The 55892-nt window shown below is 74.0% G+C and carries 53 protein-coding genes (1 of these 53 only partly in view); 19 read left to right on the top strand and 34 right to left on the bottom strand.

The features are described from left to right. A protein-coding gene (locus ACWDAS_RS12250) for a VOC family protein (RefSeq protein ID WP_450388948.1) crosses the window boundary here: on the top strand, positions 1-110 show its 3' end. It extends 673 nt beyond the left edge of the window; 110 of the gene's 783 nt are visible here — the last part of the coding sequence; its start codon lies off the left edge, out of view; it ends in the stop codon at positions 108-110. 91 nt (positions 111-201) lie between these two features. After that, positions 202-1632, top strand: a complete 1431-nt coding sequence (locus ACWDAS_RS12245) for a lipase maturation factor family protein (RefSeq protein ID WP_450388946.1) — start codon at positions 202-204, stop codon at positions 1630-1632. A 105-nt stretch (positions 1633-1737) separates the two neighbouring features. Here ACWDAS_RS12245 and ACWDAS_RS12240 read toward each other — a convergent pair whose 3' ends face one another. Beyond that, a complete protein-coding gene (locus tag ACWDAS_RS12240) occupies positions 1738-2022 on the bottom strand; it encodes an acylphosphatase (protein ID WP_450389232.1) in 285 nt (94 codons plus the stop codon). Further along, on the bottom strand, positions 2019-2756 hold the full coding sequence (locus ACWDAS_RS12235; protein ID WP_450388944.1) for a DUF72 domain-containing protein: 738 nt from the start codon (positions 2754-2756) through the stop codon (positions 2019-2021). Before ACWDAS_RS12235 ends, ACWDAS_RS12240 begins: the two co-directional genes overlap by 4 nt. Before the next feature lie 86 nt (positions 2757-2842). Here ACWDAS_RS12235 and ACWDAS_RS12230 point away from each other — a divergent pair, with 86 nt between their 5' ends. Continuing rightward, complete coding sequence (locus ACWDAS_RS12230) at positions 2843-4132, top strand: alpha/beta family hydrolase (RefSeq protein ID WP_450388942.1); 1290 nt, start codon at positions 2843-2845, stop codon at positions 4130-4132. Between the two features lie 48 nt (positions 4133-4180). Further along, positions 4181-4636, top strand: a complete 456-nt coding sequence (locus tag ACWDAS_RS12225) for a Crp/Fnr family transcriptional regulator (RefSeq protein ID WP_450388940.1) — start codon at positions 4181-4183, stop codon at positions 4634-4636. Between the two features lie 15 nt (positions 4637-4651). Here ACWDAS_RS12225 and ACWDAS_RS12220 read toward each other — a convergent pair whose 3' ends face one another. Further along, entirely contained in the window at positions 4652-5548 is an 897-nt protein-coding gene (locus ACWDAS_RS12220; RefSeq protein WP_450388938.1) for a MerR family transcriptional regulator, read from the bottom strand. Between the two features lie 112 nt (positions 5549-5660). Then, positions 5661-6608, bottom strand: coding sequence for a DUF6777 domain-containing protein (locus tag ACWDAS_RS12215; protein ID WP_450388937.1), 948 nt, complete (start codon positions 6606-6608; stop codon positions 5661-5663). Between the two features lie 89 nt (positions 6609-6697). Here ACWDAS_RS12215 and ACWDAS_RS12210 point away from each other — a divergent pair, with 89 nt between their 5' ends. Beyond that, a complete protein-coding gene (locus ACWDAS_RS12210) occupies positions 6698-7996 on the top strand; it encodes a streptophobe family protein (RefSeq protein ID WP_450388935.1) in 1299 nt (432 codons plus the stop codon). 33 nt (positions 7997-8029) lie between these two features. On the opposite strand, the gene ACWDAS_RS12205 is transcribed toward ACWDAS_RS12210, so the two are convergent. The 4 genes from ACWDAS_RS12205 to ACWDAS_RS12190 form a co-directional block, all read right to left on the bottom strand. Next, complete coding sequence (locus tag ACWDAS_RS12205) at positions 8030-8632, bottom strand: hypothetical protein (RefSeq protein WP_450388933.1); 603 nt, start codon at positions 8630-8632, stop codon at positions 8030-8032. 5 nt (positions 8633-8637) lie between these two features. Continuing rightward, entirely contained in the window at positions 8638-10980 is a 2343-nt protein-coding gene (locus tag ACWDAS_RS12200; RefSeq protein ID WP_450388932.1) for an FHA domain-containing protein, read from the bottom strand. 91 nt (positions 10981-11071) lie between these two features. Then, positions 11072-12547 carry an SDR family NAD(P)-dependent oxidoreductase gene (locus ACWDAS_RS12195; protein ID WP_450388930.1) on the bottom strand — a complete coding sequence of 492 codons (1476 nt, stop codon included), beginning with the start codon at positions 12545-12547 and terminating at the stop codon, positions 11072-11074. Positions 12548-12699: 152 nt separating this feature from the next. Next, positions 12700-12942, bottom strand: coding sequence for a hypothetical protein (locus tag ACWDAS_RS12190; protein WP_018560355.1), 243 nt, complete (start codon positions 12940-12942; stop codon positions 12700-12702). A 144-nt stretch (positions 12943-13086) separates the two neighbouring features. Between ACWDAS_RS12190 and ACWDAS_RS12185 the strand changes: the two genes are divergently transcribed. Next, positions 13087-14910, top strand: a complete 1824-nt coding sequence (locus ACWDAS_RS12185; protein WP_450388928.1) for an AMP-dependent synthetase/ligase — start codon at positions 13087-13089, stop codon at positions 14908-14910. A 7-nt stretch (positions 14911-14917) separates the two neighbouring features. On the opposite strand, the gene ACWDAS_RS12180 is transcribed toward ACWDAS_RS12185, so the two are convergent. From ACWDAS_RS12180 to trxA, 14 genes are all read right to left on the bottom strand, one after another. Further along, positions 14918-15787, bottom strand: a complete 870-nt coding sequence (locus ACWDAS_RS12180) for a S1 family peptidase (protein ID WP_450388926.1) — start codon at positions 15785-15787, stop codon at positions 14918-14920. 167 nt (positions 15788-15954) lie between these two features. After that, a complete protein-coding gene (locus ACWDAS_RS12175; protein WP_450388924.1) occupies positions 15955-16458 on the bottom strand; it encodes an AMIN-like domain-containing (lipo)protein in 504 nt (167 codons plus the stop codon). A 41-nt stretch (positions 16459-16499) separates the two neighbouring features. Further along, positions 16500-17363: a lysophospholipid acyltransferase family protein gene (locus tag ACWDAS_RS12170; protein WP_450388922.1), complete on the bottom strand. Its 864-nt coding sequence runs from the start codon at positions 17361-17363 to the stop codon at positions 16500-16502. Positions 17364-17415: 52 nt separating this feature from the next. Beyond that, on the bottom strand, positions 17416-18198 hold the full coding sequence (locus ACWDAS_RS12165) for a GNAT family N-acetyltransferase (RefSeq protein WP_450388920.1): 783 nt from the start codon (positions 18196-18198) through the stop codon (positions 17416-17418). A gap of 136 nt (positions 18199-18334) precedes the next feature. Continuing rightward, positions 18335-18886: a MarR family winged helix-turn-helix transcriptional regulator gene (locus ACWDAS_RS12160; protein WP_450389230.1), complete on the bottom strand. Its 552-nt coding sequence runs from the start codon at positions 18884-18886 to the stop codon at positions 18335-18337. A 14-nt stretch (positions 18887-18900) separates the two neighbouring features. Then, positions 18901-20433, bottom strand: a complete 1533-nt coding sequence (locus tag ACWDAS_RS12155; protein ID WP_450388919.1) for an FUSC family protein — start codon at positions 20431-20433, stop codon at positions 18901-18903. Between the two features lie 165 nt (positions 20434-20598). Then, the gene (gene egtD / locus ACWDAS_RS12150) at positions 20599-21561 is read right to left on the bottom strand and encodes an L-histidine N(alpha)-methyltransferase (RefSeq protein ID WP_450388917.1); all 963 of its coding nucleotides are present in this window, start codon (positions 21559-21561) and stop codon (positions 20599-20601) included. Further along, on the bottom strand, positions 21558-22313 hold the full coding sequence (egtC, locus tag ACWDAS_RS12145; RefSeq protein WP_450388915.1) for an ergothioneine biosynthesis protein EgtC: 756 nt from the start codon (positions 22311-22313) through the stop codon (positions 21558-21560). Before egtC ends, egtD begins: the two co-directional genes overlap by 4 nt. Before the next feature lie 28 nt (positions 22314-22341). Next, positions 22342-23673, bottom strand: coding sequence for an ergothioneine biosynthesis protein EgtB (egtB, locus tag ACWDAS_RS12140; protein ID WP_450388913.1), 1332 nt, complete (start codon positions 23671-23673; stop codon positions 22342-22344). Further along, complete coding sequence (gene egtA, locus ACWDAS_RS12135; protein ID WP_450388912.1) at positions 23670-24947, bottom strand: ergothioneine biosynthesis glutamate--cysteine ligase EgtA; 1278 nt, start codon at positions 24945-24947, stop codon at positions 23670-23672. Before egtA ends, egtB begins: the two co-directional genes overlap by 4 nt. 225 nt (positions 24948-25172) lie before the next feature. Beyond that, entirely contained in the window at positions 25173-25760 is a 588-nt protein-coding gene (locus tag ACWDAS_RS12130) for an endonuclease (RefSeq protein ID WP_450389228.1), read from the bottom strand. A 121-nt stretch (positions 25761-25881) separates the two neighbouring features. Then, positions 25882-27723, bottom strand: a complete 1842-nt coding sequence (locus ACWDAS_RS12125; protein ID WP_450388910.1) for a transketolase — start codon at positions 27721-27723, stop codon at positions 25882-25884. Between the two features lie 118 nt (positions 27724-27841). Further along, positions 27842-29515, bottom strand: coding sequence for an AMP-binding protein (locus tag ACWDAS_RS12120; RefSeq protein WP_450388908.1), 1674 nt, complete (start codon positions 29513-29515; stop codon positions 27842-27844). Positions 29516-29548: 33 nt separating this feature from the next. After that, on the bottom strand, positions 29549-29923 hold the full coding sequence (gene trxA / locus ACWDAS_RS12115; protein ID WP_450388906.1) for a thioredoxin: 375 nt from the start codon (positions 29921-29923) through the stop codon (positions 29549-29551). Between the two features lie 220 nt (positions 29924-30143). Between trxA and ACWDAS_RS12110 the strand changes: the two genes are divergently transcribed. Continuing rightward, on the top strand, positions 30144-31100 hold the full coding sequence (locus tag ACWDAS_RS12110; RefSeq protein ID WP_450388904.1) for an NADP-dependent oxidoreductase: 957 nt from the start codon (positions 30144-30146) through the stop codon (positions 31098-31100). Between the two features lie 31 nt (positions 31101-31131). Here the strand turns inward: ACWDAS_RS12110 and ACWDAS_RS12105 are convergent, their stop codons facing one another. Together ACWDAS_RS12105 and ACWDAS_RS12100 are read right to left on the bottom strand one after the other, a co-directional pair. Beyond that, positions 31132-31587 (bottom strand): universal stress protein, encoded by a 456-nt coding sequence (locus ACWDAS_RS12105; protein WP_450388902.1) that lies wholly within the window; start codon positions 31585-31587, stop codon positions 31132-31134. A gap of 9 nt (positions 31588-31596) precedes the next feature. Continuing rightward, positions 31597-32085, bottom strand: coding sequence for a MarR family winged helix-turn-helix transcriptional regulator (locus ACWDAS_RS12100; protein WP_450388900.1), 489 nt, complete (start codon positions 32083-32085; stop codon positions 31597-31599). A 106-nt stretch (positions 32086-32191) separates the two neighbouring features. Here ACWDAS_RS12100 and valS point away from each other — a divergent pair, with 106 nt between their 5' ends. Further along, positions 32192-34768 carry a valine--tRNA ligase gene (valS, locus tag ACWDAS_RS12095; RefSeq protein ID WP_450388898.1) on the top strand — a complete coding sequence of 859 codons (2577 nt, stop codon included), beginning with the start codon at positions 32192-32194 and terminating at the stop codon, positions 34766-34768. Between the two features lie 44 nt (positions 34769-34812). On the opposite strand, the gene ACWDAS_RS12090 is transcribed toward valS, so the two are convergent. Then, entirely contained in the window at positions 34813-36042 is a 1230-nt protein-coding gene (locus tag ACWDAS_RS12090) for a citrate synthase (protein WP_450388896.1), read from the bottom strand. Between the two features lie 117 nt (positions 36043-36159). Here ACWDAS_RS12090 and ACWDAS_RS12085 point away from each other — a divergent pair, with 117 nt between their 5' ends. Continuing rightward, positions 36160-37305 carry a citrate synthase/methylcitrate synthase gene (locus ACWDAS_RS12085; RefSeq protein WP_450389227.1) on the top strand — a complete coding sequence of 382 codons (1146 nt, stop codon included), beginning with the start codon at positions 36160-36162 and terminating at the stop codon, positions 37303-37305. A 23-nt stretch (positions 37306-37328) separates the two neighbouring features. On the opposite strand, the gene ACWDAS_RS12080 is transcribed toward ACWDAS_RS12085, so the two are convergent. The 3 genes from ACWDAS_RS12080 to ACWDAS_RS12070 all read right to left on the bottom strand — a co-directional run bounded on the left by ACWDAS_RS12080 (position 37329) and on the right by ACWDAS_RS12070 (position 39825). Continuing rightward, positions 37329-38420, bottom strand: coding sequence for a hypothetical protein (locus ACWDAS_RS12080; protein WP_450388895.1), 1092 nt, complete (start codon positions 38418-38420; stop codon positions 37329-37331). Positions 38421-38442: 22 nt separating this feature from the next. Continuing rightward, positions 38443-39360 carry a lysylphosphatidylglycerol synthase transmembrane domain-containing protein gene (locus ACWDAS_RS12075; protein WP_450388893.1) on the bottom strand — a complete coding sequence of 306 codons (918 nt, stop codon included), beginning with the start codon at positions 39358-39360 and terminating at the stop codon, positions 38443-38445. Between the two features lie 189 nt (positions 39361-39549). After that, positions 39550-39825, bottom strand: a complete 276-nt coding sequence (locus ACWDAS_RS12070) for an isoamylase early set domain-containing protein (RefSeq protein ID WP_450388891.1) — start codon at positions 39823-39825, stop codon at positions 39550-39552. A gap of 162 nt (positions 39826-39987) precedes the next feature. Between ACWDAS_RS12070 and ACWDAS_RS12065 the strand changes: the two genes are divergently transcribed. The 3 genes from ACWDAS_RS12065 (at position 39988) to pspAB (ending at position 42550) form a co-directional block, all read left to right on the top strand. Then, on the top strand, positions 39988-40950 hold the full coding sequence (locus tag ACWDAS_RS12065) for a quinone oxidoreductase family protein (RefSeq protein WP_450388889.1): 963 nt from the start codon (positions 39988-39990) through the stop codon (positions 40948-40950). Between the two features lie 113 nt (positions 40951-41063). Then, the gene (gene htpX, locus ACWDAS_RS12060) at positions 41064-41966 is read left to right on the top strand and encodes a zinc metalloprotease HtpX (protein WP_450388887.1); all 903 of its coding nucleotides are present in this window, start codon (positions 41064-41066) and stop codon (positions 41964-41966) included. Continuing rightward, entirely contained in the window at positions 41966-42550 is a 585-nt protein-coding gene (gene pspAB / locus ACWDAS_RS12055; protein WP_450388885.1) for a PspA-associated protein PspAB, read from the top strand. Before htpX ends, pspAB begins: the two co-directional genes overlap by 1 nt. 160 nt (positions 42551-42710) lie before the next feature. Here the strand turns inward: pspAB and ACWDAS_RS12050 are convergent, their stop codons facing one another. Together ACWDAS_RS12050 and ACWDAS_RS12045 are read right to left on the bottom strand one after the other, a co-directional pair. Continuing rightward, complete coding sequence (locus ACWDAS_RS12050; RefSeq protein WP_450388883.1) at positions 42711-43955, bottom strand: phosphodiester glycosidase family protein; 1245 nt, start codon at positions 43953-43955, stop codon at positions 42711-42713. A gap of 163 nt (positions 43956-44118) precedes the next feature. Beyond that, positions 44119-44532 carry a PaaI family thioesterase gene (locus ACWDAS_RS12045; RefSeq protein WP_450388882.1) on the bottom strand — a complete coding sequence of 138 codons (414 nt, stop codon included), beginning with the start codon at positions 44530-44532 and terminating at the stop codon, positions 44119-44121. A 139-nt stretch (positions 44533-44671) separates the two neighbouring features. On the opposite strand from ACWDAS_RS12045, the gene ACWDAS_RS12040 reads away from it, so the two are divergent. Continuing rightward, positions 44672-44995 (top strand): ArsR/SmtB family transcription factor, encoded by a 324-nt coding sequence (locus ACWDAS_RS12040; protein WP_450389225.1) that lies wholly within the window; start codon positions 44672-44674, stop codon positions 44993-44995. Continuing rightward, positions 44992-45864: an SRPBCC family protein gene (locus tag ACWDAS_RS12035; protein ID WP_450388880.1), complete on the top strand. Its 873-nt coding sequence runs from the start codon at positions 44992-44994 to the stop codon at positions 45862-45864. Before ACWDAS_RS12040 ends, ACWDAS_RS12035 begins: the two co-directional genes overlap by 4 nt. Positions 45865-46062: 198 nt before the next feature. Here the strand turns inward: ACWDAS_RS12035 and ACWDAS_RS12030 are convergent, their stop codons facing one another. Continuing rightward, complete coding sequence (locus tag ACWDAS_RS12030) at positions 46063-46974, bottom strand: helix-turn-helix domain-containing protein (RefSeq protein ID WP_450388878.1); 912 nt, start codon at positions 46972-46974, stop codon at positions 46063-46065. Between the two features lie 92 nt (positions 46975-47066). Here ACWDAS_RS12030 and ACWDAS_RS12025 point away from each other — a divergent pair, with 92 nt between their 5' ends. Genes ACWDAS_RS12025 through ACWDAS_RS12015 form a run of 3 tightly spaced genes read left to right on the top strand, consistent with a single transcriptional unit; the run spans position 47067 to position 49660 of the window. After that, positions 47067-47474, top strand: a complete 408-nt coding sequence (locus ACWDAS_RS12025; RefSeq protein ID WP_450388877.1) for an ATP-binding protein — start codon at positions 47067-47069, stop codon at positions 47472-47474. Between the two features lie 9 nt (positions 47475-47483). Next, positions 47484-48764, top strand: a complete 1281-nt coding sequence (locus ACWDAS_RS12020) for a VWA domain-containing protein (protein ID WP_450388875.1) — start codon at positions 47484-47486, stop codon at positions 48762-48764. Beyond that, a complete protein-coding gene (locus ACWDAS_RS12015) occupies positions 48764-49660 on the top strand; it encodes a hypothetical protein (protein ID WP_450388873.1) in 897 nt (298 codons plus the stop codon). Before ACWDAS_RS12020 ends, ACWDAS_RS12015 begins: the two co-directional genes overlap by 1 nt. 61 nt (positions 49661-49721) lie before the next feature. Here ACWDAS_RS12015 and ACWDAS_RS12010 read toward each other — a convergent pair whose 3' ends face one another. The 3 genes from ACWDAS_RS12010 to ACWDAS_RS12000 all read right to left on the bottom strand — a co-directional run bounded on the left by ACWDAS_RS12010 (position 49722) and on the right by ACWDAS_RS12000 (position 52924). Next, the gene (locus ACWDAS_RS12010; protein ID WP_450388871.1) at positions 49722-50153 is read right to left on the bottom strand and encodes an ankyrin repeat domain-containing protein; all 432 of its coding nucleotides are present in this window, start codon (positions 50151-50153) and stop codon (positions 49722-49724) included. A gap of 10 nt (positions 50154-50163) precedes the next feature. Next, a complete protein-coding gene (locus tag ACWDAS_RS12005; protein WP_450388869.1) occupies positions 50164-51267 on the bottom strand; it encodes a WD40/YVTN/BNR-like repeat-containing protein in 1104 nt (367 codons plus the stop codon). 331 nt (positions 51268-51598) lie between these two features. Continuing rightward, entirely contained in the window at positions 51599-52924 is a 1326-nt protein-coding gene (locus ACWDAS_RS12000; RefSeq protein WP_450388867.1) for a hypothetical protein, read from the bottom strand. 285 nt (positions 52925-53209) lie between these two features. On the opposite strand from ACWDAS_RS12000, the gene ACWDAS_RS11995 reads away from it, so the two are divergent. Continuing rightward, positions 53210-54166: a hypothetical protein gene (locus ACWDAS_RS11995; protein WP_450388865.1), complete on the top strand. Its 957-nt coding sequence runs from the start codon at positions 53210-53212 to the stop codon at positions 54164-54166. A gap of 57 nt (positions 54167-54223) precedes the next feature. After that, on the top strand, positions 54224-55771 hold the full coding sequence (locus ACWDAS_RS11990; RefSeq protein WP_450389223.1) for an APC family permease: 1548 nt from the start codon (positions 54224-54226) through the stop codon (positions 55769-55771). The last annotated feature ends 121 nt before the right edge of the window (positions 55772-55892 follow it).

Genomic DNA, 55892 nt, shown 5'->3' with positions numbered 1-55892 from the left:
ACCTCGGCGGCGAGGTCACCGGAGAACCCCTCGACAGCGCCTACGGCCGGGTCGCGGGCATCCGCGACCCGGAGGGCGGCCTGCTCTCCCTCGTCAGCGACCACCAGTAGCGCGCGCCGAGCGCGTCCCATCGGATGAACCCCGCTCCGCCACCGCCCCGCCGGGTCGCGGACACCCCGGCGGGGCACTGGAGAAGCCGCCATGGAGTGGTTCACCGCACCGGACTACTGGCTGAGCCGTGTGGCCATCCAGCGCGGGCTGGGCGTGCTCTACCTGGTCGCCTTCCTCACCGCCGCCAACCAGTTCCGCGCCCTCATCGGCGAGCACGGACTGCTGCCGGTCCCGCACTTCCTGCGGCGCGTGCCCTTCCGCCACGCGCCGAGCCTGTTCCAGTTCCGCTACTCCGACCGTCTCTTCGCGGTCGTCGCGTGGGGCGGGGCGGCGCTGTCAGCCGCGGTCGTGGCGGGTGCGGCCGATCTCGTGCCGCTGGGGGCCTCGATGTCGCTGTGGGCGGTGCTGTGGCTGCTGTACCTGTCGATCGTCAACGTCGGGCAGACCTGGTACGCGTTCGGCTGGGAGTCCCTGCTGCTGGAGGCCGGCTTCCTGGCGGTCTTCCTCGGCAACGACGAGACCGGGCCGCCGGTGCTGGTCCTGTGGCTCATGCGCTGGCTGCTCTTCCGCGTCGAGTTCGGCGCCGGCCTGATCAAGATGCGGGGTGACGCCTGCTGGCGTGATCTGACCTGCCTGTACTACCACCACGAGACACAGCCCATGCCCGGCCCGCTCAGCTGGTTCTTCCACCACCTGCCGCGCGGCGTGCACCGCGTCGAGACCGCCGCCAACCACTTCGCGCAGCTGGTCGTACCCGTCGCCCTGTTCACCCCGCAGCCGGTGGCGAGCATCGCCGCCTGCGTCGTCATCGTCACCCAGCTGTGGCTCGTGCTCTCCGGCAACTTCGCTTGGCTGAACTGGCTGACGGTCGTCCTCGCCGTCGCCGCGCTCGACGGCTCCCGCGTCGCCGCGCCGCCGCCCGCCGCGTCCGTCGCCCCGCCCGCCTGGTACGCGGCCCTGGTGATCGCCGCCACCGCCCTCGTCGCCGCCCTCAGCTACTGGCCCGCCCGCAACCTGCTCTCCCGCGGCCAGATGATGAACGTCTCCTTCAACCGCCTGCACCTGGTCAACTCCTACGGCGCCTTCGGCAGCATCAACCGGATCCGCCTCGAGGTCGTCGTGGAGGGCACCGACGCCGCCGCGATCGGCCCCGACACGGTCTGGAAGGAGTACGGCTTCAAGGGCAAGCCCACCGACCGCCGCCGTCTGCCCCGCCAGTTCGCCCCGTACCACCTGCGCCTGGACTGGCTGATGTGGTTCGCCGGGATCTCCTCCGCCTACGCGTGGGCCTGGTTCATCCCGTTCGTCGGCAAGCTCTTGGAGAACGACCCCCGCACGCTCCGGCTGCTGCGCACCAACCCCTTCCCGCACGCCCCGCCCACCTACGTCCGCGCCCGTCTCTACCACTACCGCTTCACCGACTGGCGCACCCTGCGCGCCACCGGCGCCTGGTGGGACCGCAGCCTGGTGCGGGAGTACCTTCCCCCGGTCGACCGCGAGAGTCTGCGACGTCATGGCTGAGCGCCCCGCCCGGGGAAGCGGTGGGGATGCCTGCCCGGGCTGGCAGCCGGTGGACACGGCCGACCGGTTCGCGCCGCCCGTGGACGCCGCCGTGGCGGGGGGCCGTCAGTCGCGCCAGGGAGTGGGACGGATCTCGAAGCCGGTGAGGCCCTCCGGCCTCTCCTCGACGACCTCCACGCGGTCGACGATGGACAGCGGGGAGCCCTCGTGGGCCCAGGCCACCATCCGCTCCACCGCCTCCTCCGCGCCCTCGAAGACCGCCTCGACCCTGCCGTCCGGCCGGTTGCGGACCCAGCCCGCCGCACCGAGCTCGTTCGCCGTCATGCGGCAGGTGTCCCGGAAGTACACGCCCTGTACGTCGCCGGTGACGACCACCCGCCGCCGGATCACGACGGCCACGCCCGGTGGACCGCCTCGCCGAAGGCGTCGGCGTCCAGGACCGCCGCCCCGCCGGGGTCGTTGTTGAAGTACACAAACACGTCGGAGTCCTCCGGCCAGGTGTCCGCGATGCGGTGTGCCCAGGTGGTCAGCGCCCGGGGACCGTAGCGGGGCCACGGCCGGGCGATGCCCTCATGGAAGCGCACGTAGCCCCAGTCCGCGGTGCGCCACAGCGGCGTTGCCGGGCGCGCCCGCCAGTCGGCCCAGCACAGCGCGGCGCCGCGGCGCTTGAGCAGGGCGCGGATCTCGGGGGTCCACCACGAGGCGTGCCGGGGCTCGACGGCGACCCGCACGCTCTCCGGGAAGCAGCGCAGGCAGGTCTCCAGGACGCGGGCGTCTGCCCGCAGATTCGGCGGCAACTGCAGCAGCACCGGCCCCAGCCGGTCGCCGAGGCCCTCGGCGTGCGCCAGCAGCCGCCGCACCGGCTCCTCCGGATCGCGCAGCCGCTTCATGTGGGTCAGGTAGCGGCTCGCCTTGACCGCCATCACGAAGCCCTCGGGCGTCTGCCCGCGCCAGGCCGCGAAGAGCTCCCGGGACGGCAGGCGGTAGAAGGCGTTGTTGCTCTCGACGGTGCGGAAGTGCCGCGCGTACTCCTCCAGCCACAGCCGTTGCGGCACCTCCGGCGGATACAGGACGCCACGCCAGTCCCTGTACTGCCACCCCGAGGTTCCGACGAGCACGGGCATCGCGTGGTCCCTGCCGATTGCTTGCTGGACACTATTCAGGGTAGGTCGTAAGAAGTCCCGCATCTCCCGCTCGCGGGGGTGGAACCATGCACTTCACAGACCGCGCGGATGCCGGACGGCAGCTCGCCGAGCGGCTGCGGCATCTGGACTTCGACAATCCCATCGTGCTCGGCCTGCCGCGCGGCGGCGTGGTCGTCGCCTACGAGGTGGCGCAGGCCCTGCACGCTCCCCTGGACGTGATCGTCGTCCGCAAACTCGGTGTGCCCTACCACCGGGAACTGGGCTTCGGCGCCATCGGCGAGGGCGGCGCCAAGGTGCTCAGTGACGACATCGTCCAGATGAGCCATGTCTCCCACGCCGACATCGACGCCGTCGAGCACCGCGAGGAGGCCGAGCTGGCAAGGCAGGCGCACCGCTTCCGCGAGGGGCGTCCGCGCACCGCCCTGGCCGGCCGTACGGTCGTCGTCGTCGACGACGGGGTCGCCACCGGCGCCACCGCCCTGGCCGCCTGCGAGGTGGCCCGGGCCCAGGGCGCGGCCCGGGTCGTGCTCGCCGTCCCGGTGGCCTCGCCGCAGGCGATGCCCGCCCTGCGGCACGCCGCCGACGACGTGGTGTGCCTGTCGGCGCCGAGCGCCTTCTTCGCGGTGGGGGAGTGGTACCACGACTTCTCCCAGACCGGCGACGACGAGGTCTCCGGGCTGCTGAAACAGGCCGCCGCCCGGGGACCGCGGAGCACCGAGGTGGAGCTCGCGGGGGGCGGTGCGACCGCCGCCCGGCTCGCCGGGACGCTCACCATGCCCGCCGACGCGCGAGCCCTGGTGATCTTCGCCCACGGCACCGGCAGCAGCCGGCACAGCCCCCGCAACCGGGCCGTGGCGGCCGCCCTCAACCAGGCCGGGCTCGGCACTCTCCTGTTCGACCTGCTCACCCCCGCCGAGGAGGCGGACCGGGCCAATGTCTTCGACATCGAGCTGCTGGCCGCCCGCCTGGTCGACGTGTCGGAGTGGGCCCGCCGGGAGAACCTGCCGCTCGCCTACTTCGGGGCCAGCACCGGCGCGGCCGCCGCGCTGTGGGCCGCCGCCGATCCCCGGGCCGCCCCGTACGTCTCCTCGGTGGTGTCCCGGGGCGGCCGCCCCGACCTGGCACTGCCCCGGCTCGGCGACGTCCGGGCGCCCACCCTGCTGATCGTCGGCGGGCGGGACACCACCGTCCTGGAGCTGAACCAGCGCGCCCAGGAAGCCCTCACGTGCCCCAGCCTGCTGCACGTGGTGCCCGGGGCGACCCATCTGTTCGAGGAGCCCGGAGCGCTCGACGAAGTGGCGCACCTGGCGCGTGACTGGTTGGCCGGTCACCTCCCTGCGACGGCCGGTCCGTGACCGTACCCTGAGGTCAGGGGGCGTGGAAGGGAGCAGGAGGATGCGCCGATGAGCAGTACGGTGACCATGCTGGACTCACTCCCGCCGGCCCATCGCAGGGCCTTCCTGGAGCACGCCAAGAAGGTGAGCTTCCCCCAGAGCTGGCGCATCTGCGACGAGGGAAGATTCGCCGACCGGTTCTGGGTGGTCGAGTCGGGCGCGGTCTCCATCGACATGGACGTGCCCGGCCGCGGCGCCGTCTCGGTGGAGACCCTCGGCCCGGGCGAACTCATCGGCTGGTCCTGGCTGTTCCCTCCCTACCGCTGGCAGGTCGGCGCCCACGCGCTGGGTTCGGTGGGCGCCTACGAGTTCGGCGCCGCCGAGATCCGCGACCTGTGCCGCGACAACCCGGTGCTCGGGCAGGCGATCGTGCTGGCCGCCGCCCAGACCATCGCGCAGCGGCTGGGCTCGGCCCGGGCCCGGATGCTCGACATGTACGGTCCGCGCCTGCAGGAGCACTCCTGAGCGGGCGGGCGTCGTTCAGACGCGCGCCCTGAGGGCCTCGGCCAGCCATCCGAATTCGGCCACGTGGGTGGGGCGGGGCCCCTCGCCGCTCAGCACGCCCAGCAGTTGCCGGTAGCGCTCCGCGCGGTCGTCCAGCCCCGCCTCAAGCCTGGCCAGCACGGCGGCGCGGTCGGCGTCCGGGCCCAGCAGCTCGGTGAGCACCCCCTCCGCCTCCGGCGCGTCCGGGGCGATGCCGCGTTCACGGGCCGGCCCCACCAGGCCGACGACCTTGCGGGCGAACCACACCGACGTCCCCGGTGCCGGGCGCTGCGCCGCGTTCCCCTCCACGACGGTGCGCATATGGCGGCGGAAGTCCGGGTCGCGGACCAGCTCGGCGAGTTCGACCCAGGCGTCCACCTGCTCGGGCGTCGGGTCGTCGGGCAGATCGGCGGGGGTGCTCCGCATCCGCTCCTTGATGTCGGGGTCGGCGTCGAGCCCTTCGAAGACCTCCTCGACGAAGTCCTCGACGATACGGCGCCGTTCTTCGGCGGAGAGCCGGGCCAGCTTGTTCAACAGGGTCATCTCCTCGGTGTCGGACCGCCGCTTCGCCACGGTGCTCAGCACCGCTCGGCGCAGCAGCAGCGTCCTGATCTGCGCGTCCAGTGCCTCCACGTGGACGGCGGCGACGGCCGCGACCGTGGTCTCCCGCTCCAGCACCCGGCGCACGTCCTCCAGGCCGAGCCCGAGCTCCCGCAGCGTGCGGATCAGCTCCAGCCGGGCCACCGACTCCGCGTCGTACTGCCGGTATCCGCCGTGGCTGCGCCCGGCCGGCGGCAGCGCGCCGATGTCGGACCAGTAGCGGATGGTGCGCACCGGCATGCCGGTGCGGCGGGAGAGCCGCCCGATGGTGAGCAGCTCCTGGTCGTCGCTCATGCAGCCGAGTCTGGACCTTCCAGCCGCTGGAGGCTCAAGCCCGGGCGCCGGAGCCCGGCGGCGCCTCGCCTTTCCCGGGCGGGGCCGGTCCCTTCGTGGCCGGTCCCGATCCCTACCGCGCGCCCTTCCCCGCGGCCTCACCGGAGGCAGCCGGCGTGGCCGCCGGCGTTCGCGTCGGCCTGGTCACCCAGCGGTCCTCGGCGCCCGTCGTGCCCACCGGGCGGCGGAACAGGGCGCCGTGGCCCGCGTCATGGAGGACGAACGACTGCCGCGGCTTCGCGGCCGGGCGCACCGCGACCACCTCCGAAGCCCGGAAGCCGGGCCACGGCTGCCCGGTGTAGCCGGGACTGCTGCCGGTCGCCTTCGGCGCGGAGAGCGGATTGCCGCCCGCACAGCGCACCCTGGGCACGCCGCGGTCGTCGGCGAGCACCGCCGTGCCGGTCTCCAGCACCGCGGCGAAGGCGGTCGCGGAGCCGTCCTTGAAACCGTGGTCGGTGACCCGGGTGTCGGCGCGCAGCAGCACGGGGGTGAGGGACTTCAGGTACCGCGCGACCCCGTCGGTGTCGACGCCCGCGGCACGGGCGAACGCGGCCGCCTTGTCGGGGACCTCGGTCAGGTACTCGGCCTGCTCGGCGACGTCGCAGGACGCCATGCCCTTGGTGCCGCCGTAGAGCGCGCGGGTGGCGCCGGAGACGCTCGGCGCCCCGTACGCGGCGGAGGGCCGGGGGCTCAGAGCCGGCGCCGGGGCGTCCGAGGGCAGGAACTCCCGGGCCGTGCCCGAGGTGAAGGCGTCCATGCCGGCCACCTCCGCCGGCTGGAGCACGACCGGCGGCCGGGCCGGTGACGGGCTCCGCCCCGGCGTGGCCGTGCCGCCGCCCCCACCGCCCCGCGTGGCCAGGAAGACCGCCAGGACGAGCGCCGCGGCGCCCAGCGCCGCGAGCGCCGACAGCCCGGCGCTCGACTTCCACCACGGCCGGCGCGCGTGCGCGTGCGTGTGTGCGGGCGGGTCCGGGCCGGGGTCGGGGGCTCCGGGTGGCTCGTGGGGCGGCGGTGACGTCACTCCCGCATTGTCCGTCCGCGTGCCGAGGGAGTCGCAAGCCGGGGCATTCCGGACGGGCGGCCTGTGGCCGGGCTGCTTAGCCTGACACCGTGACCCGGCATCCGCCCTCCGCCCCGCACCCCGCCCCGGGATTTGTCCACGGCTGGCTGCACGCCCTGGCCGCGGTCGTCGCCGGGTACGCCGTCATGGCGGTCGTGGCGGCACTGGGCCTGTGGCTCGCGGGGGCCTCCGGGCTGCCGCAGGGCGCCTTCCTCCCCGTCATCGCCGCGACCGTGGTCATGGCCGTCGGTGGCCGCGTCACGCTGGAGGGCGGCGCCGGGGCCATCGCCCAGTCGGACGCGGCGGTGACCCTCGTGCCGCTGTCGGTCGCCCTCGCCGGGGCCCTCGTCACGGCGTACGTGGTCGTGCGGCCACTGCGCCGGCACGCGGTGGTCGCCGGTGACCGGCTGCTGTGGCTCTTCGTCCGGACGGGCGTGCTGTGGGCCCTCGCCACGCTGCTGATCGCCCTCGGCGCCCGGCACACGTTCACCATCTCCACGGGTGAGGACTTCCTCAACGACATCGGTGCCCTGCTCGGGGTCACCCCGACCGTCGGCTTCCGCGCCGACGTGCCGGTCACGGTCGTCGCGGGCCTGCTGTGGCTGGCCGTCGTCCTCCTCCTGGCCTTCGCCGTGTCACGGAGCGCGCCCCTGCCGTCCCGGCTGGTGCCCGTGCACACGACGGTACGCCCGGCCGCCCGCGCCATGGTGGGCGTCCTGCTGGCCTACGTGGTCGTCGGCGCCGTGATCGCCGTCATCACCGCCTCCACGCGTGCGGAGCCGGCCAACACCCTGGCCGTCGTGTTCCTCGGCCTGCCGAACGTGGCCTGGATCGCCCTTGGCCTCGGCATGGGCGCCTCGTGGCACGGCAGCGTGGAGGGGGCGCTCGGCGTGCCGATGCCGGAGGCGCTGGCCGCCGTGCTCCGCACCGGGGACGGCGACGTCACCCTCGACCTCGCGTCGCTCTCCGAGCACGACAGCCGGGCGTGGTGGCTGGTGGCCGCCGCGGTCGTCGCCATGACCGGCGCCGGCTGGGCCACCGCCCGGCGCGCCCCGCCGGGCACCGGGCACGTCCGCAACGCGGTCCACCTGGCCGTGGCGTCCGCGGTGGCCATGCTGCTGATCGGTGTGCTCACCCGGATCGACGCCCACTACGGCCTGTCGCTGTTCGGTATCGGCGATCCCGCGGACACCGGGGGCCTCGGCGGGTCCATCGTGCTGCTCCCGAACCTGCTCCCCGCGATCGGCATCGCGGCGCTGTGGGGCGTGGCGGCCGGGCTGCTCGGCAGCATGGCCGTGCGCCTCCTGGCGCGGCGGCGCGACGCGCGGCCCGCCGGTCAGGAGCGGTGACCGCCGCGGGCTGCGGTGCGCAGGAGCCGGAGGTCAGGCCTCACCCGTCCAGGTGATCGGGCGGGTCTCGGTCGGTGACGAGTCGCCGTCCCGCGGCGGCTGCCCGAAGGGCTCCCGCTGCGGCTCTCCGTGAGGCTCCCCCGGTGGCATCGAGGGCGGTTGCGCGGTGGCGTACGTCGCCATGCGTGCGCCGTCGCAGAAGCACCAGCGGTCGTGCTCGGCGTCGAAGAGCCAGACCGCGTCGCCGTCCACGACGGCGCCGATGCGCACCCCGGTCGTTCCCCGGGTGAAGGTCTCCAGGTCGATCCGCCCGGCCGCGACGTCCTGCACCATGGCCCGGTAGGACTCCAGTGCCTCCACCAGCCGGCCCAGCAGCGGCCGCGCGTCCGCCGTGCGCGCCGGGGACCCGCCCACCGCCGGGGGACCCTGCGGCACCGTGATCAGCAGCCGCCCGTCCACCCACGCGGACCAGCCGTTGGAGCACACGATCCGCGCCCAGTCGCCCCGGTGCTCGGTCACCCGCACCGGCAGCAGGGGGTCCAGGCCGGCGGAGGGGCTCGAGTCGTCCGGGGCCTGCCAGGTGGGCAGTCCGCCCGCCGGGGCGACATGGGTGGGGACGAACTCCGGCTCGTACATCAGGCCTACCTCCGCATGACGGCCGGCTCGTGCTGCCGCAGCAGCCTGACCACGACGAAGCCGAAGGCCGCCGACAGCACCACGAGCATGCCCATGTCGAGCAGCCACATCGAGGGCACGGGCCGGAAGAGCGGGTCCGACGTCACATTGCTGGGTGTGAAGGCATGCAGGTCCAGCGTCGCGGCCATCGCCCCCAGCGCCCAGCGCGAGGGCACCAGCCAGGACAGCTGCTCCAGACCCGGCACGCCGCGCAGGGGCAGCAGGGCGCCGCAGAAGACGACCTGCACGATGGCGACCAGCACCAGCAGCGGCATGGTCACCTCCTCCTTGCGCACCAGAGCCGAGATCATCAGCCCGAGCATCATCGAGGTGAAGGCCAGCAGTGCCACCGCCATCGTGATCTCCAGCAGCGGAGGGAAGAGCACCCCGCTGCCGCCCTGGGGTCTGAGACGCACGCCGATGAGGGCGACCATCGTCAGCAGCACCGCCTGGACGATCGTGATCACTCCCAGTACCACGATCTTGGAGCACAGATACGCCGAGCGGGACAGTCCAACGGCCCGCTCCCGCTGGTAGATCACGCGTTCCTTGACCAGTTCGCGGACCGCGTTCGCGGCCCCGGTGAGCACCGAGCCGACACACAGGATCAGCAGCACGTTGAGCGCGTTGTTCCGGCCCAGCGAGCCGCCGGCCAGGGCCCGTGCCATCCCGCCCATCACGAAGGGCAGCGCCACCATGATCGCCAGAAAGGTGCGGTCGGCGGCCAGCGACGCCGCGTAGCGGCGCACCAGCGTCCACAACTGGCCGCCCCACCCCTGCGGCTTGGGCGGTTCGAGGGGTTCCAGCTCCGCGGGGGCGGGCGGTTCCGCGGGCTCCAGTGCCGCGGCGATGTACTCGTCGTAGAGCGGGGAGGCCTCGTACTGGCCGGCCCAGTCGCGGTTCTCCTCGTTCTCGAACGCCTCGAAAGCCTCCGGCCACTGCCGGAAGCCGAAGAAGGGGAGGGTCTTGGAGGGCGGCCCGTAGTAGGCCATGCGTCCGCCGGGGGCCATCACCAGCAACCGGTCGCAGACCTCCAGGCTCAGCACGCTGTGGGTCACCACGATGACCGTGCGGCCGTCGTCGGCGAGCTCGCGCAGCATCGTCATCACCGAACGGTCCATCCCCGGGTCCAGACCCGAGGTCGGCTCGTCCAGGAAGAGCAGCGAGGGCTTGGTCAGCAGTTCCAGGGCGACGCTCACCCGCTTGCGCTGGCCGCCGGACAGGGTGTGGACCGGCTGCTTCACCCGGGCCTCCAGCCCCAGTTCGGCGATCACCTCGTCCACCCGGGCCTGCCGCTCCTCCTTGGCGGTGTCGCCGGGGAAGCGCAGCTCGGCCGCGTACGACAGGGCGCGGCCCACGGGCAGCTGCTGGTGCAGGATGTCGTCCTGGGGCACGAGGCCGATGCGCTGGCGCAGGTCCGCGTACTCCCGGTAGAGGTCGCGACCGTCGTACAGCACCGTGCCCTCGTCCGCGGGTCGCAGACCGGTCAGCGCGTTCAGCAGCGTCGACTTGCCGGAGCCGCTCGGCCCGACCACCGCCAGCAGGCACTTCTCGCCGACGGGGAAGCTGATGTCGTCCAGCAGCACCTTGCCGCCGTCGTCCACCCGCACCGACAGGTCGCGGACGTTGAGCGAGACCTCGCCGTTGTCGGTGAACTCCTGCAACTTGTCCCCGACCAGCCGGAACACCGAGTGGCCGACGTCGATGATGTCGCCCTGGTGCACCACGGCCCGCTCGACGCGCTGCCCGTCCAGGTAGGTGCCGTTGTGGCTGTGCAGGTCGACGATCTCGTAGCCGCCCTCGGGCAGCGACCGCAGTTCGGCGTGGTGCCGCGAGACGAGCAGGTCCGAGACGATCAGGTCGTTGTCGGCGGCGCGCCCGATGTGGATCGTGCGGTCCGGCAGCGGCCGGACCGACGTCGGCCGGCGGAAGGTTCCGGTCGCGGCAGGGGAGGCGATCGGCGGCGACCGGTAGACGCCCGTGGGCGCCTCGGCGCTGCTGAGGCGGGCGCACGGCCCCTCCTCGGCGTGCCCGAAGCGGATGACGCTGCCCGGGCCGATGCCCCACTGGCGGACGTTCCTGCCGTGGACGAAGGTGCCGTTGGTGCTGCCGACGTCCTCCAGCATCCAGCTGTCGCCGGCGGGCCGGATCACGGCGTGGTGCCAGGACACCCGGGGGTCGTCGAGGACGACGTCGCCGTCGGGGTCACGACCGACGTGGTAGGCCCGACCCGGGACCAGGATCCGGGTGTCCCCGTCGGTCTCGAGCACGAGCTTGGGCGCGGAGGGCGCGGAACGGCGCTCAGCCACGCTTCGATCGTAGCCGCGGACCGGCCGCCCCGCCTGTCCCACCTGTCCCGCAACGGGCCGTCACATGGCCCTGAGGGACGGCTGGGGGCCCTCACCAGTCGGTCGGCGCGTAGTCCTTCAGGAAGACGCCGGACAGGTCCTCGCCCAGCTCGCCGCGGACGATCGGGTCGTACACGCGGGCCGCGCCGTCGATCAGGTCCAGCGGGGCGTGGAAGCCCTCGTCGGCGAGGCGCATCTTGTCCGGGTGGGGCCGCTCGTCGGTGATCCAGCCGGTGTCGACACTGGTCATGAGGATGCCGTCGGTCTCCAGCATCTCCCGCGCGCTGGTACGGGTCAGCATGTTGAGCGCGGCCTTCGCCATGTTGGTGTGCGGATGGCCCGCGCCCTTGTAGCCGCGGCTGAACTTGCCCTCCATCGCGGAGACGTTGACGACGTACTTGCGGCGGGCGGCGGCCGCGGCCATCGCCGGGCGCAACCTGCTGACCAGGATGAACGGCGCGGTCTCGTTGCACAGCTGCACTTCGAGCATCTCGACCGGGTCGACCTCGCCGACGGCCCGGCTCCAGCTGTTCGCCGCGTCCAGGTCCGGGATCAGCCCGCCGGCGTCGATCGCCGTACCGGCCTCGATCCGGGCGAGCGAGGCCGAGCCGCTCACCAGTGCCAGGTCCGTGACCTGCTGGGCCCGGGCCGCGCTCTCCGCGCGCGGGGCCGGCAGGGCCGGCTGGGCGCCGCTGCCGAAGGCGCCGAAGACCTCCGAGGCCGGCAGCGCCCCGGCGGGCAGCGGCGCGGACTCGGCGGCCACCAGCTCGGAGTACGCCGCCGGGGAGCGGCGCACGGTCTGCGCCGCGTTGTTGATCAGGATGTCCAGCGGGCCCTCGGCGGCCACCGAGTCGGCGAGCGCGACGACCTGGGCCGGGTCGCGGAGGTCTATCCCCACGATCTTGAGGCGGTGGATCCACTCGTCGCTGTCCGGCATCGCCTTGAAGCGCCGGATGGCGTCCGCGGGGAAGCGCGTGGTGACGGTGGTGTGAGCGCCGTCACGCAGCAGCCGCAGCGCGATGTACATGCCGATCTTGGCCCGGCCGCCGGTGAGCAGCGCGCGGCGGCCGGTCAGGTCGGTGCGCGCGTCGCGCCGGGCGCGGTTGAACGCCGCGCACTCCCGGCACAGCTGGTGGTAGAAGGCGTCGACCTCGACGTAGCGGCCCTTGCACACGTAGCAGGAGCGCGGCCGCTGCAGGATGCCCGCGATCGCACCGGTCGTCGACGAGGAGGGCAGCAGCCCCTGGGTCTCGTCGTCGATCCGCTCGGCGGAGCCGGTCGCGGTGGCCTCGGTGACCATCTTGTCGTGGGCGGTCTTGGCGGCCCGCCGGTCCTGCCGGCGGCGCTGCTTCACGGTCCGGTAGATGCCGGCCGTGGCCTTGCGCACGGTGACCGCGTCGGGATGGTCGATCGGCAGCTCGTCGAGCTCCCTGAGCACGCTGAGGCACAGCTCCAGGCGCGCCGGGTCGATGCCGGGAACGCCCTCCCGGGCCGTTGCCGTGCTCTGCTCGTTCTCGGTCGCCGTCATGCCCGCCGTCGTTCCCTGGATCGTGTGTTCCCACTGGTTTCCCTGCGGAACTCTACGGAGGCGGGGGCGCCCGGCCAAAACGGCGGCATTCACCCGTGCCGGGTCGGTGGCCGGCGGCGGCGACCTGGGCGGCCGGTGGCGGCCGGTGGCGGTCACTCCAAGGGAGCGGTGGCCTCGCTCTCGTACTCGTAGTCCCACGGCTCGTCGGCCATGTGCTCGAGGCGCTTGTAGTACGCGGCGCTGTCCGGCCACGCCTGGTGCGCCCCGGCGTCCTGCACGCTGATGGCCAGCGGGTCGTACAGGATGCCCTCGGGGGGCTGCCCCCCGGCCCCCAGGGCGATGCCGAGGGTGAGACCGTCCCCGGGGCCGCCGTGGAGTCGGATCCTGGTGGTCATGGAGGTCACCTCCTGTATCCATGATCTCTCGCCGGGGGAGGTTTGGTGAAGAAGCGGGACGGTGACCGGTCGTGGGCCGACAGTGCGTGAGAGATCCGTTACGTTACGCATCTCCGCCCGCTCCAACCCCCATGAGGAGCCCGCGTGCGCCAATTCAGTCTGCCCGCGCTGGTCCCGGCCACCCATGTCGGCGGCCTCGCCGACGTGGTGTTCGAGACCGCGGCGCAGGCCCCGGACGAGGTGCGGCTGGGGCGCAAGGAGGACGGCCGCTGGCGCGACGTGACCGCGGCCGGGTTCCGGGACGAGGTGGTGGCCCTCGCCAAGGGGCTGCTCGCACACGGCGTGCGGTTCGGGGACCGGGTGGGCATCATGTCCCGCACCCGCTACGAGTGGACGCTGTTCGATTTCGCGCTGTGGACCATCGGGGCGCAGCCGGTCCCCGTCTACCCGACCTCCTCCGCCGAGCAGCTGCGCTGGATCCTGCACGACACCGGGGCGGTCGGGTGCGTCCTGGAGCACGAGGACAACGCCATGACCCTGGGCACGGTGATCGACCGGCTGCCCGCCGTCACCCGGGTGTGGCAGCTGGACGCCGGGGCCGTCAAGCAGCTCACGGCGGACGGGGAGCGGATCTCCGAGGACGTCGTCCACCGGCACCGGCTCGCGGTGACCCCCGACGCCGTCGCCACCGTGATCTACACCTCGGGCACCACAGGACGCCCGCGGGGCTGCGTCCTCACGCACGCCAACTTCATGTGCCAGACGGACAATCTGATCGCCGGCTGGCGCCCGGTCTTCGCGACCGGCACCTCCGAGCAGCCGTCCGTCCTGCTCTTCCTCCCGCTGGCCCACGTCTTCGGCCGCATGATCCAGGTGGCGGCGGTGCGGGCCGGGGTGCGCATGGGGCACCAGGCGGAGATGTCGGCCGCGGAGCTGCTGCCCGACCTCGCGCTGTTCCGGCCGACCTTCATGCTCGCCGTGCCGTACGTCTTCGAGAAGGTGTTCAACGCCGCCCGCGACAAGGCGGAGGAGGCCGGCCACCTCGGTGTGTTCGACAGGGCCGTCGACGTGGCGGTGCGCTTCGCCGAGGCCCGCGAGCGGCGGGTCCTCGGGTCGGGGCCCGGCCCGAGCGCGGCGCTGCGCGTGCTGCACCGGATCCACGACCGGCTGGTGTACGCGAAGGTCCGCGAGGCGCTGGGCGGCCGGGTGCGCAACGCGGTGAGCGGCGGTTCCACGATGGGACGGCGGCTCGGTCTCTTCCTCGAGGGCGCCGGGGTCACGGTGTACGAGGGCTACGGCCTCACGGAGTCCACCTCGGCGGCCACCGCCAACCCGCCCGGCCGGGTGCGCTACGGCACGGTCGGCCACCCCGTGCCCGGGACGGAGGTGCGGATCTCGGACGAGGGCGAGATCCTGCTGCGCGGGCCGGCCGTCTTCTCCGGCTACCTCGGCGACCCGGAGGGCACGGCACAGACGCTGCGGGACGGCTGGCTGGTCACCGGCGACCTCGGGTTCCTCGACGAGCACGGCTATCTGACGATCACCGGCCGCAAGAAGGAGATCATCGTCACCACCAGCGGCAAGAACCTCTCCCCCGCCGTCCTGGAGGAGCGGGTCCGCGAGCATCCGCTGATCGAGCACTGCCTGGTCATCGGCAACGACCGGCCCTTCGTGACCGCCCTGCTCACCCTGGACGCCGGGGCCTCGGCGCAGTGGCTGCGGCTGCGCGGCAAGGCCGAGGCCGGGCTGACGGAGCTGGTGCGCGACCCGGATCTGGAGGCCGAGGTGCGGCGGGCGGTGTCGGCGGCCAACACGCGGGTGTCGAAGGCGGAGTCGATTCGCTCGTTCCGCGTGCTGGCCGCCTCGTTCACCGAGGAGCGGGGGCTGGTGACCCCGTCGCGCAAGCTCAGGCGCCGGGCGGTCGAGGAGGCCTACGCGGCCGAGATCGACGCGATGTACCGGCGCTGAACCGAGGTCACGGCTTGGGAAGCCGGCACCCCGGCAGGGTGAGGTCGAACCGGTTGCCGGTGGTGACGCACGTGCCGATTTCGTATGTCTGCTCGGCGTAGTTGATGCCCTGGCGGACGGTGACCGTACCGTTCTCGTCAACCTCGCAGGGGTTGTTGAGGGTGCAGCGCTCGCCGTCCTCGTTGCCCGTGTTGTTGATGGCGACGACCTTGCCGGTCGTGGTGTCGATGACGGGTGAGCCCGAGGTGCCGCCGATGGTGTTGCACGAGGAGGTGTAGCGGACCGAGTCCTTCCAGGTCCAGTCGCCCTCCTTGAGCAGATGGACGAAGCCGTCGATGCTGCAGCTGTAGATGGTCTTCCAGTAGCCGGAGACCACCTTGATCGCCGTGCCCTGCACCGGGTGCGTGGCGGAGAGCTCCAGCGCGGAGATCCCGTACGAGGACTGGATCTGCGCGTAGGTGCGGTTGAGTTGGTAGACCGAGATGTCGGTGTCGGTCATGGTCGCGTACGCGAGCTTGGTGGCGCGCAGCGTGGCGACCGAGCGGCCCGAGGCGTTGAGCAGGCCGAAGGTGCGGGTCGACGACTGGTTGACCAGCACCTCGCCGGGGTCGAGGAAGCCGCTGGTCAGGCAGTGCCCGTTGGACAGCACCAGGGCGGGGTCGGTGGACGCGGAGCCCGGGAAGCGGATCAGCGACCCGGAGCAGTTGCTGAGCGACACCGTCCCGGCGAAGTCGACGGTGACGGCCGCCTTGGCGTCCGGGGCCGCCGCACTGTCCCGGCTGGTGGCCGAGGCGGGGGCGGCGGACAACCCGAGGGTCGCGACCGCGGTGAGGGCCGCAAGGGCAGCCGCGAAGGCTCCTCTGAGAGGTCGTTTCATGTGGGGGGTCCTCTCGAGACCGAAGTTCTTTCGGTTTTGGCATGCACATTGTTGTGACTCGAGAGGGCCGTCACAAGAGGGCCAGGAACGGGCGGACCGCGACCCGGACGTGCCGGAGCCGCGGTCCTGACGGCGGCGTCCGCGGCGGACGCCGCCCGCATCGGCCGTCAGCGGCAGCTGTCGGCGTGCGGCAGGTCGAGCACGAAGCGCTCGGGGTGGTGCAACCGCATGGTCTTCCAGGTCGGTTTCGTCGTGAACGCCGTGCCGAAGGTGACGACGCCCTCGAAATCACCGGTCAGGGCGAAGCCCTTGAGCTTGGGGAACTTCAGGGTGGTCAGCCGCGGACCCTTGTAGACGTTCCTGCCCGCGTCGTTGTGGGCGGCGGCGGGCGAGAGCTTGATCTCCAGGAAGTACTTCCCTGCGAGCGGCACCTTCTTGCCAGAGCCGTCGTAGCGCAGCTCCTTGACGCGCTTGACGGTGACGGGCGGCAGGGCGCCCTTGGTGTCGATCACGAGACGGTCGTAGGTGCAGTGGGCGGCCATTCTGGCGTTGACCACCTGGGTCGTGGCCGGAGCGGCCGCCGTTGCCGCGATGGCGGGAACCGATGCCGTGGCACCGGCGAGGAGTGCGAGCCCCGCGGCGAATGCGGCGAGGCGGAGGTGATGGCGCATTGCGTCCCCCAATGTCGAGCGGTCCGGGGACCGTGAACTCACTAGGGGAGACCCACGACGGGGTCGCTTGGTTGCAGGGCGGGAGTACCGATCCGGACACCCGTTCCCCGCTCGTACGGGTCGGCCTGGGCGGGCAGGGAGGCGCGCGGGACGGCCGCGACGGAGGCGTACCGGGCGGCGGTCGCCAGCGAGCGCCGGTCCGGGAGCGAGCCCGCCGCGATCCGGGGGAGCGCGGCCACCTCCGCCGTGAGGCCGCGGGCCGCGACCACCCGGCGCACCGAGTCCATCAGGGTGTCCTCGCCGAGGAACGCCGCCGCGGTGCTCGGCGTCCCGTCGGCGTGCCGGTAGCGGACGAGGAGCGGCTGGACGTCGGCGCCGGCGTCCAGCGCGGCCTGGAACAGCGCCGGACGGTACCGGCCCTCCTCACGGCCGCACCATGTGCTGCCCTCGGGGAAGGCCACCACCGTCGCCCCGGCGCGCAGCGCCTCCGCGACCTCGGCCACCGTGCCGGGCAGCGAGCGGATCCGCTCCCGGTCGATGAAGATCGTCCGGCCGCGCACGCACAGCCGCCCGATCACCGGCCAGTGGCGGATCTCCCGCTTGGCGACGTTGCGGCCCGGGAAGACCGCGGCGATCAGCGGGATGTCCAGCCACGACACGTGGTTGGAGACCACCAGCAGGCCACGGCCCGGCTCCCGCGGCGCCGGTTCCGGGATCCGCGCGCGGACGCCGAAGCCCGCCGCCACGGACCGGGTCCACAGCCGGATCAGGCGCTCCCGCCCGGCCGGACCGCACAGCGCGCCGAGCGGCACGGACAGCACGACGCCCGTCAGCAGCACCGCCAGCCCGGCGGCGTACCGCAGCAGCCGCCGGACCGGCCCCACCTCGGGACCGTCGCCGGTCACGCACTCCTGCGGGGTGCAGGGCGCGACCGGCGACCACCATGCCGCCGCCATCTCAGACGGACCCGAGCGAGCCGATGGAGCCGAAGTGGCGCAGGTAGCGCTCGTCGGTGCGCTCCAGCGACAGCAGGACGAAGAGGTCCGCGACGCCGAACTCCGGGTCGTGGGCGGGCTCGCCGCACACCCAGGCGCCCAGCCGCAGGTAGCCGCGGAGCAGCGCGGGCAGCGTGGTGCGGGCCGGCCGGGCGATCCCCGTCGGGTCCCAGGGGCGCAGCGGGGCGACCCGGTACTCCTCGGGGGCCAGGTTCTTGGCGGAGACCCGGTCCCACACGCCCGCGGCCAGCACACCGCCGTCGGCCAGCGGCACCGAGCAGCAGCCGGCGAGCCAGTTGTGGCCGGTGGTCGCCATGTAGCGGGTGATGCCGCCCCACATCAGCGCCACGACCGCGCCGTCGCGGTGGTCGGGGTGCACGCACGAGCGGCCGACCTCGACCAGGTCGTGCTGGATCGGGGCGAGCCGGGTCAGGTCGAACTCGGACTCGGAGTAGGTGCGGCCGGCGCGACGGGCGTTGGCGGGGGTGAGCAGCCGGTAGGTGCCCACGACCTCGCCGGTGCGGTCGTCCTTCACCAGCAGGTGGTCGCAGTAGGCGTCGAGGGCGTCGATGTCCAGGCCCGGCTCGGGCGTGTCCAGCACGGCCCCCATCTCCCCGGCGAAGACCTGGTGCCGCAGTCGCTGCGCGGCCCGCACCTCCGCCTCGTCCTGGGCGAGGCTCACCGAATAGCGGGGGCGGTCGGTCGGGGTGTCGATGACGGGCGCGAGTTCGTACGAAGCGGTCATGGCGCGATTCCCTGGTCAGGGGGACGGGGACACCCCTATCTGTCCCGTCGCGGCCTTGCCTTGGCATGTCCTTTGCGGAGCGGCCAGATGTGCGCTCGCTGAAGTGCCGGTGCCGCGGGTCCGCGGCCCGCCCGCTTCACCCGGAAAGCGCTCCCAAGCGGCCTTCGAGCAGCAGCAGGAGCTCGCCGAGGATGTCCGCCAGCTCCTCGCGGCGGCCGGCCGGGAGCCCGGAGAGCAGATTCGTCTCGTAGGCGAGCTGCTCGGGCAGCACGCGGTCGACCAGGGCCAGGCCCTCCTCGGTGAGCCGCAGGTGGGAGACCCGGCGGTCGCGGCCGTCCGGGCGGCGGGCGACCAGGCCGTGCTCCTCCAGCAGCTTGATCCGCTTGGTGACCGCGGCACCCGAGGCGAAGGTCTCCCGGGCCAGCCGTCCCGGTGTCAGCTCGCCGCCGACCCGGCGCAGGGCGATGAGGATGTCGTACTCCGGGCGGGTGAGGCCCTCGCGCCCCAGAGGCGTCTCGGTGACCTGCTGCAGCAGCGCGGCGCAGCGGTTCAGCCTGCCGATCACGGCGACCGGCCCGAAGTCCAGGTCCGGGTACACGTCCTGCCACTGGCGCAGCACCGTCGCGACGGCGTCCTCCACGCGGGATGTCCTTCCTCCGTACGCCGGCGGCTCCGGCGGCGTGCGCATGATCGTACGCGTCGTCACGACACGGTGACGGACCGGCCGTCCCCGGGCCGACCTGCCAGCATCAGGTGGCCGCGCTCCTCCGCGGCGGCGATCCGCCGCTCGGGCAGGGCGGGGCTCCACCACTCGCCGGAGGCGATGTCGGCGGCCTCACGCAGCTCCAGCAGGGCGGCGGTGAGCCGGGCCTCGCGGGTGACGGGGGCGGCGAGTTCGTCCTCCAGGCGGTCCAGGGCGGCGCCGAGCCGGTGGCCCGCCCGGCGGTTCGGCACGGCGAAGCAGGCCAGCAGGCCTGCCGCCGCGCCGACGAGGGTGTCCAGCCAGCGGTCGGTCACCAACTGCCAGGCGGGCTGCCAGTCCGCGAACTCGGTCATGATCATCGCCATGGGCGTCACGAAGGCGCTGGCGAGCCAGTAGTTGCGCGCGATGGTCGCCTCGGCCGCGAAATTGCAGGCGAGTGCGGTCACGATGAGGGCCACGGCGCCGGTGGCCGTGAACGGCACCAGCACGGTGAACAGCAGCACACCCAGGAGGTTGCCGAGCACGCGCTGCAGCGCGCGGTGCCAGGACAGGGTGGTGTTGGCGGCGAAGACGGCCGCGGCGGTCACCACGGCCCAGTACGGCCGGTCCACGCCCAGCACCATCGATCCCCACCCCGCCAGGGCGCTGCCGAGGAAGACCCGCAGGCCGAGGGGGAGCAGATGCCGCAGCGCGGGCCCGCGGGGCCGGACCGTCCGGAGCCTCCGGGAGGGGGCGGGGGTGCGCACGGCGGGGCCGGGGTCGGGCAGCGCGCCCGTGCGGCGCAGGGTGCGGGCCCACTCGGCGAGCCGGGCGGGGTCGGCCGGCCCGGTGGCCTCGGCGCGCGCCAGCAGCCGCTCCAGGCCCGCCAGGTGGGCGCCGGCCCGGGCGGTCCGAAGGGTGTGCCAGGCGGCGTGGACGGCGGCGGTGGCCTCGTGCCGGGTACGAGCCGTGCCCCCGCCCGGCAGCGTGCGGGCCCGGGCCTCCAGGGCCCGTGCCACGGCGAGGCGTTCCGGCGCGTGCGGCCGCACCAGCGCCGGGGCCATGCACACCAGCCAGGCGACGGCCCCGCCCAGCAGCATCAGCCCGGCGTGCGCGGGCACTTGCGCGAGGGTCTGCGGGACGAACGCGGCGCTCGCCGCCACGAAGGTGAAGATCACGTTCCCGGGCGGCCCGATCCGCGTCGCGTCGCACACCACCTTGTGCGCCGCGGCGAGAAGGGCGGCCACCGCCACGCGCACCGCGGTCGACTCCGTCAGCGCCGCCGTGGTGAGCGCCACCCCGGCGCCGGCCGTCATGCCGAGCACGACCAGGGCGAGCGTCCGGGCCCGCGCCGCGAAGGGCAGCCCGTGCGCGTACAGGGCGCACAGGCCGCCTCCGGCGGCGTACAGCACCATGTCCAACCGCCCGACGGCCAGCAGGACCACCTCGACCAGGCCCACGGCGACGACGACGCTGAGGGCCCGGTGGTGCCAGAGGTCCTTGACGACGCGGAGCCGGAAGGCGCCGCGGACGGGCAGTGGGAAGTTCGCCATGCCCATAAGTTTAGCTGATGTTTTACTCGTGAAAGATTTGCCGCGCGACGACGCGACGGAGCGACGACGCGACGACGGGGCGGAGCGACGACGCGACGACGCGGCGGAGCGACGACGCGACGACGGGGCGGCGGCCGGCCCGGCCGCCGCCCCGCATCGCGCGGATCAGGCCGGGAAGGCCAGCGACAGGGCGAACCGGCCCTCGGGGTCGGTCCACCAGTGCCGCAGCGCGAGACCGGCGGCGGCCAGCTCGGCCCGCACGCCCTTCTCGCGGAACTTCGCGGATACCTCGGTGCGCATCTCCTCGCCGCTGCCGAAGTCCACGGTCAGGTCGAGCGCGGGGACCTTCACGGTCAGGTCGGCGCGCGCCCGCAGGCGCATCTCGATCCATTCCTCCTCGCGGTCCCACACGGCGACGTGGTCGAAGTCGTCCGGATGGAAGTCCGCGCCGAGTTCGCGGTCGATGACCGACAGCACGTTCTTGTTGAAGGCCGCCGTGACGCCCTGCGCGTCGTCGTAGGCCGCCACCAGCGTCGCCTCGTCCTTCACCAGGTCCGTGCCGAGCAGCAGCGCGTCGCCGTGGGAGAGCAGGGCCCGGACCGAGGAGAGGAAGCGGGCCCGCTCCTGCGGCAGGAGGTTGCCGATCGTCCCGCCGAGGAACGCGACCAGACGCGGGCCGGGCGTCTCGGGGAGGGCCAGGCCGTGCTGGAAGTCGGCGACGAGCGCGTGGACGGCCAGATCCCGGTGGTCGGCGAGCAGGGCGTCGCCGGCGCCTCTGAGCGCCGACTCGCTGACGTCGATCGGCACGTACGTCAGCGGCGCGCCCAGCGCGCCGATCAGCAGCCGGGTCTTCTCCGAGGAACCGGAGCCCAGCTCGACCAGGGTGCGGGCGCCGGTCGCCTTGGCGATCTCCGGTGCCCGCGCGCGCAGGATCTCCCGCTCGGCGCGGGTCGGGTAGTACTCGGGCAGCCGGGTGATCTCCTCGAAGAGCTCGCTGCCACGGGCGTCGTAGAACCACTTGGGCGGGAGCTGCTTGGGGTTGCGGGTCAGCCCGTATGCCACGTCGGCGCGCAGTGCGGCCGAGGTGGCGTCGGCGGGCAGGGTGCGGGTGAGGGTGAACGGGCTCACAGGTGCGGCTCCTTGAGCGGGATGAGCAGGACCTCGGTGGGATCGCCGTACAGCAGGTGGCGGTCGGGCACCTCGGTCCAGCGCGGACTGTCGTCGTACGGCTCGGAGGCCACGACGACGGAGCGGCCGGGCGACTCCAGGTACCAGAGCGTGTCGCCCCAGGCGGTGGCGGCGATCGCACGGCCGTCGGTGAGCAGGAAGTTGAGCCGTGAGTCGGGGGTCAGCGCGGCGAGCCGGCCGACGGTGTCGGCCAGCGCCTCGTCCGCAGGGGCGCCGGCGCGCAGCCGGTGCAGCGTCAGCGCCCAGGCGAGCGCGGAGTCGCAGCGCGCCTCCAGGGTCAGCAGCTCCTCCGGCGGCAGCGTGCGGGCCGCCTCGGCGACCGAGTGCGGCCAGCCGCGCAGTGCCCCGTTGTGGCTGAACAGCCACCGGCCCGCCGTGTACGGGGCGGCCGCGGACTCGTCGGCGGCCGACCCCTCCGTGATGTCGCGCACGGCACCGAGCAGCGCGCCGGAGCGCGTCACCCGGCAGACGTCCGCGAACGAGGGGTCGTCCCAGATCGGCCCGGAGCGCCGGTAGCGCGCGGGCAGCGGGTCCCCGTCCGCGTACCAGCCGAGGCCGAAACCGTCGGCGTTGACCGTGCCGTACTTCTGCCGGCGCGGCGCCCACGACTGGCGGTAGAGCGAGTGCGGCGGGTCGATGACCAGCTCGCGGAGCGCGACGGGCGGGCCGACGTACGCCAGATGACGGCACATCAGTCGCGCTCCCGTCTGTCCGGGGCGCTCATGCCTGCTCCGGGCGGGCGTCGCGGGCGGTGCGGAATCCGGAGAAGATCTGCCGGCGGATCGGATAGTCCCAGTTGCGGAACGTGCCCCGGCAGGCCACCTGGTCCACGGCGAAGGAACCGCCGCGCAGCACCTTGTAGTCGGGGCCGAAGAAGACCTCCGAGTACTCCTTGTACGGGAACGGGGCGAACCCCGGGTAGGGCAGGAAGTCGCTCGCCGTCCACTCCCACACGTCGCCGATCAACTGCCGTACGCCCAGCGGCGAGGCACCGGCCGGGTAGCTGCCCACCGGGGCCGGCCGCAGGTGCCGCTGGCCGAGGTTGGCGTGCTCGGGGCCGGGGTCGGCGTCGCCCCAGGGGTAGCGGCGCGAGCGGCCGGTGGCGGGATCGTGGCGGGCCGCCTTCTCCCACTCGGTCTCGGTCGGCAGCCGGCGTCCGGCCCAGCGGGCGTACGCGTCGGCCTCGTACCAGGACACGTGCAGCACGGGCTCGTCCCGCTGCACCGGCTCTGTCACCCCGAAACGGCGGCGCAGCCACACGCCGCCCTCGTGATGCCAGAACAGCGGGGCGAACAGGCCGTGTTCGCGGACGTGCGCCCAGCCGGCCGGGGTCCACCAGCGCTCGTCCTCGTAACCGCCGTCCTCGATGAAGGCCAGGTACGCGCCGTTGCTCACCGGCACGGTGTCGATGAGGAAGGGCGCCACCTCGCGTACGTGCGAGGGACGCTCGTTGTCCAGCGCCCACGGCTCGGTCGAGGTGCCCATGGTGAACAGACCGCCGGGGACCAGGACCTCGGCCGGCAGCAGGGCCGTGTCGGCGGGTGCGGGGGGCGGCGGGGGAGCGGTCAGGGCGGCGGGGCCGCGCCGGAGCTGATGCGTGATCAGCATCGTCTCGTCGTGCTGCTGTTCGTGCTGGGCGATCATGCCGAAGGCGAAGGCCGCGTCGGTGAGCGGGCTGCCGTGCAGCGGGGCGCGCTCCAGGATGTCCAGCACCCGGCCGCGTACGTCGGCTGCGTAGGCGTGCGCCTCGGCGGGCGGCAGCAGCGGCAGCGTGGGGCGCTCCGAGCGCGGGTGCTCGAAGGCGTCGTAGATCGGGTCGATGTCGGGGCGCAGGGCCTCACGGCCGCCGACGTTCCGCAGCAGCCACTGCTCCTCCTGGTTGCCGATGTGCGCCAGATCCCAGACCAGGGGGGACATCAACGGGGAGTGCTGGGCGATGAGTTCGTGGTCGTCGACGCAGGTGGTGAGCGCCCGGGTGCGGTCACGGGCGGTGGTCAGCGCGTCCAGCGCCCGCCGGCGCAGGGCTTCGGGGTCGAGCGCGGGTGCGGTCACGAGTGGCTCTCCTTGTGTGGAAAGGCGTCGAGCATGTCGTCGGCGGGACATCGGCCGCGCAGGACGTAGCGCTCGGTGAAGTCGGTCACCGCCCGCTGCACGGCCTCGCTCGCCCCGAGCCGGGGCAGGGCCTCCCGCGCCGCGGCGAAGCAGGTCATGGCGGTGGCGTGGAGTTCGGGGTCGGCCAGACCGTGCCGTGCGGCGCGCCGCCAGAGCGGGTTGCGGGGCGCCGGGTCCTGGCCCGCCGCGTCGGCGAGCGGCTTGACCGCGCGGTAGGCGACCTCGGAGGCGGCGGCGTCGTCGAAGAGCGCCATGGCGACGGCCAGCGGCACGATCCAGCCGTCCCGCCCGGACTGCGCGTCGATCATGCGCAGCTCCAGGTAGCCGCGCGGCCGCACCGGCGGGAAGAGCGTCGACAGGTGGTAGTCCAGGTCGGCGACGGTCGGGCGCCGGTGCGTCCCGTCGCGTATCCAGTCGCGGAAGGTCAGCCCGTCGGGCACCGTCCAGGGCCCCTCGTCACTGCGGATGCACAGCACCGGCGCGTCCAGGGCGTACGCGGTCCACGCCGTCCGCGGATCGGTGCCGGTGGGCGGGGCGAGGGTGCGTCCCGGGTCGAGGGCGGCCCACACCGCCTGCCGGGTGGACCGCCAGCCGGTCGGACGGCCGCCGCTGAGCGGCGAGTTGGCGAACGCGGCGACCAGGACCGCGCCCAGCAGGTGCGCCAGCAGCCAGCGCCTGCCGAGGCCGAAGGGGCCCGGCTCGGCCGTACCCGCGTCCAGGCAGACCTGGACCGAGGCCGTGGAGCACATCATGGACCGGCCCGCGGGTCCCGAGCGGTCGAAGTACTCCTCCATGGCGGCGTACCGGGGCTCGTGCAGCAGCCTCCGGGGCCGCCGCCACGGGTCGTGGCCGTGGCCGGCCAGCGCCAGACCCTCCTGGTGGAGCCGGCGGCGTACGGAGTGGAGATCGGCGGCCGCGGCGTTGACGCACGCGGTCAGTGAGGGGGCGGGCAGCGAGCTGAGCTCCAGCTGGCCGCCGGGCTCGGTGGTGAGCCGGGATCGGAGGTACAGGGTGCGCAGTCCGGCGACGGCGGCGCCGAGTCGCGCGGGGCCCACCGGGCGGGCGGGGTCGTGCGGATCGTGGAGGAACCATTCCAGTTCCACGCCTATGCGGCGCGGCGGGCCGGTCTTGAAACAGATGCCCTGTATATGGTCTTCCGCAGTTGTCTCGGTGATCGGTTCGGATGTCTCCATCCGCTGGCTGGTGCCGGGCATGGCCGGGACCTCCCGTCGAAGGCGGTGTTCCGTGTCCGCCCGGCCGGGGCCGGGCGGTGTCCGTACCACCTAAGCCCTTCGGTGCGGAGCGATCAAGAGCGCCCCGAACGAACGGCCGAGGGACGGCAGGTGTCGCTCGTGTCGATGGCGGCCCCTGCCGTCCGGTCCGAATCAAGAGTGGACCGACACCCGGCACCCCGCATCTCCAGAGGACGTCGGCGCAGGTCAGGGGGGAGATGCCAGAACCTCTCCGGCGATCTTGCGGTCCACCGCGGCACGCACCAGTGCCGCGGCCAGGACGGCCGCCTCACCCTCGGCGACCAGCCCCGCCAGCTCCCCGGCCGTGCCCGGGAGATTCAGCCGCTCCGCGCCCTGGAGCACCTTCCCGTCGAAGGCGGGGGCGAATTCCGGCCACACCGCCTGCACCTCCCGCAGGAAGATGCCCGCCCCGGTCGGGCCGATGCCCGGCACCTCCCGCAGCAGCCGGCACAGCCGCTCCGGGTCCCCCTCGGCCGCCGCGCGGAGCTTGCGCAGATCACCGCCGTACCGGGTGAGCAGCAGCTCGGCGGCGTCTCCCAGCCGGGTCGCGGCGCGCTCGTCGTACCGCCGGTAGCCGCCCTCGTCCAGCACCGCCCGCCTCCGGTCCCAGGTCGCGTCCGCCATCGCCCGGGGGTTGCGAAGACCCGCCGCGAACAGCGCGCGGGCCGCGGTCAGCGCCGCGTCCGTGCGGATGCGGGCGCTGAGCAGGGACGCGAGGACCAGCAACTGGTAGAGCGGTTGCGGAGTGTCGCGCAGACGGATGCCAGCCTCCATGGCGTACGTCTCGCCGTGTGCCGCCAGCAGCGCCCTGACCGTCGCACGGGCGTCGCGGGCCTCGGGGTCGTTCTCGTCGTGGGCGTCCGGGGTGTCGCGGTCGTTCCGGCCGGCAGCCATGTCAGGCCCGTTCCCGCACCAGCCGGCGGGCCGCGGCGACGATGGCCTCGGCGTCGATGCCCGCCTCGTGCAGCTGCTGCTCCGGGGTCGCCGACCACGGGACGCCGCGGACGGCGAGCCGGATCGTGCGCGGCACGCAGCGGCCGTGGGCGAAGGCCTCGGACACCGCGTCGCCCAGGCCGCCCTCCGGGCGGTGGTCCTCGACGGTGACGAAGCGCCCGGTCAGGCCCGCGGCCGCGCGCAGCGTCGCGGCGTCCACCGGCTTGACGGAGTACAGGTCGACGACCCGCGCCGGTATGCCCTCGGCGGCCAGCCGGTCGGCGGCCGCCAGCGCGGCGTGCACGGTGATCCCGGCGGCCACGATCGTCACCCGGTCGTCCTCCGACGCGCGCGGCAGCTTGCTGCCGCCGACCGGGAACTCCTCCTCCGGCCCGTAGATCACCGGGGTCTCCCCGCGGGTCGTCCGCAGGTAGCGGACACCCTCCAGATCGGCCATGGCCGCCGTCAGGCGCGCCGTCTGGTTGGCGTCGCAGGGGTAGAGCACGGTAGTGCCGGGCAGTGCCCGGAACTCCGCCAGATCCTCCAGGCCCATCTGCGACGGGCCGTCCTGCCCGATCGACACCCCGGCGTGCGAGCCGCTCACGCACAGGTCCGCCCGGCTGATCGCCGCCATCCGCAGGAAGTCGTACGCCCGCGACAGGAAGGCCGCGAACGTCGACACATACGGGACCCGGCCGCGCACCTGCATGCCGACGGCCGTGGCCACCATCTCCTGCTCCGCGATGAAGCACTCGAAGAACCGCTCCGGATGCTCCTTGGCGAAGAACTCCGCCCGTGTCGAGTCGGCCACCTCGCCGTCGACGGCCACGACGTCCGCGCGGGCCGTGCCGACGGCTGCCAGCGCCTGCCCGTACGCGGTCCTGGTGGCTACCTCGTCGCCCACCTCGAAGCGGGGCAGCTCCAGCGCGCCCCAGTCCCGGGCCGGAGGCCGTGCGTCCACCTCGGGGGGACCCTGCACGGCCACCCGCAGGTGCCGTTCGCCGCCGAGCTCGGCGAGCGCCGCCTCCAGGTCCGGCAGCGGCTTGCCGTGGTGGCCCTCGCGGTCCTCGACGGCCGCGACGCCGCGGCCCTTCTCGGTGCGGGCGATGATCGCGGTGGGGCGGTCCTCTGTCGCGACCGCCGCGGCGAAGGCGCCGTCCACCGCGGCGATGTCATGGCCGTCGACTTCGATCGTGTGCCAGGCGAAGGCCGCGATGCGGCGCGCGTACGCCGCCGTGTCCCACTCGTGCCGGGTCGGGCCGCGCTGGCCCAGCCGGTTGACGTCGAGCACGGCCGTCAGCCGGTCCAGCCGCTCGTGGCCGGCGTGCTCGAAGGCCTCCCACATCGAGCCCTCGGCCAGTTCGCTGTCGCCGCACAACACCCACACGCGCGACGGCGCGTGGTCGAGGTCCCGCGCCGCCAGCGCCACGCCGACACCGACCGGCAGCCCCTGGCCGAGCGACCCCGTCGCCACGTCGACCCACGGCAGGCGCGGTGTCGGATGGCCCTCCAGCCGGCTGCCGCCGCGCCGGAACGTGAGGAGTTCCTCGTCGTCGATCGCGCCGGCGGCCTTGTACAGCGCGTAGAGCAGGGGCGACGCGTGCCCCTTGGAGAAGATGAGGTGGTCGTTGCCCGGGTGCCCGGGCCGCCCGAAGTCGTAGCGCAGATGGTGTCCGAGCAGCACCGCCATGAGATCCGCCGCCGACATCGACGAGGTCGGATGCCCGGAGCCCGCGGCGGCGGCCGCCCGCACCGCGTCCACGCGCAGCTGCTGTCCCAGTTCCTGTAGCTGATCGTGTCGCATTCGGTGCGCCTTCCCGGACGGACCCGCACGAAACGGCCGCCACCGGTGCGGAATCCGGCGGTCTGGTTCGGTCCGGTCCGGTCCGGTCCCGCGCGTCGTGCGGGGGTGGGCACCGCGCTCAGCGGTCCAGGAGGGCCGCGCGGTCCTGGGCGCGATAGCGATCGAGCAGCGCGGCCAGGTCCGCGGCCGTGAAGGGGCGGTACGCCGCGCCGCAGGCGCGGCCGTCCTCCGGTGGGGACCACCAGACGGGGTCGGGACAGCGGAAGCCCTCGCGGCGGAGGGCGGCACGCCGCACCTTGTTGGTGGCGGTGACCGGCATGCGGGGGACGATCCGCACGAAGCGCGGTGCCGCCTTCGTGCCCAGGTCGGGCTGGGCGGCGAGGAACGCGGCGAAGACGCCGGGGTCGAAGCCGGTGCCCTCGCGGGGCGCGAGGGCGGCCATCACCTGGTCGCCCGATACGGGGTCGGGGACGGCGTACACGGCGACGGCCGCGGCGGCGGGGAAGCGGGCCAGGATGTTCTCGATGACGGCGGCCGCGAGGTTCTCGCCGTCCACCCGCAGCCGGTCGTCGGCGCGGCCTGCGAAGTGGTACCAGCCCTCGGTGTCCCGGAAGAACAGGTCGCCGGTCCAGTACCAGCCGTCCCGGGTGCGGGCCGCGACGGCCTCGGGGTTGCGCCAGTAGCCCTCGAAACGGGAAGGGCCGCGGTTGACGAGCTCGCCTATCGCCTCGTCGCCGTTGAGCAGCCTGCCGTCCGCGTCGAGCACCGCGCGGGGCCGCTCCGCGCCGGTCTCCGGGTCGACGACGGCGAGGTCGGCGCCGGGCGCGGCGCGCCCGACCGCGCCGGGCGGGGCGCCGGGGGAGTGCCGGATGGCGGCCCCGCCCTCGGACGAGCCGTACCCCTCGGTGAGGGGGACGCCGAAGCGCTCCGCGAAGCGGGCCGCGTCCACCGCACCGGCCTCGGTGCCGAAGCCCCGGCGCAGCCGGTGGTCGCGGTCGTCGGGCCGGCCGGGGGTGGCGAGCAGATATTGCACGGCGCGCCCGACGTAGGTGAAGTACGTCGCGCCGTAGGCCCGTACGTCCGGCAGGAAGCGGGAGGCGGAGAAGGTCCGGCGCAGCGCCACCGCGCCGCCCCCGGCCAGCGCGGGGGCCCAGCCGGCCATCACGGCGTTGCCGTGGAAGAGCGGCATGCAGAGGTAGTGGACGTCGTCCGGCCCGAGGCCGAGGGAACCGCTGAGCGACGCGCCGGCGCCGGCGAGCCGTCCTTGGGAGACGATGACCGCCTTGGGGGCGCCGGTCGAGCCCGAGGTGAAGTAGAGCAGGAGCCGCGAGTCCGGCCGCGGCCGCCCGCCGCCGGGCGGACGGGCGCCCTCGTACGGGCTCAGCAGGGCCGCGTACGCGGGGTCGTCGACCACGAGGATCCGTTCCCGGGGCAGGGGGAGCGGCAGTCCGTCCAGCAGCGGAAGATGCGCGCGCTCGGTGACGAGCAGCGCGCATTCGGTGTGCGTGATGTCCCGGGCCAGTTCCGCGCCCCGCCGCGTGGGGTTGACGCCCACCACGGCGGCCCCGGCGCACGCGGCGGCGCCGAGCCACAGCGGGAATTCCGGGACGTTGCCCAGGAGCACGCCGATGTGCGGCTCGGCGCCGCGCGGCAGCAGATCGGCCAGGAGCGCCGCGCGGGCGGCGGAGGCGGCCGCGACCTCGTGGCGGCTGAGCCTTCGCTCCCCGTACAGCAGTCCGGGGCGGTCGTCGCCCCACTGACCCTCGACGAGTTCCGCCATGGTGCGCCCCATGCGGCCGCACCATAGCTGACGCTGCGTCAGATGTCAGGCCTTCGGGGCCTCCTGGCCCTCGGCGATGGACTTGCGGACCTCGTCCATGTCCAGGTCGCGGGCCTGCTTGATCAGGTCCTCGAACGCGGGCGCGGGCAGCGCGCCGGGCTGGGAGAAGATGGCCACCTTGTCGCGGATGATCATCAGTGTCGGGATGGACTGGATCTGGAACGCGGCGGCCAGCTCGGGCTGCGCCTCCGTGTCGACCTTGCCGAACACGAGGTCGGTGTTCTTCTCCGCGGCCGCCTCATAGACGGGGGCGAACATCCGGCACGGGCCGCACCAGGACGCCCAGAAGTCGATCAGGACGAAATCGTTGTTGGCCACGACTTCGTCGAAGTTGTCCTTGGTGAGCTCAACAGTGCTCATGCTTCCCTTACCTGCTTCCGGGTGCCGTCGGTCGGCACCCACTGACCGTAACCGAAGGCAGCGCTGCGCTATTCCGTACGTCGCACCGGCGCGTCCGCCCGCCGTTCCGCGCGGAACGGGATGCCGGGCGCGCGGCGGGGCCCGATGCTGGAGAGGGCGGGGCCGTCCGTCGTCCCGCCGCCGCAGGCGCGGTGCCGGCGACCCACGGGAGAGACCGACGATGACGACGATGTACGCCGTACGGGCCCATGAGCGCGGCGGCCCCGAGCAGCTGCACTACGAGACCGCGCCCCGCCCCGAGCCCGCGGCCGGTGAGGCGCTGGTGGCCGTACGGGCCGCCTCCGTGACCGCGGGGGAGCTGGACTGGGACGCGACCTGGACGGACAGCTTCGACGGCTCGGGCCACGACCGCACCCCCACCATCCCCTCGCACGAGGTCTCCGGAGTGGTCACCGCGGTCGGCCCCGGGGTCACCACCCCCGCCGTCGGGGACGAGGTCTACGCGCTGATCCCCTTCCTCCACGACGGCGCCGCCGCCGAGTTCGTCACCCTTCCCGCGGACATCCTGGCCGCCAAGCCCCGGCGCCTCGACCACGACAGCGCGGCGTCCGTGCCGCTCGCGGCGCTCACCGTCTGGCAGGGGCTGGCCCGGCACGCCGGGGTCACCCCCGGGCAGCACGTCCTCGTCCACGGCGCGGCGGGCGGGGTCGGGTCCTTCGCCGTCCAGATCGCCGCCGCGCTCGGCGCGAAGGTCACGGCGACGGCTTCGGCGCGCGACGCGGCCTTCGTCTCCGGGCTGGGTGCGGAGCGTGTCATCGACTACGCCGGCAGCCGCTTCGAGGACGAGGTGGAGGACGTCGACGTCGTCTTCGACGGCGTCGGGGGCGACACGCAGAACCGCTCCTGGTCCGTGCTGAGGCCCGGCGGGATCCTGGTCAGCATCGTGTCCCCGCCCGATCCGGAGATCGCCCGCGCGCACGACGCCCGCGGCCTCTTCTTCATCGTCGAACCCGACCGGGCGGGCCTGCAGGCGATCTCCCGGCTGATCGACAGCGGCAAGCTGACGCCGAAGGTCGACCGTGTGGTCCCGCTCGCCGACACCAGGGCCGCCTATCAGGCGCTGGAGCGCGAGCACCGCCGGGGCAAGGTCGTCATCCACGTCGCCGACGGGGCGTGACCCAGGGCCCCCGGACGGCCGAGTCCCGGGGCTACGGGACGACCGTCACCGGCCAGCGGCCCGCCTTGACCAGTCGTACCGCGACCGAGCCGATGATCCGGTGCCCGGCCTTCTCGGAGGCCCCGACCACGACCGCGTCGGCCTTGAGCTCGTCGGCCGCCTGGGACAGGCCGCTGAACGGGTCGCCCGTGAAGGTGTGGAACTCCCAGCGCATCGCGGCGGTGGCCTGGAAGCGCGCGGCGGCCTTCTCTATCTCCGCCTTGAGCTCGTCGGCGATCTCCGCGGTGGCCTCCGCGACGGGGGCGCCGAAGGCCGCGCCCGCCGCCAGCACGGGCTGCACGTACACGATCGCCAGGAGCGCGTTCTGGCGCCGCGCCAGCCCCGCCGCGTACGCGACGGCACGCCACGACGACTCGGAACCGTCCAACCCGGCCGCGATCACCTTCGGACCGTCCGTGCCCCGCTCGAAAGCCGTCTTGTCGCTCACGTTCCGAGCCTACTTGCGCGGCTGCCGCGCGCGCCGCACCGGACGGGGGGAATCCGCGTTCGTGGCCAGGTGGCCGTCGACCAGCCGCCGCAGCGCGGAGGCGAAGGCGGCGCGTTCGTCCTCGGGCAGGGCCGACAGCACGTCGCCGTGCACCCGCGCGGTGATCGTCTCACCCCGCGCGACCAGCTCCCGGCCCGCCTCGGTGACGCTGATGATCCGGGCCCGGCGGTCGGTGGGGGAGGGGTGCCGCTCGGCGAGGCCGGCCCGCTCCAGCTCGTCCATGGTGACCACCATCGTGGTCTTGTCCTGCTGGGAGAGCTCCGCCAGTTGAGCCTGCGTCAGCTTCCCGGGGAGCGCGTGCAGCAGCACGCAGTATCCGCGGGGGGTGAGGCCGATCTCGGCCAGCGCCGCCGCCATCCGGTTCGTCATCGCGTGGCTGGCGTGCTGCAGCAGCCCGGTGAAGTCGGGCGCGTCGGACGAGGGTGCCGGAGAGCTCATGATCCGATCCTAGCAAACAAGTTCGTTACGGGATTATCGGTGTCGCGAATAATTCGGCGGACAAATCGCTCGGCGCCACGCGACCCGCTGCCTAGCATGGGACGGCATGAACCTCCCGCCTCGTCATCACGACGTCCCCGGCAAGCCCTCCCTCGACGGGCTCGAAGCGAAATGGTCGCGGCGCTGGGACGAGTCGGGGGTATACCGCTTCGACCGGTCACGGCCGCGCGAGGAGATCTTCTCCATCGACACCCCGCCGCCCACGGCCAGCGGATCGCTCCACATCGGCCACGTCTTCTCGTACACCCACACCGACACCGTCGCCCGCTACCGGCGCATGCGCGGGCAGACCGTCTTCTACCCCATGGGCTGGGACGACAACGGCCTGCCCACCGAGCGCCGGGTCCAGAACTTCCACGGCGTCACCTGCGACCCCGCCCTGCCCCACGACCCCGGCTTCACCCCGCCCGAGCACCCCGGCAAGCAGCAGCTGCCCATCTCGCGGCGGAACTTCATCGAGCTGTGCGAGGCCCTCACCACGGAGGACGAGAAGGCCTTCGAGGAGCTGTGGCGCCAACTCGGCCTGTCCGTCGACTGGACGCTGACCTACCAGACCGTCGGCGCCCGGTCGCGCGCCGCCTCCCAGCGCGCCTTCCTGCGCAATCTGGCCCGCGGCGAGGCGTACACGGCCGAGGCCCCCACCCTGTGGGACACCACCTTCCGCACCGCCGTCGCCCAGGCGGAGCTGGAGGACCGCGAACGGCCTGGCGCCTACCACCGGCTGGCCTTCCACCGGCCGGACGGCGGCCGGGTCGTCGTCGCCACCACCCGCCCCGAACTCCTCCCCGCCTGCGTCGCCCTGGTCGCGCACCCCGACGACCCGCGCTACCGGGAGCTGTTCGGGACGACCGTCACGACCCCGGTCTTCGGTGTCGACGTCCCCGTCCACGCCCACCGGCTGGCCGACCCGGACAAGGGCACCGGCATCGCGATGATCTGCACCTTCGGCGACACCACCGACGTCACCTGGTGGCGGGAACTGCGGCTGCCCACGCGCCCGGTCCTCGGCCGCGACGGGCGCTTCCTGCCCGCGCCGCCCGCCGCCCTGGAGACGGCGGCGGCCCGCGAGGCGTACGACCGGCTGGCCGGCGCCACCGCGCACACCGGCCGCGAGCGCCTGGTGGCGATGGTGCGCGAGAGCGGCGACCTGGAGGGCGTGCCCGAACCGGTCGTCCACGCCGTCAAGTTCTACGAGAAGGGCGACCGGCCGCTGGAGATCGTCACCACCCGCCAGTGGTACCTGCGCAACGGCGGCCGCGACGAGGCCCTGCGCGCCCGGCTGCTGGAGCGGGGCCGCGAACTGCGCTGGCACCCCGAGCACATGAGGGTCCGGTACGAGAGCTGGGTCGAAGGCCTCAACGGCGACTGGCCGATCAGCAGGCAGCGGTACTTCGGCGTCCCCGTGCCGGTCTGGTACCCGCTCGACGACGCCGGCGAGCCCGTCCACGACAAGCCGCTGCTCCCCGACGCGTCGGCGCTGCCCGTCGACCCCGGAAGCGACGTCCCCGACGGCTACCGCGAGGAACAGCGCGGCGAGCCCGGCGGGTTCATCGGCGACCCTGACGTCATGGACACCTGGGCGACCTCGTCGCTCACCCCGCAGATCGCCGCCGGCTGGGGCACGGACGCCGAACTGTTCGCCAAGGTCTTCCCGATGGACCTGCGCCCGCAGGCCCACGAGATCATCCGCACCTGGCTCTTCGGCACCGTCGTCCGCGCCCACAGCGAGCACGGCGTCCTGCCGTGGCGGCACGCGGCCATCTCCGGCTGGATCCTCGACCCGGACCGCAAGAAGATGTCCAAGTCGCGGGGGAGGGCCGTCACCCCGGGCGATCTGCTGGAGCAGTACGGCTCCGACGCCGTCCGCTACTGGGCGGCCAGTGCCCGGCCCGGCACGGACACCGCATTCGACACCGGGCAGATGAAGATCGGCCGCCGTCTCGCCATCAAGATCCTCAACGTCAGCCGTTTCGTGCTCACCTCCGGCGCGACCGCGACCGCGACCGCGACCGCGGACGGCGGCAACCCGGATGTCACCGCGCCACTGGACCGCGCCCTCCTGGCCGGACTCGCGGCGACCGTCCGCGCCGCGACGGACGCCCTGGAGGACTTCGACCACGCCCGCGCCCTGGAACGCGCGGAGTCCTTCTTCTGGGACTTCTGCGACGACTACGTCGAGCTGGTCAAGAGCCGCGCGTACGACGGCGACACCTCGGCCCTCGCCACGCTCGCCACCGCGCTCTCCGTCCAGCTGCGGCTCTTCGCGCCCTTCCTGCCGTTCGCCACCGAGGAGGTCTGGTCGTGGTGGCAGGACGGCTCCGTCCACCGGGCCCCCTGGCCCGACCCGGGGGCGCTCGACGCCCTCGCGGTCGACGGCGACCCTCGCGTCCTGGACGCCGCCCGCGACGCCATCGCCGCGGTCCGCAAGGCCAAGTCCGAGGCCCGGCTCTCGATGCGGGCCGACGTCGGCCGGCTCGTCGTCACCGGCCCGCACCCGGCGCTGGACCTCTTCGCCCTGGCCGAGGACGACGTCCGCGCCGCGGCCCGCGCGGCGGCGGTGGAACGCGTCACGGCGGCCGCCGACGGGCTCTCGGTCGAGGTGCGCTTCCCGGAGGCGCCCTGAGCGATCCCGCGCCGTCGTCCCGCACCCTCCCCCGGAGAGACCGTCTAGGGCACCGGCTGCGGTGGGGGCGGCCCCACGTAGTGCCCGCTCGGGCGCATGCGCAGGGGCCGCTCCTCGTACTCCTCCAGGGCGTGGGCGATCCAGCCCGCCGTCCGGGCGACGGAGAAGACCGTCTCACCGGCCTCCGGGACCATGCCCGCGGAGACGGAGAGTACGGCGAGGGCGAGGTCGACGTTGGCGTGGAGCGGGGTGTGACGGGCCGTCGTGTCGGCCACCTCGCGCGCGGCGGCCAGGGCCCGCGCGGCGTACGGGACGTCCTCGAGCAGCCGGAACAGCGCCACAGCGCGCGGGTCCTCGGCCGCGTAGAGGCGGTGGCCGAGACCGGGGACGCGGCGGCCCGCGCGCAGGTGGTCGGCGACGACGGCCGCCGCGCTGCCGCGGTCGAGCACCTCGGCCAGCATGCGGTGCGCGAGTCCGCTCGCGGCGCCGTGCAGCGGGCCGTCGAGGGCGCCGAGACCGGCCGAGACCACCGCGTACGGATGGGCGCGGGCGGAGGCCGCGACGCGCACGGCGAGCGTCGAGGCGGCCAGGTCGTGGTCGATGAGCAGGACGAGTGCCGCGTCCAGCACCCGCAGTGACGCCTCGTCGGCCGCGCGGCCGGTCAGCCGTGACCACAGCCGCCCCGCCAGCCGCCCGTCGCCCCGGTGCGGCGTCCCGGCCGCCGGCAGGCCGTCCACCAGCGTCGGGATGAGGCCGCGGGCGGCGCCGAGCACGGCCTCGGGGGAGAGGTCGAAGCGCAGCGGGTCCGCCGCGGCCGCGGCGACGGCGATCGCCCGCAGCCGGTCCATCGGGCCGCTGTGCCCGGGCAGCGCCTCCACGGCCCGCCGGGCGGCCGCCAGGACCTGGGGCGGCGAGGTGAAGCGGACACCGCGGCGCAGTACTCCGGTCCACAGCCACTCCGCCGCCTCCTCGTAGCCGTACCGCCCGGCCAGGGCCGTCGCGTCGACGCCGCGGAAGTAGTAGCGGTCCCGGTCGATGAGGGTGATCGCGGTGCGCACCGCGCCGATGCCGTCCTCCTCGGCCGGCTGCTGCGCCGGGCGCCGGGTGCGGCGGGCCAGGGCGTCGACCTCCTCGGGGTCGAAGGTGCTGCCCCGCCCGCCCGCGGCGCGTCGGCTGCGCAGCACGCCGCGGCTGACGTACGCGTAGACCGTCTCCGGCTTGACCCCGAGCCGCTCCGCCGCCTCGCGGGTGCTCAGCCGTTCCTCCGTCGTCATGACTCCATCCCATCACACATTGATTCAATCAATGTTGACGTGGATTGAATCAATGGTGGATGGTCTGGTCAAGGTCGAGTCATCGAAGCAGGACCGGAGGACCACACCGTGACCGTCATGCCTGTCATCCCCGACGTACCCCGCGGCCTGAAGGGCGTCGTCGTCACCGAGACGTCGCTCGGCGACGTCCGCGGGGCCGAGGGCTTCTACCACTACCGCCAGTACTCGGCCGTCGACCTCGCGCGCGGCCGCACCTTCGAGGACGTCTGGCACCTGATGCTGCTCGGCGCGCTGCCGGACGCCGCCGGGCGCGCCGCCTTCGCCGAGCGCGTGGCGCCGCTGCGCCGCCTGCCGGGCGGCATAAAGGAGGCGCTGCCCGCCATCGCCCGCTCCGGGGCGCTCAGCGGCCCCCTCGCCGGGCTGCGCTCCGCCCTGTCCCTGCTGGGCGCGGCCGAGGGGTTCCGCCCGCTGTACGACGTCGACCCGGGGCGGAGGCTGTCCGACGCCCTCGCGGCGAGCGCCGCAGTGCCCACGCTGCTGACCGCCCTGTACCGGCTCGGCCAGGGCCTGGAGCCGGTCGAGCCGCGCGACGACCTCCCTTACGCGGCCAACTACCTGTACATGCTCACCGGTGAGGAGCCCGACCCGGAGCGCGCCCGGGCCGTCGAGCGCTACCTCGTCGCCACCGTCGACCACGGCTTCAACGCGTCCACCTTCACCGCCCGGGTCATCGCCTCCACCGGTGCCGACCTGGCCGCCTGCCTCACCGGCGCCGTCGGCGCGCTGTCCGGCCCGCTCCACGGCGGCGCCCCCAGCCGGGCCCTGGACACCCTGGACGCCATCGGCACCCCGGACCGCATCGACCCGTGGATCCGCGAACGCGTCCTCGCGGGCGACCGCATCATGGGCTTCGGCCACCCCGTCTACCGCACCGAGGACCCCCGGTCCCGGATGCTCAAGGAGATCGCCCGCTCCTTCGGCGGCCCGCTCGTCGACTTCGCCGTCCAGGTCGAGGCCCGCGTCGAGGCGATCCTCGCCGAGCTCAAGCCGGGCCGCGAACTCCACACCAACGTCGAGTTCTACGCGGGCGTCGTCATGGAGCTGTGCGGCCTGCCGCGTGCGATGTTCACCCCCACCTTCGCCTGCGCCCGCGTCGTCGGCTGGTGCGCCAACATCCTCGAACAGGCCCAGGACAGCAAGATCATCCGCCCCGCCGCCCGCTACGTCGGGCCGGTCCCGCCCCAGCCGGTTCCGGCGGCGTAGCCACCGCGTCGAACGCGCCCGCGCTATCCCCGGGCGGCGGGTCTGCGGTCGACCGGGGTGACCGGGGTGAGGGTCTCCTCCTGGGTACGGCGGGGGCCGGACCAGGGGGCGGGGACCGCGTCGAAGAGGTAGGCGAAGCGGTAGGCCAGGTCCTCGTAGTTGACCCGCCAGCCGCGGAAGTGCGGCCACGCCTCCTCGGGGGTGCGCTCCAGGGGGTAGCCGTTGGCCGCGGCGTGGGCGACAGCCGCGGCGAACTCCTCGTACGGCAGCTTGATGGGCGCGTCCGGGGAGGGGTCGGACTCGTACGGGATCCGCCAGATCTCGGCGATGTCGCGCAGGCAGACGAAGCCGGCCCGCAGGGCGAGCCGCGCCTCGGCCTGCGGGCGGCCGGGGTTGAGGGCGAGCTGCATGGAGGCGGCGTCCATGACGGCGAGCAGGGCGACCAGCCAGTTGCGGTTGGACTGCGGGGAGCGGAAGCGGCTGAGCACCGTGTAGCTGGTGTGGCTCTCGCTGACCTCGGCCGCCCACCGCTCCCAGTTGCGGAACAGCTCCGGGAGGCTGTTGGTCAGCCCGATCTGGGCGTAGCGGGCCAGCACCTCCGGCCCCCAGGGCGGGCTGCCCGCCCGTGCCTGCAGCAGCGTCACCTCGGCCTCGCGGCGGGAGTACGCGGCGTACAGGGTCGGCAGATAGCCGATCTGGAGGCCGATGGTGATCGGCCCGGTCGCGGCGGCGCAGAAGTCGATGACCGTGAGGTCCACGTGGCGGCTGCTGGCGAAGCCCAGTGTGAAGAGCGACGAGCCCGCCTCCCTGAGCGCGTCGAGCGCGTCCAGGTCGCTGACCGCGGCCTGCAGCATGGCGTAGCCCGTCCAGAAGGCGACCAGCCAGCCGATCAGGTTGAAGAGGATGGACACGGCCGGCGCCGGCGCGAGCACGCGGTCCTTGGCCTCGGGCGTGCGGCAGCGGTCCGCGACGAACTGGAACGGCAAGTGGATCGTCCAATGCACCGCCCGCGTGAAACTCGACCGGGTCGGCCGCGGGATCACCAGCGTGCGCAGCACCGACGAGAAGGTCCCGGCGACGATCAGCGCCCCGATGATGCCGATCAGGACGCGCACTGGACTTCCTTCCCCGGACGGTTCACAGCACCCGCCGCCGGACCAGCGCCGCGAGCACCAGCACACCGGGGAGCAAGGGCAGCCATACGGTGACGATGCGGTACGCCAGCACCGCGGAGGTCGCCGCCACTCCGGTCGCCCCCGCCGTGACCAGCGCCAGGACCAGCGCGACGTCCAGCGAACCCAGTCCGCCCGGCGTCGGCAGCAGGGCTGCCGCCGCGCTGCCCGCGAGGTACGCAACGGCCACGTGCGCGGCCGGCACCGGCGCGTGCAGCGACCGTACGACCGCGACGAGCACCGCGGCGTGCATCACGGGGAAGGCCAGGGAGCCCGTCCACAGGGCCGCGGCGCGCGCGGAGCGGCCGTGCACCGCGCGTACGTCGGTGGCCACCGTGCCGAGGAACGACCGCACCACACGACGGATGTGGCGTATCGACAGCAGGACCACCAGGACGAGGCAGAGCGCCGCCCCGGCCAGCAGGGCGAGGGTCCGGTCGGCCCGCGGGGGCACGACGCGGCTCATGTCGAGCGCGTGCGGGAAGGCCAGCAGCAGGACCGCCAGCAGTCCGATCCGCACCACGCAGGCCGCGAGCGCCCGCACCGCGAGCGCGGCCGCCGAGCGGCTGGGGGAGAGGCCGCAGCGCAGCAGGAAGCGCAGGTTGACGGCGTTGCCGCCGACGCCCGCCGGGAGGATGTGATTGGCCGCCGAGGCGGCGAACTGGGCGGCCAGCAGGCGTCCCGCGGGGAGTTGTTCGAGCACCGCGCCCTGCTGGGCGGTCGCCGAGCACACCCAGGCGAGCAGCGTCGCGGCCCCGGCCGCCAGCAGCCACTCGCCGTCCGCGGACCCCAGCCGGTCGGTCCCCGCGTCCACCATCGGCCACTGCCGCAGGACGATCAGGGCCACCAGGAACAGCGGTGCCACACCGACGATCTGACGCACTGGGAGGCGCCGCCACATGGTTCTTTCGCCCTTCCGGTCGCCGCGGTCGCCCGCGCTGCCGTGAGGCGCTCCCCGGCGCAGCCCCGGCCGTACTTACGCACGACCATACGGGGCGGCGACCGGTACCGCTCATTCGGCGGTGCGTCCGGCCGTCCCGTGGCACCGGGCGCGACCGGGCGCGCGCCGGGACTACAGCTCCAGGTGGCTGCCCTGGCCGTCCACGCGGTCGGCCGACTCGTCGTCGAACCACACGGCGTCGGTGGCCAGGTAGCGGAAGCGGTGCACACCCGCCGGGAGGATCACCGACACCGTGCGGGTGCCGTCGCGGCGGGGGACGAGGGTGTGCCGGCCGGGCTCCCATTCGTTGAAGTCGCCGACCACGCTCACGGTGCCCGGCGGATGGTCGACGGGGAGGGCGAAGGTGATCCGGGTCTTGCGGCCGAACAGCTTTGTGCGCCTGAGCATGGGCTCTCCCTGCGGTGGCGGACGAGGGGCGGAGGACGTGCGGTGCTCGGGTGCCCCCATTCTTCCGGTGCTCCGGGGAAAGTCACATACCGACTGGTCGGTGTTCCGGGATATCGTGACCCCGGACGACATGACGTACGTACGTATGCGGAGGGAGTCGCGGTGCGCGCGATCCAGATCACCGATTTCGGCGGGCCGGAGGTGCTGCGGCACGTGGAGCTGCCCGACCCCGTGCCGGGGCCGGGACAGCTGCTGGTCGAGGTCTCCTCGGCGGGCGTCAACTACGCCGACACGCACATGGTGGAGAACTCCTACCTCTCCAAGGCCACCCTCCCCCTCGTCCCCGGCGCCGAGGTGGTCGGCCGCACCGCCGACGGCCGCCGCGTGGTCGCCCTCACCGACAACGGCGGCTACGCCGAGAAGGCCGTCGTCGAGAAATACCTCGCCCACGACGTCCCCGAGGGCGTCACCGACGGCCAGGCGCTCGCCCTGGTCGTCCAGGGCCTGACCGCCTGGCACCTGCTGCGCACCTCCGCCCGTATGGCCGAGGGAGAGTCCGTGGTCGTGCACGCCGCCGCGGGCGGCACCGGCTCGCTGGCCGTTCAGCTCGCCAAGGACTTCGGCGCGGGACGGGTCATCGCCACCGCCTCCACCAAGGAGAAGCGCGACCTCGCGCTGGAGCTCGGCGCCGACGTCGCGGTCGAGGCGGACTCCACGGACGCTGCGGGACTCAAGGAGCGGCTCGTCGAGGCCAACGGCGGCAAGAAGGTCGACATCGTGCTGGAGATGACCGGCGGCCCGGTCTTCGACGCCTCGCTGGCCGCGCTCGCCCCCTTCGGCCGCCTGGTGACCTACGGACTCGCCTCCCGTGTCCCCCCGACCCCCGTCCAGGCCGCGCAGCTCATGGGCCGCTCCCGCGCGGTCGTCGGCTTCTGGCTGATGCACTGCCTGGGCCGCCCCGGCATGTACCGCGAGCCGATGGCCGAGCTGCTGGCGATGACCGCCGACGGCCGGCTGCGGCCCCAGGAGGGCGGCAGGTATCCGCTGTCCGAGGTCGTCCGCGCCCACGAGGACCTGCGGGCCCGGCGTACTTACGGCAAGCTCACGCTCGACCCGGCAGGCTGATCCTTCCGGGCCGTCGAGTGTTCGCGCTCCGCTGCCGTTCGCGCCTTTGCGGAGGCACAATCGACAGCGGAGCACGAAGCCGCGGCCGGCGGCCCGGAGGAACGGGAGGGGCCATGGACAGGACCCGCTTCGCCCCCGACCGGGGGCTGACCACCCGCATGGTGGTCACCATGTTCATGATCGGGCTGCTCTACGTCGTGTTCGTGGGCGTCCTGCTGGCCCTGCTGCGCGGCGCCTGGCCACTGATTCTGATCGTCGCGGGCGGGCTGTTCATCGCCCAGTTCTGGTTCAGCGACCGGATCGCCGCCTTCAGCATGGGCGCCCGCGAGGTCACGCCCGAGCAGGCCCCCGAACTGCACGGCGTCGTCGACCGGATCTGCGCCCTGGCCGACATGCCCAAACCCCGCGTCGCCATCGCCGACAGCGACGTCCCCAACGCCTTCGCCACCGGACGCAACGAGAAGGCGGCCCTGGTGTGCGCCACCACCGGCCTGCTGCGCAGGCTGGAGCCCGAGGAGCTCGAGGGCGTCATCGCCCACGAACTCTCGCACGTCGCGCACCGGGACGTGGCCGTCATGACGATCGCCTCCTTCCTGGGCGTCCTCGCCGGAGTGGTCACCCGCATCGGGCTGTGGGGCGGTCTCGGCCGCAACAGCCGCGACCCCGGCACCGCCATCGTCGTCATCCTCATCCCGCTGGTCAGCGCCCTCGTCTACTGCGTCAGCTTCCTGCTGACCCGGATGCTCTCCCGCTACCGCGAGCTGTCCGCCGACCGCTCGGCCGCACTGCTCACCGGACGGCCCTCCGTGCTGGCCTCGGCGCTGACCAAGGTCACCGGCCAGATGGCCCGTATCCCCACGGAGGACCTGCGCAAGGCCGAGCCGTTCAACGCCTTCTACTTCGTCCCCGCCTTCGCCGGCGGCCAGAGCCTGGCCCAGCTGCTGTCCACGCACCCCACCCTGGAGCAGCGACTGGCGCAGCTCGGCCGGATCTCCGTCGAGCTGGGGCGGCGCTGATGGGTCTCCTGGACGCGCTGCTCGGCCGCAGCAAGCCCGTCAAGCCCGACCTCGACCAGCTGTTCGGGCTCCCGTCGGCGGCCGTGACCCTGGAGGCCGTGGCCGGCTTCCGGCCCACCGGGGTGGGCTCCGTGTGCTTCGCCGCCGTGGAGGGCGGCGCCTTCGCCGAGGTCCAGCAGGACGTGCGGGCGCTCCTCGACATGGACACCGGCGCGGGCGCCGTCCCGGTCGAGTCCGTCCGCGACGCCTACGGCTACACGTGGCTGGTCGTCCGCCGCCCCGCCGGCGACCTGCCGACCCTCGTCGGTGATCTGCACGCGGTCAACTCGGCGCTGGAGAGCCACGGCTTCGGCCCGCAGCTGCTCTGCTCCCTCGTCGCCTTCCGCGACGCCGCGGGGCGCTCCCTGGCGCTGGTCTACCTCTACAAGCGCGGCTCGTTCTACCCGTTCGCACCGCTCCCGGGCGAGAAGCGGGACAACCCCCTCGAACTCCAGACCAAGGCCCTGCTCGGCAACGACCTCCGCCTGGAGGAGGACCTCAGCCGCTGGTTCCCCCTCTGGGGTGCGCCGGGCCTGGGCGGCTGAGTCACGCTCCGGGGCGGACCGATCGTGCGGATGCGCGGGTTCCGCGTCCGTGTTCTCGGTGGCGGCCGGCGTCTTCACGGCCTGCGACGACGTGCTGCGGAACGCCGGACCCGTCGGGATCCGGCCGCGGGCGGTGCGTCCGCGGACCGCGCCGGGGCCGTCAGCCGCCGGCGGTGAAGACGCCGATGCCGTTGGCGACGAGGCGTTCCGTGCCGCCCGCGGGGTGGTTGCGGACCTTGACGCGGGGCGCGCCGGGGGCGCGGGTGACGAGGGTGGAGGAGCCGCCGCCGTCGAGGTTGACGGCCGCGTCGGCACCGATCCCGGACATCAGCGAGGCCAGCTCGCGGACCGTGAGCCCGGCACCGGACTCGGCCCTGCCGTCCAGCGCCATCAGGTACAGCGTGTGCCCGCCGTCGCCGAAGCCCGCGGAGGTGCGGGTCGCCGCGACGCCGTTCTCCAGCCCGGCCAGCGGGAAGCCGTCGCGCAGGATCGGGTAGCCCCCGACCGCGAAGCGGTACCTGCCGCCGTACGCGGCGGCGACCAGTCGCTGCCGCACGTCCACCGGGTCGCCGGGGTCGAGCAGGCGCAGTGCCTCCGCGCCCGCCTCCCGGCCGACGAGCACGACCGTGCCGGACGGGATCGCGCCCCGCCCGGGCCGTTCGCTCGTCCGTACGACCCGGCCCTGGCGCACGGTCACCTCATAGGTGTCGCCGCTGCACGGCGCCGCCCGCTTGGTGTCGTTGCCGCACGCCGCGCGGAGCCGGGAGGCGCTGCCCCAGTCCGAGGTGTACGCCCCCACGCTGCCCACCGGGAGCGCGTACTGGTTCAGCCCGCGCAGCGGCAGCGTGCCCTCGTCGAGGGTGACCGAGCCCGACAGCCGGAGCCGGTCCAGCCGGGCGACGTGGTCGGAGCCGATGGCGAGGACGTCCTCGGTGGACGTCCCCGGCGGCAGCCTGGGGCCGAAGCGCTGGCCCTCGGGCACCGCCGACTTCAACGCCCGCCCCGCGGCGATCGCCGGGCCGACCGGGGCGCTGGTCGCGGGCACGCCGGGGTGCTGGAGCTCGCTCATGTTGAAGAAGTCGGCGTTGATGCCGCCCACCGCGCGGGAGGCGTCGGCGAGCCCCGAGACCGTGCCGCGCCCGGCGACGACCCCGGGGTGCAGCAGGTCCACCCGGACGCCCGGCGTGCGCAGGTTCACCGTCAGCAGGTGGCCGCGGGCGGTGCCGTGGGCTCCCCGGTAGGTGAACGTCCGGTAGTCGACGCCGGACGCGAGCCTGGTGCTCGCGCCGTAGCGCAGCCCGTCCCCGGCGACCGCCGCGGCCGCCCCGCTCGCGCCGCCGAGCAGCGCGCTCCACGCCAGTACCACCGAGATCGCCAGGCGCACCGGGCGGGGTCGTCGAGTCACCGTCACTCCAGCCGAAATCCGATTACCTGACGGGAGCTCAATAGTTGCCCGGGCGTCTCGGGTTGTCGCACCACCACGCCGCGCACAATGGAGAAGGTGACTCGATACGGGAAAAAATCGGTGAAAGGCGGTTCATCGGCGGTGTGTGCGGCCGCCGGGGCCCTCAGCCGGGGAAGGCGTAGACCGTGGTGGCGTGGGCCGCGGGCTCCCCGTCGCCCTCGGGGGTGAGTTCGATGTCGATGAACCCCAGTCGCCGCCCGAGCTTGGTGACGCGCGCGGTGACCAGTACGTCGGTGCCGAGGACCGCCCGCTGGAAGGTCGAGGACTGCTGGACGGTCGTCATCGGCCCGTAGCCGCCGCGCGCCGCGGACACCGCGATCACGGTCGCCGTGTCGGCGGCGGCCATCAGCGCCTGGCCCGACATCGCGCCGCCCTCCCGGGCCAGGCGGTCCGACCACGGCAGCCGCAGAACGGCGTGCCGCTCGCCGGTCTCCTCCACGCAGAGTCCCAGATCCAGCACCCAGGGCGCGAAATTGTCGGCCAGGATCTTGTCCGCCTCGGCGGTGGTGATCGTCACGCCGCACAGTCTGACGCACCGTCCGGACACGCACCAGGGCGCGCGAAGAGGCGTACGCCGGGGCGCGCGGCGGGGTGAGGCGGGCACCGGCCCCAACATGCCGTTGCGGGTATATAGCCTCAGGAGTATGTTGGAAGACGTGTCCATACCCTTCGACGTGCTGGCCGAGCCGACGCGGCGGCGGATCCTCGATCTGCTGCTGGAGCGCCCCCGCCTCGTCGGAGAGCTCACCGAGCACCTCGGCCTGAGCCAACCCGGTACGTCCAAGCACCTGCGGGTGCTGCGCGAGGCGGGCCTGGTCCAGGTCCGAGCCGAGGCGCAGCGGCGCTGGTACGAACTGAGCCCCGAGCCCCTGCGCGAGGTCGACGCGTGGCTCGCGCCGTACCGCAGGCTGTGGGGCGCCGGCCTCGACGCGCTGGAACGGCATCTGGACGCCATGCCCGACGAGATGGAGGAGCCATGACCACGGACACCGGCGAGACGCTGACCACCGCGGACGGCCGGACCGCGCTGCGGATGGAACGGCGGCTCGCGCACCCGCCGGAGAAGGTTTGGCGGGCCCTGACCGAGCCCGGACACCTCTCGAAGTGGTTCCCCTCCGACGTGGAGATGGAGCCGCGGCTGGGCGGCAAGGTCCGGTTCCTGTTCCGGCACGGGGAGGGCGGGTCCATGGACGGCGAGGTCACCGAGTGGGACCCGCCGCACGTCGTCGCCTACACCTGGGGCGAGGACCTGCTGCGCTGGGAGCTGGAGCCGGAGTCCCTGGGCTCCGTGCTGACCCTGACGCACACCTTCGCCGACCGCCCCGGCGCCGCCAGCTTCGCCGCCGGCTGGGACGCCTGCGTCGCCGGTATCGACCCCGAGCTGGCGGGCGAGCCCGTCCCGCCGCCGGGCGACATGAACGCGGCCCACGAGCGGTACGTCAAGGAGTTCGGCCTCGACCAGGGCGCCGCGGAGGTGTTGCCCGTCGGCTGGAAGGTCCGCTTCGAGCGGCAGCTGACGCAGCCCGCAGCCACGGTGTGGAAGACCCTGCTCGTCGGGGTCGCCGCGCCCGAGGTCGGCGGACCGGTGCCGCACGGCTTCCTGGTGGGCGACTTCGCCGCGGGACCGGTGAGCGAACTGCGGCCCAACCAGCTGCTCGCCTACCCGTGGGACCTCAACGGACGGCACGAGGGGACGGTGCGCTGGGAACTGACCGAGGGCACCGGGCACGGCGCCCGGCTGATCCTCACCCAGACCGGTATCCCGGAGGTCCCCGCCGACCGGGCGCTGGACGTCTGGCGGGACCACGTCGAGAGCCTCGCGGCCAAGCTGGCCGCCATGCCCCGCTGAAGGCGCGGTCGCGCAGCCGCCGGCGGCCGGCCGTACGGGGTGGCGGCCTCCGCGGCCGCGCGGGCAGGCGTTTCCCGATCGCCGGCGGGCACACACCGTCGCCACCGCGCCGTGGGCCGCCGGCGGGCGGGCCCGCTCCGACGTCCGCCGGAGCACCGGCCCGGTCACCCCGCTGACCTGCGCCGTCCACCCGGGGCCTCACAGCCGGCCCCGTGCCTCCTCCAGGAACTCCCGGGTGGGCCCCGCGGGCAGGGCCTGCGCGCTCATCCGGTCCAGGGCCTCGCGGAACTGCGACACGTCATCGCGGTCGTCGAGGTAGACGGCGCCGATCAGGCTCTCCGCGTAGGCGATGTCCGGCAGCTCCGGCAGCGGGAAGCGGAAGATGTGGAACGGCCCGTACATCGCCGGATGCGGTCCCGAGGCGAAGGGCATGACCTGCAGCCGTACCTGGGGCATGTCGCAGGCCTCGATCAGGCGGTCGATCTGGCGGCGCATCACCTCGGGACCGCCGATGGGGCGGCGCAGTACCGTCTCGTCCATCACGACCCACAGCAGCGGCGGGCTCTCGCGGGTGAGCAGCGCCTGCCGCTCCATGCGCAGCGCGACCCCGCGCTCGACCTCCTCCTGCGTGGCGTGCGGGCGGCCCGCGCGCAGCACGGCCTCCGCGTACTGCGGGGTCTGCAGCAGCCCCGGGACGTAGTGCGGCTCGTACGCGCGGATCAGCTCCGCCGCGCCCTCCAGGCTGACGAAGGCGCTGAACCACTCTGGGAGCACGTCGCGGAAGCGGTGCCACCAGCCCGGGCGGTTGGCCTCGCGGGCCAAGTCCAGGAAGTCGGCGATCTCGGTGGGCTCGGTGACCCCGTAGGTGAGGAGCAGCTTCTCCACGTAGGGGATGCGGAGGCCGACCTCGGCCTTCTCGATGCGGCGGACGGTGGCGTGGGTGACGTCGAGGGCGTGGGCCGCCTGCTCATAGGAGAACCCGGCCCTCTCCCGGAGATCCTGGAGGCGTTTGCCGAGTACCACCCGCAGCACGGTGGGAGCGCTTGCCGCCCGCGCTTCAGTCACGGTCCATCTCCTCCAACACCGCTGATCCCGGGCGTAGTTTGTCATGACGTCAGGGCGTGGCAAAGTATGTCGCCGGCGCTTTGCACATTGCAGATCGCGCCTTGCCAGGTGTTCCGGGCGACGCGCATCGCAACGGAGTGGCATCCTCCCACGACGCGTTCCTGCTGATCGCGCAGGGCGCCGCGGTCGCCGACGCGCGGCGGCGCATCGGGGCGCGACTTTGTGAATGGGGGATCGCCGAGGAGGTCCGCGACGACGCCGCGCCGGTGGTGACCGAGCTGTTCACCAACGCCCCGCGGTACTCGGACAGCGAGAAGATCGCCTGCTCGCTCCGGGTCGACAGTGGTCGCGTCCATGTGGAGGTGGCCGAGCAGGGGCCGGGGCTGATGGTCCATCAGGCGCGGGTGGCGGGCCCCAACGAGGAGGGCGGCCGCGGCCTTCTGCTGGTCAGAGCGATCTCCCGGGCCTGGGGCGTGGTCCGCTCCGAGGACGGCAGGGGAACAGTGGTCTGGGCCGAGTTGGGGGCGGCGGCGGATCTTCCATAGGATCCGCCAATGATCATAAGCAAACGGCTGGCGGCGGGGCTGTGCGGCCTCGCGGCCACGCTCGCCACCGCGCTCTTCCCGGCCGCGGCGCCGGCAGCCGCGGACGACGGGCCCGAGACCGCGCGCGAGGCCCCGAAGGTCGAGCTCGTCCTGGACGTCAGCGGCTCGATGCGGGCCAACGACATCGACGGCAGGTCCCGCATGTCGGCGGCCAAGCAGGCCTTCAACGAGGTGATCGACGCCGTACCGGACGAGGTCCGGCTCGGCATACGCACCCTCGGCGCCAACTACCCCGGCAAGGACAAGGCGGTCGGCTGCAAGGACACCGAGGCCCTCTACCCGGTCGGCACCGTCGACCGCACGGAGGCCAAGACCGCGGTCGCCACCCTCGCCCCCACCGGATGGACGCCGATCGGCCCGGCCCTGCAGGCCGCGGGCAAGGACCTCGCGGGCGGTGACGGCACCCGCCGCATCGTCCTGATCACCGACGGCGAGGACACCTGCCAGCCGCTCGATCCCTGCGAGGTCGCCCGCGAACTCGCCGCCGAGGGCACCCACCTGGTCGTCGACACCCTCGGCCTGGTGCCCGACACCAAGATCCGCCGGCAGCTCAGCTGCATCGCCGAGGCCACCGGCGGCACCTACACCGCCGTCGACCACGCCAACCAGCTCTCCGACCGCATCAAGCAACTCGTCGACCGCTCCGCCGACAACGTGGTCGTGACCCCCACCGCCACCGAGGGTGCCGCCCACTGCGCCGACGCCCCGCTGCTCGGCGCCGGGATCTACACCGACCGCGAGGAGTTCGCCGAGCACCGCTGGTACCGGGTGAGCGTCACCGACGGCCAGGAGCTGCGCGCCTCCGTCAGCGTCGGCGCCGACCGCGCCGTCAACCTCGACTACGGCGTGCTCGTACGGGCCGTCACCAGCGGCGGCCGCGAACTCGTCCGCGGCTCCGACGCGGGCAGCGGACGCACCGACGTCCTCTCCGCCGGCCTGCGCTACGCCTGGCCCGAGCGCGACGACGCCGACGCCGCGACCGCCCGTACCGTGTGCATCGAGGTCAGCAACTCCTTCTCCGCCCCGGACGCCGTGAAGCGCACCCCGGGCCTGCCCCTCGAACTCAGCGTCGACCTGGTCTCCTCGCCCGACGAGCCGTCCGATGTCGCCTCCTTCGGCCTGGGCCGCGGCTGGTGGCTGCTGGCCCTGCTGGTCGTCACCGGCCTGATCGCCGGTGTGCTGTGGGGCTGGATCTCGCGCTGGCGCGTCGCCGTCTGGAGGACCAACTGATGCGTACCACTCGAAGGACGCGCAAGGCGGCCGCCGTACTGCTCGGCGGCGCGGCCCTGTTCGCCGCGGGCGCGGGCACCGCAGCCGCCGACGACGCCACGCCCAGTGCGAGCGCGAGCGCCACGGGGACCACGGAGGAGACGGTCCAGCCCGGCACCGGCTTCCGCACCGCGGGGAACCTCCGGCCGGGCGTGCGGACCGTGCCGGCCGACGCCTCCACCGGCGACTACCTGTACTGGGTGTTCCCCGCCGCGGCGGGCGAGGTCCCCACCGTCTCCGCCACCGTCACCCTGCCCGAGGCCGGGACCCGGCACGGTGCCCAGACCTGGCAGCTCGACGTCTACGACGGCCTGCGCCGCCGGCAGGCATGCGCCTCGGGCAAGCCGACCAGGACGGCGTCCGCCGAGGACACCCAGGTGGAGCTGAGCTGCCGGCTCCGCACCGTCCGCGCGTGGTCCGAGGCATGGGCCAACGACCCGCTCCCGGGCGCGTACTACATCCGGCTGACCGTGGTCCGGCTCCCGGACCAGGACCTCGGCCTGCCGGTGCAGGCGCAGGTCGGCACCACCTCGACGGACGCGGGCGGCTCCAAGGCCGTCGACGGCGAACTCGCCGCCCCGCTCACCCCCGTCGCCAAGGCCGGCGCCACCCTCGACCCGAACGCCGTGCCGTCCGCCACCGCCACGGAGGGGTCCGACGACGCGACGGACGACGAGGCAGGCGCGAGCCCCTCGCCGGTGCCCGCCGGTCTCGCCCAGCCCGAGGACGGCTGGGGCGGCGGCTGGTGGTCCGACCGCTGGATCTGGACCGCCGCCGGGGGCGTGCTGGGCGCGCTCGCGGGCGTGGCCGGTTACAGCCTGACCCGGGGGCGGGGACGCGGCCGCCCGGTCGCGTAGCCTCAGGGTTCGGTGACGCGCCGGTACGTGACCCGTGGAGCGGGTTCCGTACCGGCGCGTCTCACTGCGGGGCCGGGTCCGGCCGCGCACCCGCGGCGCGCAGCACCGCGGCCGTCTCCGGATGCGGGCCGCGCGCGGCCCATTCGAGCGGGGTGTACCCGGTGCCGTGGTCCTCGCGCAGCCCGGGGTCGGCCCCGTGGGCCAGGAGCTGACGTACGGTCTCGACATCGCCCCAGCAGGCGGCCGCGCACAGCGGCGTGCCCTCGTCGCCGTGGCCGCTCTCGGTGTCCGGCCGCGCCCCCGCCGCCAGCAGCAGGGCCGCGACGCTCACCGCGCCGTTGACCGACGCGGCGTACAGCGGTGTCGTGCCGCCCGGGTCGGGGAGCTCCGGGGAGGCACCGCGCCCCAGCAGTTCTCCGGCGGCCGGCAGGTCGCCGAACGCCGCCGCGATGACGAGGGCCCGGCTCAGCTTCTTCTGCCGTCTGCGGTTCACGGGACGCAGGTTACGAGCCCGAGGCCCCCGCGGCGAAGCCGATTCCCAGGCGGGCGACGCGGCCCTGCTCCCCGGCGGCCCAGCAGCCGAGGTCCGGGGCGCAGTCGACGGTGTCGTACGACCCGCTGTCGAAGGCCCGCCACGTCCTGCCGCCGTCCAGGGTCAGGTTGCTGCCGGTCGGACCCACCGCGATCGCCGCGCGCGAGGAGTACGGCAGCCAGGTCACTCCCGAACGGTAGGCGGCCGGCGGACGCCCGGAGCCGGTCCAGGTCGCGCCGCCGTCGCGGGACACCGCGGCGGCGTCGGGGGAGGCCTGGTCCGGGCGGTAGTCCCCGCCCACGGCGATGCCGTGCCGGGGGTCGCGGAAGGCCAGCGCGAACACCCCCTTGGCGGGATCGCCCGCGGGCAGCGTGGACGTCGCCACGGTCCAGGTCAGCCCGCGGTCGCGGGAGTGCAGGACGCGGGCCGCCGCCGCCCCGCCCGTCGCCAGCCACACGTCCCGTGGTCCCCGGCTCACCAGGCACTGCCCGCTCGCCGCGAAGGACGCCTCGCCCGCGAGCGCGGGCGGCATGCCGCCGGAGGGCAGCACGTGCCAACTGCGGCCGCCGTCGCCGGTGGACAGGATCCGGTACCTGCCGTCGACCGGGTCGCTGACGGCGAGGCCGTTGCGGTCGTCGAAGAAGGTGACGCAGTCGTAGAAGGCCCGGGGGTCGGTGTTGCGGAAGGTCTCCGTCCAGGTCGCGCCGCCGTCCTGGGTGCGGAAGACGCGGGAAGCCTCGCCCTCGCCGATCGCCAGCACCACCGCGCGTCGCGCGTCGAACGCCTCGATGTCGCGGAACTGCAGGTCGGCCGCGCCGGGCGGTGACACGTCCGCCCAGTGGCGCCCGCCGTCCACGGTGCGGAGCACCGTGCCCGCGGAACCGGCCACCCAGGCCGTGTTCCTGCTCACCGCCGCCAGCCCGCGGAACCGGGCCGTGCTGCCGGTCTCCTTCAGCTCCCAGCGCGGGCCGGGCCGTTCACCCGCCGCGCGCGCCGGCGCCGCCGTCAGCGCGGCGACCGCCGCCCCGCACAGCACGGCCGTCCACACCCGTCTCATCGTCCCCATCGGCGTCATGGCGCGGCAACCTAGCCCACGGCACGGCCCCGCACCAGACCGCCTCCGGCGCACCGCGCCGCTCCTGGCGCGCGGCGGCCTCTGAGGCGCGCGGCGCCCCGGTCCGGCGGCGGCAGCGACCGTCGTGCCGGGCGGGCGGCCCCGGCGAGGCCGGCCCGTGCGCCCGAACTGCCCCTCGTCGGGGGGTCTTCCGGGAGCTCGTCGACCGTTGCCACCCACGGCGCCCCGGGGCGCCAACTGCGGCCGCCGGGTGCCCGGTCCGCGCGGCCATCGGCGGCGCGAGCGGACGGCGGGCCGCTGACCGCGTTGACGATCCGGCGCGGCCGGATCGTCAACGGGACGGCGGCAGCGTTGTCCTGGCCTGCTCGACGGCGATCGCGACCCGGGGCGACCCGCAGTCGCGGGCGAGGTCGACGGCGGCCTCGGTCAGGGCGCGGGCCGCGTCGAGGTCGCCGGTACGGGCCCGGGCGAGGGCGGCGCGGGCGGTGTAGAGGGTACGGTCGCGCCGGTAGAGGGGGTCCTGCATCGCGAGTGCCTTCTCCAGCAGCGGGGCCGACTCCTCCGCACGGCCGAGGTCCAGCAGCGCGATCCCGCTCTGCGCGCACAGTTCCGCCTCGTCGAACCAGTAGATCCACGACGGGTCGTCGTCGCCGGGCGCGGTGTCCAGCAGCCGCCCCGCCTCCTCCAGGGCCCGCCGGCACGCCGTGTCCTCGCCGAGCCCGGCGTGCGCCCGGGCCCGGCGGGTGGCGAGCATGGCCCGGGTGCGGGAGGTGGTGCCGGCCGCCGCCGACTCCGCGGCGCGGGCGGCGGCGAGGGCGTCGTCGTGCCGGCCCCCGAACACCGCCTGCAGGCTCAGCCCGGCCCACAGATTGGCCGTCTGCGGGTGGTCCTCCGCGCTGTGCGCCAGCCGCAGCCCGGTGAGGTAGTGCCGCTGGGCCGCCCCGTGCCGCCCGCAGTCCGTGGCCGCCCAGCCACCCAGTTGGGCGAGCCCGGCGGCGACCCGCAGCAGCCGGGCGTCGAGCCCGCCCCGGTAGGGCCCCCGGCGCAACAGGTCCAGGGCGATCCGCAGATCGGCCTCGACCCGGTGCCGTACGGCCGCGCCGCCGAGCCGGTCGTCCAGCCTGCGCAGACCGAGCACGCCGCGCTCCAGCCAGGCGGCGGTCTCCTCGTCGGCGGCCGATCCGCTCCGGCCGGCCGCGGCTTCGGCCGGAGGTGTCCCGTTCCCCGGACCGTCCGCCACCGCGGCCCAGTCGGCGACGGCGTCCCGGAACTCCGGTCCCTCCAGCACGGGGAGGCCCCGGGGGTCGCGGCCGCCGCCGTCCAGCAGGGCGTCCAGCGCGTCGAGACCACCCGCCCGCGTCCACGGCAGCCCGTCGGGGATGCCGTCGAACGACGGTAACCAGCCGGGCCACGGGCGGGCGTCGACCTCCCGCAGCGGCACGCCCAGCGCCCGGGCCAGGGCGCGCTGGCTGTCCCTCTCGGGCACCACACCCCAGTGCTCCCAGCGCCACACCTTCTCCCGCCGGGCCGCCATCGGCACGCCGAGAGCGCGGGCGTTGTCGGCGACGACCCGGGCGAGGTCCTGGTAGCTCCAGCCGTGGCTGCGCCTGACGGACGCCAGGGGATGGGACGGGGCCGGCGCGGTGTCGTCCGCCACGGCATTGCTCCTTCGTCTGATACTCGTACGTTCGAATACCAGGCCCGGACGGCGCCGCGCAGGCGATCGCGGCGATCCGTCCCGATCCGTGTCCCGGCGACCGCTCAGCGGCACCCCGGCGACACTCGGACGCGTGTGCGGGACTACATCGAGACAACAGGCCCGGACTTGAAGTGGACCTGTTCATACCGGTTGGCTTTGTGTGATCAACTGATCACCGGACGCCGAACGGGAAGCCCCGACCCGGGCCGGACATCACGTGCGCGCCGTGGAGGCACCCCGAGGATGACTCCTCCACCCCCGTTCGGTTTCTCCCGTTCGCGGGACGACCTGAGGTTCGACCCTGCCCTGGACGACGAGCCGCTGGCCGGTGCCCGCGCCGCGCTCGCGCAGGGACGCTGGACCGCCGCCCGCAGCCTGCTCGCCGAGACCGGCGACGACTGGGACCGCCGCGGCCACCGCCTGGTCGTCCTAGGCGAGGGCGGCGCCAGCGCCACCTGGGCACGCGAATGGCAGATCGCCGAACCCGACAGCCCCGACGCCGCCGCCCTATTGGCCTGTGCCACGGTCTTTCGCGCCGTCGCCGGCAAGGAGAAGCCCGAACGGGCCCGCGAGGCCTGTCTGGCCGCCGCCGCGCTCACCCCGGCCGATCCCACCCCGTGGCTCTGCCTGCTGATCCTCGCCCGCCACACCGGCACCGACGACGAGCAGATGCGCGCCTTCGACCAGGTCCGCGGCCGGCACCGCGGCCACCACCACGGCCACCACCTGATGGCCGCCTGCCTCGCCGAACGCCCCCAGGCGGCGTCCGAGAGCGGCCCCTTCCACGAGGTGTACGAATTCGCCGACTGGGCCGCGAGCGACGCGCCCACCGGGTCTCCGCTGGCCGTCCTGCCCGTGGTGGCCCACGCCGAGCTGTACCGCGTCCTCGCCACCGCCGGGGCCCTGCCCGCCGACCCGGTGGCCTCCGGGCACTGGCGCGGCTGGCGGGCCAAGCAGGCCCTCAAGCGCGGCTTCGACTGGTGGCTGGAGTGGGAGGGCGCCGAGCACCCGCGGCTCCACCTCGACCTCAACTTCCTCGTCCACGCCCTGTTCCTGCAGGGCCGTACCGCCGAGGCCGCGGCCCTGTTCAACCGGATCGGCGGACACGCCACCCGCATCCCGTGGGCCTATCCGGACCGCGACCCCAAGAAGGCCTTCCGCGCCGCGCGGGAGGCCGTGCTCGGCCCCGGCTCCCCGTAGGGCCCGCACCGCATGACGCACCAGCACACCCCCAACCCCTCCCAGGAAGGAACCGCCATGCTGACGGGCAACACCGCGATCAGCACATTCAAGGGCGAGGAGAGAGCCCTGCGGGCCGACCGCCTCGGCATGCCCGGCCTGCTCCTGTCCGTGGTCGCCGCCAGCGCGCCGCTGATGGTGGTCGCGGGCGTCATGCCCACCACATACGGCGTCATGGGCATCGTCGGGCAGCCGCTGCTGTTCGTGATCCTCGGCGTCGTGCTCATCCTCTTCAGCGTCGGATACGCCGAGATGAGCCGCCACGTCCACAACGCGGGCGCCTTCTACGCCTACATCGCGCGCGGACTCGGCGGTACCGCCGGCGCCGGGGCGTCGCTCGTCGCGCTGGTGTCGTACAGCGCCATGCAGTTCGCCGTCTTCGGCCTGTTCGGCTTCGAGATCTCCGGGCTGTTCGCGACCTACCTCGACACCACGATCGCCTGGTGGATCCCCGCCGTCGCCGGTGTGCTCCTCGTCGGCGCGCTCGGCTGGCTCAAGATCGACCTCAACGCCAAGGTCCTCGGCGTCCTGCTGCTGATCGAGGTCGCCCTCGTCGTCATCTTCGACGTCGCCGCCGTCGGCAGCCCCTCCAAGGAGGGCCTGTCGCTGCACGCCTTCGACCCGAGCACGCTCAGCGGCGCGGGGCTGGGCACCGCCCTGTGCTTCTGCATCGCCAGCTTCGTCGGCTTCGAGCAGTCGCCCGTCTACGCCGAGGAGACCAGCCGCCCGCAGGTCGTGGTCGCCCGGGTGACCTTCCTCGCCGTCACCTTCGTCGCCGTCTTCTTCGCCATCAGCTCCTGGGCGCTGAGCGTCGCGACGGGCCCGTCCCAGATCGTGGAGGAGTCCCAGAAGCAGGGTCCCGGACTGCTCTTCGGCCTCAGCGAGTCGATCATCGGTGCCGCGTTCACCGACGTCCTGCACGTCCTGTACGTGACCGGCATGTTCGCCTGTCTGCTCAGCTTCCACAACGTCGTCGCCCGCTACGCCTTCGCCATGGGCCGCGAGGGCCTGCTGCCCTCCGCCTTCGGCCGCACCAACCCCACCAGCGGCGCCCCCGCCTACGGCTCGCTGCTGCAGACGGTCGTGTCCCTCGCCTTCGTGGTCGCCTTCGCCGTCACCGACAGCAGCGCGGCCGTCGACCACGACCCGACCGCGCCCGTCCTCAAGCTCTTCACCTGGTTCGGCAACGTCGGCGCCCTGGGCGTCATCGTGCTGCTGGCGACCGCCTCCTTCGCCGTCATCGGCTACTTCGTACGGCGCGGGGCCCTGCGCACCCAGGCGCCGCGGATCGCCGCCTCCGCGCTCGCGGGCATCGCGCTGGTCGTCATCGCCGTCTACGCCGTCAGGGACTTCGACGTCCTGGTCGCCGGCGACGGATCCGCCGTCTCCTGGATCCTGCCCAGCATCATCGGCGCCGCCGTCGTCGGCGGCCTGGCGTACGGCGCCATCCTGCGCGCCACGCGTCCCGAGGTGCACGCCCGCATCGGTCTGGGCAACGAGGCCTTCCGGATCGAGCAGGCCCGGGAGACCGCGGCGGGCGCCGACGCGGAGACCCCCGCCTCCTGACCCCGCCCGGCCCGCCGCTCCCCTGGCCAGGGGAGCGGCCGGCCGCGGGCAAGTCCGCCGGGCCCCCCACCCCCCAACGACAAACTGCCCAAAAAGGGTGGCCCCAGTGCAGCCGGGGGCA

Source organism: Streptomyces sp. NPDC001070 (genome assembly GCF_053598835.1).
The sequence above is the reverse complement of the archived record's forward strand: the minus strand, read 5'-3'. Positions and strand labels throughout refer to the sequence as shown.

Coding starts and splice junctions, on each gene's coding strand:
- ACWDAS_RS12245 (WP_450388946.1), top strand. CDS start 202: ATGGAGTGGTTCACCGCACCGGACTACTGGCTGAGCCGTGTGGCCATC.
- ACWDAS_RS12235 (WP_450388944.1), bottom strand. CDS start 2,756: ATGCCCGTGCTCGTCGGAACCTCGGGGTGGCAGTACAGGGACTGGCGT.
- ACWDAS_RS12230 (WP_450388942.1), top strand. CDS start 2,843: ATGCACTTCACAGACCGCGCGGATGCCGGACGGCAGCTCGCCGAGCGG.
- ACWDAS_RS12225 (WP_450388940.1), top strand. CDS start 4,181: ATGAGCAGTACGGTGACCATGCTGGACTCACTCCCGCCGGCCCATCGC.
- ACWDAS_RS12220 (WP_450388938.1), bottom strand. CDS start 5,548: ATGAGCGACGACCAGGAGCTGCTCACCATCGGGCGGCTCTCCCGCCGC.
- ACWDAS_RS12205 (WP_450388933.1), bottom strand. CDS start 8,632: ATGTACGAGCCGGAGTTCGTCCCCACCCATGTCGCCCCGGCGGGCGGA.
- ACWDAS_RS12195 (WP_450388930.1), bottom strand. CDS start 12,547: ATGACGGCGACCGAGAACGAGCAGAGCACGGCAACGGCCCGGGAGGGC.
- ACWDAS_RS12190 (WP_018560355.1), bottom strand. CDS start 12,942: ATGACCACCAGGATCCGACTCCACGGCGGCCCCGGGGACGGTCTCACC.
- ACWDAS_RS12180 (WP_450388926.1), bottom strand. CDS start 15,787: ATGAAACGACCTCTCAGAGGAGCCTTCGCGGCTGCCCTTGCGGCCCTC.
- ACWDAS_RS12175 (WP_450388924.1), bottom strand. CDS start 16,458: ATGCGCCATCACCTCCGCCTCGCCGCATTCGCCGCGGGGCTCGCACTC.
- ACWDAS_RS12165 (WP_450388920.1), bottom strand. CDS start 18,198: ATGACCGCTTCGTACGAACTCGCGCCCGTCATCGACACCCCGACCGAC.
- ACWDAS_RS12160 (WP_450389230.1), bottom strand. CDS start 18,886: ATGCGCACGCCGCCGGAGCCGCCGGCGTACGGAGGAAGGACATCCCGC.
- ACWDAS_RS12155 (WP_450388919.1), bottom strand. CDS start 20,433: ATGGCGAACTTCCCACTGCCCGTCCGCGGCGCCTTCCGGCTCCGCGTC.
- egtC (WP_450388915.1), bottom strand. CDS start 22,313: ATGTGCCGTCATCTGGCGTACGTCGGCCCGCCCGTCGCGCTCCGCGAG.
- egtA (WP_450388912.1), bottom strand. CDS start 24,947: ATGCCCGGCACCAGCCAGCGGATGGAGACATCCGAACCGATCACCGAG.
- ACWDAS_RS12130 (WP_450389228.1), bottom strand. CDS start 25,760: ATGGAGGCTGGCATCCGTCTGCGCGACACTCCGCAACCGCTCTACCAG.
- ACWDAS_RS12125 (WP_450388910.1), bottom strand. CDS start 27,723: ATGCGACACGATCAGCTACAGGAACTGGGACAGCAGCTGCGCGTGGAC.
- ACWDAS_RS12120 (WP_450388908.1), bottom strand. CDS start 29,515: ATGGGGCGCACCATGGCGGAACTCGTCGAGGGTCAGTGGGGCGACGAC.
- trxA (WP_450388906.1), bottom strand. CDS start 29,923: ATGAGCACTGTTGAGCTCACCAAGGACAACTTCGACGAAGTCGTGGCC.
- ACWDAS_RS12110 (WP_450388904.1), top strand. CDS start 30,144: ATGACGACGATGTACGCCGTACGGGCCCATGAGCGCGGCGGCCCCGAG.
- ACWDAS_RS12100 (WP_450388900.1), bottom strand. CDS start 32,085: ATGAGCTCTCCGGCACCCTCGTCCGACGCGCCCGACTTCACCGGGCTG.
- valS (WP_450388898.1), top strand. CDS start 32,192: ATGAACCTCCCGCCTCGTCATCACGACGTCCCCGGCAAGCCCTCCCTC.
- ACWDAS_RS12090 (WP_450388896.1), bottom strand. CDS start 36,042: ATGACGACGGAGGAACGGCTGAGCACCCGCGAGGCGGCGGAGCGGCTC.
- ACWDAS_RS12085 (WP_450389227.1), top strand. CDS start 36,160: ATGCCTGTCATCCCCGACGTACCCCGCGGCCTGAAGGGCGTCGTCGTC.
- ACWDAS_RS12070 (WP_450388891.1), bottom strand. CDS start 39,825: ATGCTCAGGCGCACAAAGCTGTTCGGCCGCAAGACCCGGATCACCTTC.
- htpX (WP_450388887.1), top strand. CDS start 41,064: ATGGACAGGACCCGCTTCGCCCCCGACCGGGGGCTGACCACCCGCATG.
- pspAB (WP_450388885.1), top strand. CDS start 41,966: ATGGGTCTCCTGGACGCGCTGCTCGGCCGCAGCAAGCCCGTCAAGCCC.
- ACWDAS_RS12035 (WP_450388880.1), top strand. CDS start 44,992: ATGACCACGGACACCGGCGAGACGCTGACCACCGCGGACGGCCGGACC.
- ACWDAS_RS12030 (WP_450388878.1), bottom strand. CDS start 46,974: ATGACAAACTACGCCCGGGATCAGCGGTGTTGGAGGAGATGGACCGTG.
- ACWDAS_RS12020 (WP_450388875.1), top strand. CDS start 47,484: ATGATCATAAGCAAACGGCTGGCGGCGGGGCTGTGCGGCCTCGCGGCC.
- ACWDAS_RS12015 (WP_450388873.1), top strand. CDS start 48,764: ATGCGTACCACTCGAAGGACGCGCAAGGCGGCCGCCGTACTGCTCGGC.
- ACWDAS_RS12005 (WP_450388869.1), bottom strand. CDS start 51,267: ATGACGCCGATGGGGACGATGAGACGGGTGTGGACGGCCGTGCTGTGC.
- ACWDAS_RS11995 (WP_450388865.1), top strand. CDS start 53,210: ATGACTCCTCCACCCCCGTTCGGTTTCTCCCGTTCGCGGGACGACCTG.
- ACWDAS_RS11990 (WP_450389223.1), top strand. CDS start 54,224: ATGCTGACGGGCAACACCGCGATCAGCACATTCAAGGGCGAGGAGAGA.